The organism is Aerococcus sp. UMB1112A (genome assembly GCF_030230715.1).
Taxonomy (GTDB): domain Bacteria; phylum Bacillota; class Bacilli; order Lactobacillales; family Aerococcaceae; genus Aerococcus.
On the sequence record NZ_JASPDS010000013.1, the window covers coordinates 1 to 52,200 of the forward strand.

At 52.1% G+C, this 52,200-nt stretch carries 36 protein-coding genes; 3 read left to right on the forward strand and 33 right to left on the reverse strand.

Annotated elements, in window-relative coordinates; genetic code table 11:
* Positions 1-860: 860 nt before the first annotated feature.
* The 26 genes from QP860_RS07700 to gmk all read right to left on the reverse strand — a co-directional run bounded on the left by QP860_RS07700 (position 861) and on the right by gmk (position 35,217).
* Complete coding sequence (locus QP860_RS07700) at positions 861-1,109, reverse strand: KH domain-containing protein (protein ID WP_067972240.1); 249 nt, start codon at positions 1,107-1,109, stop codon at positions 861-863.
* Positions 1,110-1,126: 17 nt separating this feature from the next.
* Positions 1,127-1,399, reverse strand: a complete 273-nt coding sequence (gene rpsP, locus QP860_RS07705; protein ID WP_067972242.1) for a 30S ribosomal protein S16 — start codon at positions 1,397-1,399, stop codon at positions 1,127-1,129.
* A 607-nt stretch (positions 1,400-2,006) separates the two neighbouring features.
* The gene (gene ffh / locus QP860_RS07710; RefSeq protein ID WP_284912487.1) at positions 2,007-3,446 is read right to left on the reverse strand and encodes a signal recognition particle protein; all 1,440 of its coding nucleotides are present in this window, start codon (positions 3,444-3,446) and stop codon (positions 2,007-2,009) included.
* Between the two features lie 16 nt (positions 3,447-3,462).
* Positions 3,463-3,813, reverse strand: a complete 351-nt coding sequence (locus QP860_RS07715) for a putative DNA-binding protein (RefSeq protein WP_070617568.1) — start codon at positions 3,811-3,813, stop codon at positions 3,463-3,465.
* 1,023 nt (positions 3,814-4,836) lie between these two features.
* Positions 4,837-5,868, reverse strand: coding sequence for a signal recognition particle-docking protein FtsY (gene ftsY, locus QP860_RS07720; RefSeq protein ID WP_284910191.1), 1,032 nt, complete (start codon positions 5,866-5,868; stop codon positions 4,837-4,839).
* A 49-nt stretch (positions 5,869-5,917) separates the two neighbouring features.
* Positions 5,918-6,748, reverse strand: a complete 831-nt coding sequence (locus QP860_RS07725; protein ID WP_284912488.1) for a Cof-type HAD-IIB family hydrolase — start codon at positions 6,746-6,748, stop codon at positions 5,918-5,920.
* Entirely contained in the window at positions 6,726-10,328 is a 3,603-nt protein-coding gene (smc, locus tag QP860_RS07730; protein ID WP_284912489.1) for a chromosome segregation protein SMC, read from the reverse strand. The genes QP860_RS07725 and smc overlap by 23 nt, the downstream gene beginning before the upstream one ends.
* Positions 10,329-10,341: 13 nt before the next feature.
* The gene (gene rnc / locus QP860_RS07735; RefSeq protein ID WP_284912490.1) at positions 10,342-11,046 is read right to left on the reverse strand and encodes a ribonuclease III; all 705 of its coding nucleotides are present in this window, start codon (positions 11,044-11,046) and stop codon (positions 10,342-10,344) included.
* Positions 11,047-11,836: 790 nt separating this feature from the next.
* Positions 11,837-12,088, reverse strand: coding sequence for an acyl carrier protein (locus tag QP860_RS07740; RefSeq protein ID WP_070617554.1), 252 nt, complete (start codon positions 12,086-12,088; stop codon positions 11,837-11,839).
* Between the two features lies 1 nt (position 12,089).
* Positions 12,090-13,115: a phosphate acyltransferase PlsX gene (plsX, locus tag QP860_RS07745; protein WP_284912491.1), complete on the reverse strand. Its 1,026-nt coding sequence runs from the start codon at positions 13,113-13,115 to the stop codon at positions 12,090-12,092.
* A 49-nt stretch (positions 13,116-13,164) separates the two neighbouring features.
* Positions 13,165-15,210 (reverse strand): ATP-dependent DNA helicase RecG, encoded by a 2,046-nt coding sequence (gene recG / locus QP860_RS07750; RefSeq protein ID WP_284912492.1) that lies wholly within the window; start codon positions 15,208-15,210, stop codon positions 13,165-13,167.
* Between the two features lie 49 nt (positions 15,211-15,259).
* Positions 15,260-16,279: an MsnO8 family LLM class oxidoreductase gene (locus tag QP860_RS07755; RefSeq protein ID WP_284912493.1), complete on the reverse strand. Its 1,020-nt coding sequence runs from the start codon at positions 16,277-16,279 to the stop codon at positions 15,260-15,262.
* An 842-nt stretch (positions 16,280-17,121) separates the two neighbouring features.
* The gene (locus tag QP860_RS07760; RefSeq protein WP_284912515.1) at positions 17,122-18,759 is read right to left on the reverse strand and encodes a DAK2 domain-containing protein; all 1,638 of its coding nucleotides are present in this window, start codon (positions 18,757-18,759) and stop codon (positions 17,122-17,124) included.
* 54 nt (positions 18,760-18,813) lie between these two features.
* Positions 18,814-19,176 carry an Asp23/Gls24 family envelope stress response protein gene (locus QP860_RS07765; protein WP_067972279.1) on the reverse strand — a complete coding sequence of 121 codons (363 nt, stop codon included), beginning with the start codon at positions 19,174-19,176 and terminating at the stop codon, positions 18,814-18,816.
* Positions 19,177-20,482: 1,306 nt separating this feature from the next.
* Positions 20,483-22,420: a heavy metal translocating P-type ATPase gene (locus tag QP860_RS07770; RefSeq protein WP_284912494.1), complete on the reverse strand. Its 1,938-nt coding sequence runs from the start codon at positions 22,418-22,420 to the stop codon at positions 20,483-20,485.
* A 1,050-nt stretch (positions 22,421-23,470) separates the two neighbouring features.
* Entirely contained in the window at positions 23,471-23,659 is a 189-nt protein-coding gene (rpmB, locus tag QP860_RS07775; RefSeq protein WP_067976505.1) for a 50S ribosomal protein L28, read from the reverse strand.
* Between the two features lie 79 nt (positions 23,660-23,738).
* Positions 23,739-24,407, reverse strand: coding sequence for a thiamine diphosphokinase (locus QP860_RS07780; protein ID WP_070619317.1), 669 nt, complete (start codon positions 24,405-24,407; stop codon positions 23,739-23,741).
* Positions 24,407-25,063 carry a ribulose-phosphate 3-epimerase gene (gene rpe / locus QP860_RS07785; RefSeq protein ID WP_284912517.1) on the reverse strand — a complete coding sequence of 219 codons (657 nt, stop codon included), beginning with the start codon at positions 25,061-25,063 and terminating at the stop codon, positions 24,407-24,409. Before rpe ends, QP860_RS07780 begins: the two co-directional genes overlap by 1 nt.
* A 19-nt stretch (positions 25,064-25,082) precedes the next feature.
* Positions 25,083-25,973, reverse strand: a complete 891-nt coding sequence (gene rsgA, locus QP860_RS07790) for a ribosome small subunit-dependent GTPase A (protein WP_284912496.1) — start codon at positions 25,971-25,973, stop codon at positions 25,083-25,085.
* Complete coding sequence (gene pknB, locus QP860_RS07795; protein ID WP_284912497.1) at positions 25,966-28,194, reverse strand: Stk1 family PASTA domain-containing Ser/Thr kinase; 2,229 nt, start codon at positions 28,192-28,194, stop codon at positions 25,966-25,968. Before pknB ends, rsgA begins: the two co-directional genes overlap by 8 nt.
* Positions 28,172-28,933, reverse strand: a complete 762-nt coding sequence (locus QP860_RS07800; protein ID WP_284912499.1) for a Stp1/IreP family PP2C-type Ser/Thr phosphatase — start codon at positions 28,931-28,933, stop codon at positions 28,172-28,174. The genes pknB and QP860_RS07800 overlap by 23 nt, the downstream gene beginning before the upstream one ends.
* Entirely contained in the window at positions 28,934-30,325 is a 1,392-nt protein-coding gene (rsmB, locus tag QP860_RS07805) for a 16S rRNA (cytosine(967)-C(5))-methyltransferase RsmB (protein WP_284912501.1), read from the reverse strand.
* Positions 30,300-31,256, reverse strand: coding sequence for a methionyl-tRNA formyltransferase (gene fmt, locus QP860_RS07810; protein ID WP_284912502.1), 957 nt, complete (start codon positions 31,254-31,256; stop codon positions 30,300-30,302). Before fmt ends, rsmB begins: the two co-directional genes overlap by 26 nt.
* A gap of 8 nt (positions 31,257-31,264) precedes the next feature.
* Positions 31,265-33,679, reverse strand: a complete 2,415-nt coding sequence (gene priA, locus QP860_RS07815) for a primosomal protein N' (protein ID WP_284912503.1) — start codon at positions 33,677-33,679, stop codon at positions 31,265-31,267.
* A 699-nt stretch (positions 33,680-34,378) separates the two neighbouring features.
* Positions 34,379-34,585 (reverse strand): DNA-directed RNA polymerase subunit omega, encoded by a 207-nt coding sequence (gene rpoZ / locus QP860_RS07820; RefSeq protein ID WP_067972308.1) that lies wholly within the window; start codon positions 34,583-34,585, stop codon positions 34,379-34,381.
* Entirely contained in the window at positions 34,585-35,217 is a 633-nt protein-coding gene (gmk, locus tag QP860_RS07825) for a guanylate kinase (protein WP_067972310.1), read from the reverse strand. The genes rpoZ and gmk overlap by 1 nt, the downstream gene beginning before the upstream one ends.
* Positions 35,218-35,464: 247 nt before the next feature.
* On the opposite strand from gmk, the gene QP860_RS07830 reads away from it, so the two are divergent.
* Complete coding sequence (locus QP860_RS07830; RefSeq protein ID WP_284912504.1) at positions 35,465-35,854, forward strand: hypothetical protein; 390 nt, start codon at positions 35,465-35,467, stop codon at positions 35,852-35,854.
* A 420-nt stretch (positions 35,855-36,274) separates the two neighbouring features.
* Here the strand turns inward: QP860_RS07830 and cls are convergent, their stop codons facing one another.
* The 4 genes from cls to QP860_RS07850 all read right to left on the reverse strand — a co-directional run bounded on the left by cls (position 36,275) and on the right by QP860_RS07850 (position 42,165).
* Complete coding sequence (gene cls, locus QP860_RS07835; RefSeq protein ID WP_284912505.1) at positions 36,275-37,753, reverse strand: cardiolipin synthase; 1,479 nt, start codon at positions 37,751-37,753, stop codon at positions 36,275-36,277.
* A gap of 701 nt (positions 37,754-38,454) precedes the next feature.
* Positions 38,455-39,054, reverse strand: coding sequence for an energy-coupled thiamine transporter ThiT (locus QP860_RS07840; RefSeq protein WP_284912506.1), 600 nt, complete (start codon positions 39,052-39,054; stop codon positions 38,455-38,457).
* A gap of 3 nt (positions 39,055-39,057) precedes the next feature.
* Entirely contained in the window at positions 39,058-40,761 is a 1,704-nt protein-coding gene (locus tag QP860_RS07845) for a ribonuclease J (RefSeq protein WP_284912508.1), read from the reverse strand.
* 360 nt (positions 40,762-41,121) lie between these two features.
* Positions 41,122-42,165, reverse strand: a complete 1,044-nt coding sequence (locus tag QP860_RS07850) for an aspartate-semialdehyde dehydrogenase (protein ID WP_070617539.1) — start codon at positions 42,163-42,165, stop codon at positions 41,122-41,124.
* A gap of 542 nt (positions 42,166-42,707) precedes the next feature.
* On the opposite strand from QP860_RS07850, the gene QP860_RS07855 reads away from it, so the two are divergent.
* Positions 42,708-45,146 carry a GW dipeptide domain-containing protein gene (locus QP860_RS07855; RefSeq protein ID WP_284912510.1) on the forward strand — a complete coding sequence of 813 codons (2,439 nt, stop codon included), beginning with the start codon at positions 42,708-42,710 and terminating at the stop codon, positions 45,144-45,146.
* Between the two features lie 1,359 nt (positions 45,147-46,505).
* Here QP860_RS07855 and pnp read toward each other — a convergent pair.
* The 3 genes from pnp to QP860_RS07870 all read right to left on the reverse strand — a co-directional run bounded on the left by pnp (position 46,506) and on the right by QP860_RS07870 (position 50,824).
* A complete protein-coding gene (gene pnp, locus QP860_RS07860) occupies positions 46,506-48,629 on the reverse strand; it encodes a polyribonucleotide nucleotidyltransferase (protein WP_284912512.1) in 2,124 nt (707 codons plus the stop codon).
* Between the two features lie 891 nt (positions 48,630-49,520).
* Complete coding sequence (gene rpsO / locus QP860_RS07865; protein ID WP_067972344.1) at positions 49,521-49,790, reverse strand: 30S ribosomal protein S15; 270 nt, start codon at positions 49,788-49,790, stop codon at positions 49,521-49,523.
* A 155-nt stretch (positions 49,791-49,945) separates the two neighbouring features.
* The gene (locus QP860_RS07870) at positions 49,946-50,824 is read right to left on the reverse strand and encodes a DegV family protein (protein WP_070619370.1); all 879 of its coding nucleotides are present in this window, start codon (positions 50,822-50,824) and stop codon (positions 49,946-49,948) included.
* Between the two features lie 139 nt (positions 50,825-50,963).
* On the opposite strand from QP860_RS07870, the gene QP860_RS07875 reads away from it, so the two are divergent.
* Entirely contained in the window at positions 50,964-51,608 is a 645-nt protein-coding gene (locus tag QP860_RS07875; RefSeq protein WP_284912514.1) for a phosphatase PAP2 family protein, read from the forward strand.
* The last annotated feature ends 592 nt before the right edge of the window (positions 51,609-52,200 follow it).

Here is a 52,200-nt window from a genome sequence, read left to right on the forward strand (position 1 = left end):
GGAGCAAGTCACCAGAGCAGTCTGCAAGACTGCGGCGGAGACTTGTGAAGTGACACGAAAGCTGCCAGACCGAACCCGACTAGATGTGAATTACGGATAGTCGGCGCAGGACGCTACTAGCCGTTTGGAGCTCGTTAGGCGAGAGACCTTGGCTCGAGCCGATGCCATGCTTTAGCCGTTGGAGCGTTAGCGACTTACGGATAAAGTACAAGACGGCTTCAGCCAGTGTTGATCCTTTAAAAATTTAACGATCAAATTCAAAAGCGTAACGGATGCTTCTTAACATGATCCAAAAGCTTGATGCTCTTATTTAAAAAAGCTAGGGCAGTGTCGCCCTAGCTCATTCTAGCATATTTGTGACGTGTTAGTTAGATTTGCACCCTTTAGTCGGGTTCGCAGTTGCAGACTTGAAGTGACTTCACCCAATCGAAACGATCGGCTAAAGCCGCTCTTTTTCGTTTGGACTCCAGTCATTCAAGTCTGAGCGCAACTGCTCACACCCTTTAGTTGGGTTCGCAGTTGCAGACTTGAAGTGACTTCACCCAATCGAAACGATCGGCTAAAGCCGCTCTTTTTCGTTTGGGCTCCAGTCATTCAAGTCTGAGCGCAACTGCTCGCACCCTTTAGTTGGGTTCGGTCTGGCAGACTCGGAGTGATTTCACAAGTCTGAAACGAGCGAATACTTCGCTCTTTTTCCGACTTGCTCCAATCATCCGAGTCTAAACGCCAGCCCTCACACCCTTCTAGTCGGGCTCGAGGATGCAGAAAGGGCTCCTCTTCACAAAAAATCTTTCGAAGGCTTGCAGCCTTCTCAAGCTTTTTGCTCCAGAGGTCCACTTCTTCCCGCGCTCTCTCACACCCTAGTCTCCATCTCGATCAATGAGTAGGCGGACGCGGCGGTGGTTTTCGACGCGGACGCTGTAGAGTATGGTGCGAATGGCATTTGCTACACGGCCACCTTTACCGATCACACGCCCCACATCCTCTGGGTTTAATTGCAGGTGGTATTCTAAGTATTCGTCACCATCGACAATTTCCAGGTGGATATCTTCTGGATATTTTACTAACGGTGTTACAATCGTTAGCAGTAAATTTTCAATATCTGGCATGCTGGTTCATCCTAGTCTTATTTGTTGTTTTTAGCTTCGTGATGTTTCTTCATGATCCCTTGACGTGAAAGGATGTTACGTACGGTATCAGTTGGTTGTGCACCGTTAGCTAACCATTTAAGCGCTAATTCTTCATCAAGAACAACTTCTTCTGGTTCAGTTGTTGGGTTGTATGTCCCAATCTTTTCGATGATACGACCATCACGTGGTGCACGTGCGTCTGCTGCAACAATACGGTAGAATGGGTTACGTTTCGCACCCATACGTTTTAAACGAATTTTAACTGCCATGAGTTAATTTCCTCCTTGTTTCTTTTCAATATATATTTTCTTTAATCACATTTGTATACTATATCAGCTTTTCCCAGGCTTGTAAAGTATTTTTTCTTTACAGGCCCATTTTTTATTCAAATTGGTCCTGACCAGTCATCACAGGCAAAGAATATTCTGCTAGCTGCTTACTGCAACTTTCTTTGAGACAATGCACTTTCTCAGCGCTTTACTGCATCTTCTCTCAAGACAATGCACTTTCTCGGCACTTTACTGCATCTTCCCGCAAGACAATGCACTTTCCAAAAAAACAAAATCAAGAAAAGGGCAAAACTTAATAAAGCCGCCCTTAAAAACTATTCATATTTTCCCGTGCCGTTCAATGATTGGACTTTTTGGTTCGGCAATTTAGATGTGAGCAGAAGTGGAGCTTGATTTTTTGTCGTTAGCCACGAATAAGCAAGCGATGTGAATTAGGGATAGTTGGCGTCAGCCTTACTAGCCCTTTGAAGCTCGCTAGGCGAGAGACCTTGGCTCGAGCCGGTGCCGTGGCTCTTTAACGAAAAAAATCAAAGCGGAACGCATGCTCACCAGCACCATTCCCAAAACAATAATCTACAACCAATCCTTAACGGCGTTTCTTTTTCCCCAGCTTCTTATTGAGCTTGCGCATCATACGGCGGCTGGCGACTTCTTGCATCTTGTTGCGTTTGCCGCCGCCTGCTTGGCCCATGCCGCCCATGAGCTTGTCCAAACCGCCCAAGTTGCCGTTGGAGATCTTACTCATCATGTCACGCGACTGGTTGAACTGCTTGATCAAGCGGTTAACCTCAGCCACCGTGGTCGCTGAACCCTTGGCAATCCGTTTGCGCCGGCTCTGGGAGATTTCATCAGGATTTTCCCGTTCGAAGTTGGTCATGGACTGGATAATGGCCTTGGTCCGGGTCATTTCTTTTGGATCAATCTTGAGCTGGTCCAAGCCCGGCATTTGGTTGAGGCCAGGGATCATCTTGATAATATCTTCCAGCGGCCCCATCTTATTCATCTGCTCCATCTGCTTCATGAAGTCGTTGAAGTCGAAGGTATTCTCCCGCATCTTAGCGGCCATGGCTTCAGCTTCCGCCTCGTCGAATTCCTTCTGGGCGCGCTCGATCAGAGTCAACATATCCCCCATGCCCAGGATCCGGTTGGCCATCCGGTCAGGGTAGAAGATTTCAATGTCTTCCAACTTCTCCCCGGTCCCGGCGAATTTAATTGGCTTGCCCGTGATGCTGGCAATGGAAAGGGCCGCCCCGCCCCGGGAGTCCCCGTCCAGCTTGGTCAGCATAACCCCGGTGATTTCTAGCTCATCATCGAAGGCCTTGGCCACGTTAGCAGCTTCCTGCCCGGTCATGGCGTCTACAGTCAAAAGAATTTCATTAGGATTGACGGCGGCCTTGATATTCTTGAGCTCGTCCATCAATTTCTCATCAATTTGGAGACGACCTGCAGTATCGATAAAGACCGTGTCATAGCCCTTTTCTTGGGCGTATTGGATGGCCTTCTCGGAAATTTCGACCGGGTCCACCTGGTTACCCAATTCAAAGACGGGCAGGTCCAGCTGCTGGCCGATAGTTTGGAGCTGGTTGATGGCAGCTGGCCGGTAGATGTCGCCTGCTACTAAGAGGGGCTTGCGGTCTTTTTCCTTGCGCAGGTAGTTGGCTAACTTCCCGGCTGTTGTCGTCTTCCCTGCCCCCTGGAGGCCGACCATCATGAGGACAGTCGGTTGACCAGCTGACGCATAGTCGATACCTACCTGCTCGCCCCCTAAGAGCTCGGTCAACTCTTCGTTAACAATCTTAACCACCTGTTGGGCCGGCGATAAGGAGGCTAGAACCTCACTGTCCAGGGCCCGCTCATTGACCCGCTTGACAAAGGTCTTCACCACTTTGAAGTTAACGTCTGCTTCCAAGAGGGCCAGGCGGACTTCCCGCATCATTTCCTTCAGGTCTGCTTCAGTAATCTTACCCTTCTTGCCGACACCCTGGATGGCACCCTGCAAGCGGTCTGATAAATTTTCAAATGCCATATTTACACCTCACACTTTAGTCATCGATTTCATCATTTAATAACATCAATTCTGCCAGCATCTCATGCAAGACTTGATCTTCCGGATACTGACTGTCGATATAGGATTGGACCTTCTGACCCAAACGCTTACGCTGGCGGTAGGCCTTGACATTATGGAGGACCGCTTCATAGTGCTGGAGAATCTTCTCCGTCCGCCTAATATTGTCATAGACCGCCTGACGACTGACATCATAAGCCTCCGCAATCTCCCCCAGCGAATAATCATCCTGGTAATAGAGCGCCATATAAGCCTGCTGCTTAGCCGTCAACAAATCGCCATAAAAATCATAGAGGCGGTTCATCTCATTCGTCTTTTCCAATTCCATTCACATTCGCCCCTTAACTGATCTAGGAGCCAGCAAAACAAGCCCGCTGCTCCTCCTAACAATACTTAAGGATAACGAAGCCCCAATAGAAAGTCAATTCAAATCTTCCCAGAAAATCGTGCTGGTGAGCATCCATTTCGCTTCGAGTTTGATCGTTAAAAGCCATGGCACCGGCTCGAGCCAAGGTCTCTCGCCTAACGAGACTTAAAGGGAGAGTAAGGCTTGCGCCAACTCTCCCTAATTCGCTTCGTTTGCTTTTTCATGGCTAACGATCAAACTCGAGCTCCACTCCTGCTCATAAGTAATCATGTTGAAGCACTTATATTGCGTTATCCACTATAAAAACTACTGATTAGACCTAAAATAATTAGGTTGGGATCCCTGCCCCAGCCTTTTTTATTGTCAACGAATGTAAATTGAAAAATTAGTACGATTGAATTGTTTTGAATTGGAGGCGAACTTTCAAATAAGGCCCTGGTTTACAAGTAGAGGGCGGTGAACTTTCAAACAAGCTTTTTTGTTTGCAAGTAGAGGTTGATGGACTTTCAAACAAAGTCTCTATTTACAAGTAGCAGAGCTCCAAGCTGCCAGAATTTCTGTTTTTTTGATCCATTTTCTAAAAGAACCCATCAATGATTTTATTGCATTATATAAAAAATAAGAAATTCATGTCATTAGCAGGAGTGGAGCTTGAAAGTGATCGTTAGCCGTGAAAAAGCAAGTTCAAGGGTGAGAGCAAGAGCGGTTAGCTTTGGATGCTTGGAGTAAGTCGGGATAAGGGCAAGCAAGACTTGCACGTTTCCGACTTGCGAAAGCACTCCAAAGCTGCTCTTGCGAACCCGACTAGATATGAATTACGGCTAGTTGGCGATAGCCTTACTAGCCGTTTGAAGAATGCTAGGTGAGGGACCTTGGCCCGAACCGGTGCCACGGCTCTTTAACGATCACTTTCAAGACGGAACGTATGCTCATCGGCACAATCTCCATCAAGCAAATAATCTGCTTTTCACTTCAACCCCCAGCCTATTGCACTTCCACCACATCGCGCACCATCTGGTAGATAAACTGCTCTGGATCGAACTTCTGCAGGTCATCCAGCTGCTCGCCCAGGCCAATAAACTTAACCGGAATATCCAGTTCATAGCGAATAGCGAAGATCACGCCACCCTTGCCGGTCCCGTCCATCTTAGTCAGGATAATACCCGTAATATTCACGACCTTGGCGAATTCCTTAGCCTGCTGGAGAGCATTCTGCCCGGTTGTGGCATCGAGAACCAAGAGCGTCTCATGGGGGCCATCCGGAATTTCCCGCTGGATGACCCGGTTCATCTTATCCAGCTCCGCCATCAGATTGGCCTTGTTCTGGAGCCGGCCGGCCGTATCTACCAAGAGATAGTCGAAGCCTTCTGCCTTGGCCCGCTTGACCCCATCGAAGACAACGGAGGCTGGATCACCCTGATCGCGTCCTAAGACAATCGGCACGTCCACTCGCTGGGCCCATTCTTCCAGTTGTTCTACAGCCCCAGCTCGGAAGGTGTCCCCAGCCACGAGGAGGACTTTTTTCCCCTTGGCCTTCAATTGGTAGGCAATCTTACCGATAGTAGTGGTCTTGCCGACCCCGTTCACGCCCACAAAGAGCATCACGGTCGGGTCGTCCGTTTGGCTTTCATTGATTTCAACCTCAGGGCTTTCCCCCTTGTCGTAGATTTCAATCATCTTTTCGACCACGGTATTTTTCACTTCTTCACCGGACCGGGCATTCTTCAACTGGATCTCTTCGCGGACGGCATCCGACAAGGCGATGGTCATGTCGAAGCCCACATCGCTTGAAATCAGGGTCTCCTCTAGATCATCAAAGAAGTCTTCATCCACTTCTCTGAAGCCGGCAAAGAGCTCATTAATCCGCTCTGAGAAGGTCTTCCGGGTCTTTTCAACCCCCTTGTCATATTTCTCAAAGACGATCTGCTCTTCTTTTTCTTCGGCTGTCTCTTGCTTGTCCGTAACAATGGGGTCTTCCCCCGTGAAGGCTTTCTTAATGCGATCAAATAATCCCATGCTTGGGCCACCTTTCTATTTGTCCTTGCGACAACTTGTCGCTTCTGTCTTATTGTATCAAGTCTCCTGGTTTTTTTAAAATAAATTCTCTAAGGGCATAGGCGACCCCGTCTTGGCTATTGGACCGGGTGCTTAAATCGGCCTGGGCCAGGATATCCGGATGGCTGTTAGCCATGGCAATCCCTGTTCCGGCATAGGCGAACATAGCGGCATCGTTGCGCTCGTCCCCAATCGCATAGACCTGGTCCTTCGAATAGCCTAGGCGGTCGGCCAAAATCCCCAGTGCCTTGCCCTTGTCGATCCCCTGGGCCATGAATTCCAGCTCTTCTGGAACCGAATGGATGAGGGAGTAATCTTGGTAAAAGTCCTGGGGCAGCTTGGGAATCTGGGCGTCCAAGTGGTCAGGCTCTGTGGCGACCACCAGCTTGGGGAAGGTCAGGTCGCCGTCAAGATCTGCCAGGCTAACTTTTTCAGTCGGTAGGAAGTCGCGGGCATCCCCATAGTGTCCCGAATAGTCTGTTGGATAGGGCAGCTGGTAGACCCGGTCCCGACTGACTGCCTCCAGGGGCAGGTCCAAGTCGTGGAGGACTGGGTAAATGCTTGCCAGGTCTTCCATAGTCAGCGTTTCTTCGAAGAGGACTTCTTGGCCACGGTTGGCAACCACCAGTCCCCCATTGTAGGTCACGCTGTAATGGTCGGCACTATCCAAACCCACTTCTTGGAGAATGGCTTCGATGGCCGCTAAGGGGCGGCCGGTGCAAATCACTATCTCGACGCCGGCTGCTAGGGCCGCTTGGATGGCCTGGCGGTTGGCCGCACTCACCTCCTTGTCTGGATTGAGTAAGGTGCCGTCAAGATCAATGGCCACGAGTGCTTTCATCACGAGACTCCTTTCCTTCTTCAAGCGCTTCCGCGTCAAAGTCTGCCAAGCTGACCGAGGCCAGCTTGGAAATCCCCGATTCCTGCATGGTTACCCCATAGAGGACATTGGCGGCCTCCATGGTGCCCTTGCGGTGGGTAATGACGATAAATTGGTTTTCTTTGGAAAAATTCTGTAGGTACTGGCCATAGCGGCGGACATTGGCATCGTCCAAGGCAGCCTCCACCTCATCCAGGATGGTGAAGGGAATGGTCTTGACATGGAGGATGGCAAAGAGCAGGGCGATGGCGGTCAGGGCCCGCTCCCCGCCCGAGAGGAGGCTGAGGAGCTGGAGGTGCTTGCCGGGTGGCTGGGCCATGATTTCGACCCCGGTATTCAAGAGGTCATCGGGATCGGTCAGGACGAGGGTTGCCTTGCCCCCGCCAAAGAGCTTGGGAAAGACCTTCTCAAAGGCGTCGCGGATGGCTTCAAAAGTCACTTTGAAGCGTTCGGTGACTTCCTGGTCAATCCCCTGAATGGTCTGGTAGAGGTTGGTCTTGGCCTGGTCGGCGTCCTCCCACTGTTTGGTCATGAAGTCATGGCGTTCCTTGACCTCTTCATAGTCCTTGATGGCCGCCAGGTTAACGGGCCCCAGGTCTTCAATGGTCTGCTTGAGCTGGCGGACCTTGGTCGAGGCAGCTTCCATGGACATGTCCAGCTGGCTGATCTCCCGGGCCCGCTCATAGGTCAGGCCGTATTCTTCCCGCAGGTGGTCCAAGTGGTTGTCAATTGAAACCTCATAGCGGGAAACGGTCGCCCCGAGCTTGGCTTGCTGGCCCAGGGCTTCCTGGAGCTGGTCGTTTAAAGCTTGTTGTTTTTGACTCAATGCTTGGCTTTCTTTTTGGAGGTCCTTGCGGGCTTGACGGGCTGCCTTGAGGGCCTGGTCGACTTCCTTGAGCTGGGCTTTAGCCGCTTGGTAGTCGGCCTGGTAGCGCTCGGCCTGGCCGGACTGCTCGCTCAATTCTTGGTCTAGGTCAGCCAGGGCCTGGATGATTTGGGCCTGGTCTTTTTCCTTTTGCTTGAGCGTGTCTTTAGCGGCCTGGTAGTCCTTCTCGACCTGCTTCTTCTGCTCAGCGAGAACAGCGAACTGGCTCTCAAAGTGTCGGAGTTCGGCTTGGAAGTCCTGGAGGCGTTGGGCCCGGTCCGATTCGGATAAATTCATCCGCTCGATGCTAGCCTTAAGCTCTTGGACTATCTTAGCCTGGTCTTTCGACTTATGGTCAAGCTCGCCTGCCTGCAGATCCAAGTCTTGGACTTGTTCCTTGGCAGTGGCCTGGTCCATCTTGACCAGGTCCAGGTCGGCTTCTAAATTCTTCAAGTCTCGGTCGACTTGGTCCAGGGCCTGCTTGAGCTCTTGCTCCTCCAAGCGGCTCTCGCTGCCGGCTTCCTTGACGGTTTCCATTCGGTCGACGATGGCTTGGCCTTTAGCCTGGACACTTTCACGCTCGGCCTGGCTCTGGCTTTGGGCCTGGGCCAATTTGTCTTGCTCAGTCTGCAAGCGGTCGATCTCCTGCTTACGGGAGAGGAGGCCGCCCTTGTCCTGCTTCTGCTGGCCCCCGGTCATGGAACCCCCGGCATGGATGATATCACCTTCCAGGGTCACAATCCGCTGGCGCTGGCCGAGCTTGGCTGCCATCTGCCGGGCATTATCCATCTTGTCAGCTACCAGGGTCGTTCCCATGAGATTCAGCATGACAGCGCGGTAGGTCGGGTCATAAGTGACCAGGTCTGCTAAAACGCCCACATAGCCGGGGCAGGACTGGGCCTGGTTCAGGACTTGTTGGCTGAGCTGGCGGGGCCGGATCACAGCTAGGGGCAGGAAGGTGGCCCGGCCGCCCCGGCTTTTCTTCAGGGCTTGGATGACCTGGCTGGCTACCTTAGCATCTGCAGTGACAATATTTTGTAGGCCGCCGCCCAGGGCCGTTTCGACGGCTGCTGTATAGGCCGGGTCAACCTGGATAAGTTCGGCCACCGCCCCGTGGATACCAGAGATACGGTCCTTCATCCCCAGAGCATTCTTAACCCCGTAGAAGAAGCCGGCATGGCTCTCTTCCAGGTCTTCTAGGCTGGTTAACCGGGCTTGGACCTGGATCATCCGCTCATGGGCCTGGCGGTAGGCTTGGTCAGCTGCCTCTAGGTCGGCCTGATAGGTCTTGGCCTCTTGGGCGAGTTCTTGGTAGTTGCTGAGCAAGTCTTCGGTCGCCTGCTTTTTGTCCTGGTAGTCCTGGTCGCGGTCTTCCCGCTCCTTGATCAGCTTATCGTACTGGGCCTGCTTGGCTTCCTGGTCCTTCTGGTAGCGGGCCAATTGGTCTTTAAGCCGGTCGCTTTCCTTAGTGATTTCTTTTTGTTCGTTATCGTAGCGAGCCTGGGCCTGGAGGGCGTCGATATAGTCATTGCGCTTGGTCTCCAAAAGCTCGGCCTGGCCGGCAGTCAGTTCCTCCAGGGCCTGGTTGAGCCGCTGGTGTTCCTTTTCCTGGTCGGCATAGTCTTGGCGCACCCGGTCCAAGTGAAGGCTCAGATTTTCGACTTCCTGCTTGGCTTCTTGGATGCCCTGGTCAAGCTCAGCTAAGAAGTTCTGCTGGCTGGTCTGGTCGCGCTGGTGGAAGTCCTGCTTCTCCTGGTAGAGACGGATCTTCCCTTGGAGCTTCTCGGTCTTTTGGACCGTATCCACATAGTCCGTCTGAAGTTGGTTGACCTGGTCCTCCTTGGCTTCTTCCTGACTCTTGACCTGGTCGGCTTGGTCCTGGTAGGTCTTCAGGTCGGCCTTGAGCTGGTTGACTTGGTCCTTACACTCCTCCAGGTCGCGCTGGGCCACCTGCCACTGCTCGGACAGGGTCTCCACCTGGACGCTGGTCAGGGCGATCTCAATCTCTGAGAGCTCCTGCTTGGTCGCCTGGTACTTGAGGGCGACATTGCGCTGGTCCTCCAAGGGTTCGAGCTGGCCCGCCACCTCGCTTAAAATATCTTCAATCCGGTTGAGATTGTCCTCGGCCCGGGCTAACTTGCGCTCGGCCTCGACCTTGCGAGTCTTGTACTTCATCACGCCAGCTGCCTCTTCGAAGATCCCTCGCCGCTCTTCCGCCTTCTGGGTGAAAATCGCCTCCACCCGTCCTTGGGAAATAATGGAAAAGGAATCCCGGCCCACGCCGGTATCCAGCATCAGTTCCGTGATGTCCTTGAGCCGGCACTGGCGCCGGTTGATCATGTAAGTGGCTTCCCCTGACCGGGTATAGCGGCGGCTGATGGAGACCTCATCCTGGTCAATGGCCAGGACCCGGTCCTCATTATTGAAGGTCAAAGTCACCTCGGCATACTGGGCCTTGCGTTTGGCCTCTGACCCGGCGAAGATGACGTCATCCATCCGCTTGCCGCGCAGGGACTTGGCCGATTGTTCGCCGAGCACCCACTTGATGGCCTCGGTAATATTGGACTTGCCCGAACCATTGGGGCCAACAATAGCTGTAAAGCCCCGGTCCAATTCAATCCGGGTCTTCTCCGCAAAGGACTTAAAGCCGGTCAATTCGATTAACTTTAAATACACTGAAAGCCCCCTTCTACTGGTCTTTCTTAGCGAGCTGGTTTAAGGCTTCTTGGGCCGCAGCTTGTTGGGCGGCCTTCTTGGACTGGCCTTGGCCTTCCCCGATGACTTGGCCGTCGAGTGAAACGGCCATGCGGAAGACCCGGTTGTGGGCCGGTCCGGACTCTTCAAGCAGGTCATAGGAAAGGTTGATCTCACCGTTCTTCTGTAATTCTTCCTGGAGGGCTGTCTTAGGGTCCACTTGGCGGTTAAAGCGCCCAGCCTTGATCTTGGGATAAATATTGTCAGCTAGGATCACTTCGACAGCTTCTAGACCTAGGTCCTTGTAAACCGCCCCACAGACCGCTTCGTAGAGGTCGCACAGGAGACCGGGACGTTGGCGCCCGCCATTAGCTTCTTCCCCCTTGCCCAGGCGGATCAAGCGATCCAAGCCTAGTTCCACACAGCGCTTGGACAAGCTTTCTTCGCAGACAATCCGGGCCCGGAAGCGGGAGAGGTCGCCTTCGCGGAGTTCGGGATAGTGGGCGTAAAGGTAGTTAGAGACGAGGAGCTCAATCACTGCATCCCCTAAGAATTCAATTCGTTCATTGTCATTCAGGTCTTCGCGCTTCTTCTCATTCACATAGCTGGAATGGGTGAAGGCTGTTTCATAATAAGCCAAATTCTGGATCTCTAAACCGAATTGGCTGGAAAATAAGTCCTTAATCGCATCAAAATTCATTCCAATCACTCGCTTTCTTTTTGTAATATAAATTTTTTAATTTAATGGTGCTAGTGAGCATCCGTTACGCTTTGATTTTTTGTCGTTAAAAAGCCACGGCACCGGCTCGAGCCTCGGTCTCTCGCCTAGCGAGCTTCAAACGGCTAGTAGCGGCTTACGCCGACTATCCGTAATTCACATCGCTTGCTTATTCGTGGCTAACGACAATAAATCAAGCTTCACTCCTGCTCACAAGTAAATAGCAAAAATTTAAATATCAGTGCTAGTATCAAAAATATAAAATAACCTAGTAATCTTTGTTTTTATCTTAGCAGCAGTAATCGTTGAGTATTAGAAAAGCAATAATAACCAAAATAGGATCAATTCGACTAGATTCTGCCTTATGATACTTTTGCCTATTTATTAAATTAAATACGATTAATTCAGTTTTTTCAAAAGCAAAGGCATATTTATTATTAATTTTTATAATCGCTGATAAAATTTCATGAATTTTACCATTCATTTTATGAGCAGGAGTGGAGCGTTGAAGTTGGTCCTTAGCCATGAAAAAGCAAGTAAAGCGAATTACGGAGCGTAGGCTTTAGCCGTACGGTCCGTTTGAGATTTGCTAGGCGAGAGACCAAGGCTCGAGCCGGTGCCATGGCTTTTCAAGGACCAAATTCAACAGCGCAACGGATGCTCACCAGCACCGTTTACAGTTTACACTTACATTTTTTATATCTATACCGAAACAAATAGACTAAGCGATGGAATATCCAGCAGGGCTCGGACATTCCATCGCTATCTATCCTCAGGCTTTATCCTCGGCTGAGGGGACGTTATCGCGGATGTAATCGAGGACATCCCCCACCGTTTCGATCGACTCTACCTCATCATCAGGGATCTGGATGCCGAAGATGTCTTCAAGTTCCATAATCAATTCCACCACGTCCAGGGAGTCGGCGCCGAGGTCGTCAGTGAAGGACAGGTCCCGGCTGACGCGTTCGGCTTCCACCCCGTAGCGGTCAATGATCATTTGAAAGACTTTTAACTCCACTTCCATCTCAATCTTCCTCTTTCTCTCTTTGGGCTAAAGTTTCAAAGTCTTGGGCTAGTTGGTCGTAAAGCTGGCTATCGACCATCTGCCGGGCTTGGAGGATGGCATAGTAGAAGGCATCATCCTTGGCTGAGCCGTGGCACTTAAGGACCGGTTGTTTGACGCCAAAGACCACACCGGCACCAATATTATCGGAGTTGAGGCCCGCAAAGGCGGTTTTGAGGTCTTCTTTGACTAAGAGACCGGCGACCTTACTCTTCCAGGAGGCCGTCTTCAGGGTGTCGGACAAGAGGGTCACAAAGGCCTTGCTGGCACCTTCCAGGCTCTTGAGGACCATATTGGCCGCAAAACCATCTGCCACGACCACATCGCAAGCATCGTTGAGGACCTCGCTGGGTTCCACATTGCCGATGAAGTTGATCGTCTCTTCCTGGCTGAGGAGCTCATAGGCGGCCTGGGTGAGTTGGTTGCCCTTGCCGGCTTCCTTGCCATTGTTCAAGAGACCGATCCGGGCCTGGTCGATCCCCTTGACCGCCGCCATGTAGGCCGATCCCATGATGGCGTATTGGTGGAGGTGGGCTGGCTTGTTGTCCACATTGGCGCCCCCATCGATCAGGACCCAGGACTTGTTGAAGTCTGTAAAGCAGGGCATGTTGACTAGGAAGGCGGGCCGGCTAATGCCCTTCATCCGCCCCACCTGCATGAGGGCCCCGGCCATCAGAGCGCCCGAATTGCCGGCTGAGATAAAGGCGTCGGCCTGGGCCTTGCGCACGGCCTTTAAGCCGAGAACCATGGAAGATTTTTTCTTCTGGCGGAGGGCCTTGACGGGCTCTTCTGCGGTACCGATAACTTCCTCTGCCTCGACGATTTGGAGGTTAGCCGGCAGGGCGTCGGGCAGATAGGCATCTAGGGCCTCCGTCTGGCCGTATAGTTGAATCTCTAAGTCTGGGTATTCCTGGGCAGCCTTGAGGGCGCCTCTCAGAGGGACTTCTGGGGCGTGGTCGCCGCCCATGGCATCAATTGCAATTTTCATTGTTTTCTCCTTTAATCCTTGTTTTGTCTTGCTTCATTGGTCAAAAGAGCTAGGCTTGAACATCCTGGTCCAGGGCCTTGAGATAGGTCAAGAGTTGGGGATAGTCGCCAGCGTGGGTCTCCAGATAGGGCATGAAGTAGCCCACATCCTGGCGGGCGGCTTCGAGGATGGTCGCGTCCGCCAGGGGATCCGCCAGTTTGAAGCTAGGCAGGCCACTCTGCTTGGTGCCAAAATAATCCCCCGCCCCCCGGAGCTCCAGGTCAGCCTGGCTCAGGTAGAAGCCGTCCGTCGACTGGGTCATGATGGCCATCCGCTCGCGACCATTCTCGGTACGGGGGTCGGCAATCAGGACGCAATAGGAGGGGGCATCCCCCCGGCCCACACGCCCGCGCAACTGGTGGAGCTGGGCCAGGCCGAAGCGGTCGGCGTCCAGGATCATCATAAAGGTCGCATTGGGGACATTGACCCCGACCTCAACCACCGTGGTGGCCACCAAGACCTGGCTTCTTCGCTCCTGGAGGTCAGCCATGGCCTGGTCCTTCTCCTCATTGGACATTTTACCATGGAGGAGGCCCACCTGGAAGCGGCCCGCAAAGTAAGTGCAAAAGCGCTGGTAGATCTCTTCAGCGTTCTGGGCTTCCTGGGTCTCCGATTCCGCAATTAGGGGGCAAATAATATATGCCTGGTGGCCCAATCGAAGCTCCCCTTCCAATTGGTCCAGGGCCGTCTCTTCCTGGCTGGGACGCAGCCAAGTCGTGGTGATGGGCTGGCGGCCGCTGGGCAGGTCTTTGAGCTTGGAGACGTCCATGTCGCCCATGGTGGTGATCTCCAAGGTCCGCGGGATAGGGGTTGCCGTCATGTAGAGAACATTGGGCAGGGCCCACTTGCCCTTCTCGATCAAACGGGCCCGCTGCTTGACCCCGAAACGGTGCTGCTCATCGATAATAATAAAGCCGAGCTGAGCAAAGTCGACCTCGTCCTGGATCAGGGCATGGGTCCCAATCAAGAGGTCCAGGTCTTCATTGGCCAGGTCTTCAAGAATCTGCCGGCGATCGGCGGCCTTGGTCGACCCCGTCAGACAGGCCAGCTTAAGGTCAGAAGGCAGGAGGCTCTGGGCCGACTGGTAGTGCTGGTCGGCAAGGATCTCTGTAGGTACCATAAAAGCCCCTTGGTAGCCTCCGTAAACGGCCGCCATTAAGGCAATGAAGGCTACGACCGTTTTCCCACTTCCCACATCGCCCTGGAGGAGACGGTTCATCTGATAGGGTTGGCGGAGGTCGGCACAGATCTCGTTGACCACTTCTTTTTGTCCCTGGGTGAGTTCGAAGGGAATGGACTGGATAAAGCGGACCAGGGCCTGGTTGTCGTAAGCGATGGCAATGCCTTGTTCAGACCGGCGCTTGACCAGCTTCCGCCATTGGATGCGGAGGATATAGAGGAAGAATTCCTGGTACTTGATCTGGTAGCGGGCCTGGCGGGAGGCCTCCCCATCCGCTGGAAAGTGCATCCACTCCAGAGCTTGGCGGTGGGTCACTAGGCCATATTTCTCCCGCAATTCATCGGGCAGGACTTCTTCAATCTGGTCAGCATAGAGCTCCCAGGCCTGGCGGATATAAGTCACGAGCTGCTTCTGGGACAGGCCGGACGTCAGCCGGTAGACCGAGGCTTGTTCGCTCAGGTCGTCGGACTGGGCTAGGTCAATAATCCGCTGGCCAATCATCTGCTGGCGGTTGGCGTCGAACTTGCCGTAGACCACCAAGTCCTCCCCTACCTTGACCTTGTCCTTAAGATAGGGCTGGTAGAAGAAGACCACCCGCAAGACCTCGTGCTGGACGGCCAGGGTGAAGGTCAGCCGGCTGCCCTTTTTGCCGCGAAAATAATCGATAACGGCGGGCGTTGTGACCCGGCCCATGACCGTCGCCTTCTGCCCGTCTTCTAGTTCGGCCACATCCTTCACCGATAAGTCCTCATAGCGAAAAGGGAAGTGGTAGAGCAAGTCCTTCACCGTTACAATTCCAATTTTTTCCAGGCGGTCGGCCGTCTTAGGACCTACCCCTGGGATCTTTGTCACCGGATCGGAAAGACTTGACATCATGCTTCACTTCCCTTCTAAATATTCTTCTTTAATTTTAACATAAATGGCCTTAAATCACTATCTCGCTCAAGATTTCCAACAATTGTTTGCGGTAAATGTGGGCCGGCAGTTGGTTGAGCACCATGAATTCGTCGCAGTCCAAGCGCTTCTTCAAGCTCTGGAGCTGGCTGGCCACCTGTTTGGGCGTCCCGACGACTTTTTGGTTCTTGTTCTCCCTCAAGAGGGCTTTTTCTCGCTGGTCAAAGGGGAAATCGGCAGCATCATCGACCGAGAGAAGCTGGTAGACCGACCGCTTGTCGAACTTGAAGGCTAGGCTCCAATAGTCAACTGCCGTCTCCAGGGCGGGCAGGAGCTTCTCATCATAGGCTGCTACCACATATAAGGACACAATGGCCCGGGGCTGGCTGAAGAAGGCGGAGGGCTCAAAATTGGCCCGGTAGTCGGCAATGGCCCGCTCAGCTTCCTTAAGGTCGCTGTTGATAAAGAGGCCATAGTTCAAACCAAAACCCATCCGCGCTGCTGCTTGGACATTGTTGGCACTCCCAGCTAGGATAAAGAGCTCAGGCTGGTCCCCCACCCGGTGGGGAATCAAGAGCCGGTTGGCATAGGGGTGGCCAGGCGGAAAGGAATTCGCCAAGAAAGCCGCCGTTGACTGGAGCTTCTCCTCATAAGTCAAGTCAGACTGGAAGAATTCCCGGTCCAGGATGTCATTCATGGCATCCCCAGATCGGCTCTTGCCTAGGCCTGCATCGACGCGGTTGGGGTACATGGCCTGGAGGGTGCGGATCTTCTCCGCCATCTGATAGGTCGACTGGTTATTGACCATGGCGCCCCCAACCCCTACCCGGATCTGCTCGGTCTTTGAGGCAAAGTGCGCCGTCAGCAAGAAAGGACTCGAGCTAAAGATCGACGGTGTGCTGTGGTGCTCCGCAAACCAGTAGCGCTTTAGCTGGAGCTGGTCCGCGTACTGGATCAGCTGGGCCGAGCTATCAAAAGCATCCGCCGCCGTCGTGTCCTTGTCCCGGGGAATAAAATCCAAAATCCCAATATTCGTCTGCTTGCCGTTCATTCCAACATTCCTCCCACGCCCACTAGCCACAAGCACTGGGCTCTGCAATTTTCCTCATTAAGGCTATTATAACACTAAATTATAGTTAGCCTACAAGCATTTCCCCTCCTGCCTATCCAAGGGCTGGCCAAAGCAAGGCAGGGCCTATCAACTGAGCCGATCACCGGAAAGTCTTTGTCCCGAAGTTTTGGGGGATTTGTACAGATTTTGTATTTACAAAGAAATAAATGGTTGATTAAGGCTGTGCTGATGAGCATCCGTTGCGCTATTGAATTTGGTCCTTGAAAAGCCGTGGCACCGGCTCGAGCCTTGGTCTCTCGCCTAGCAAATCTCAAACGGCTCGTAAGGCTTGCGCCAACGATCCGTAACTCGCTTTACTTGCTCTTCACGGCTAAGGACCAACTTCAACGCTCCACTTCTGCTCAGACTTAACCCGCAAAAAATATTGCATACCTATTAAAACTAAAACCGAAAAATTTAAAATCTCACTACTCAAACTTTAGAATGCATCATGAATCAATATTGTCTTTCCATAATTTGTCCAAGATATGTCTTTACTTGTAATAATCATCAACAATGCCCTGCTCAGCAGCATACCTTACTTAAATAGCACATGCCTTTTTATTTTTTAAAATCATTTTTTGAAAGCAGACTCATTATGATCAATAAGATAAACAAAAAAGGTCCCACCTCAAACGGCAGAACCCTCTCCAGCAGCATCATTTACATTGACACTGCTTTTTTCTCCATCTATTGAAATGGGAGATTTTTGTTTTTTCGTAATAAAATTTATTAAGCAACTGGCAAATTTTACTTTACCATGCTCATAAGGTACTATCCTCCTATTCCACCGAAATCAAATAAGCGTAAACAGGTTGCTGGCCTTCGTGGACTTCCACTTCGATGTCCTCGTGCTTGGCTTCGACTTCCTCTGCCAAAGCCTCTGCTTCATCTTGGCTTACACCCTCACCGAAGAAGAGGGTTACGATTTCGGAATCCTCATCCAGCATGGCCTCAACGGTTGCTAGGGTTTGGGCTTTTCGGTCAGCTTGGCTGCTGATGATGTCGCCGTCGACGATGCCCATGTAGTCGCCTTCCTTAATAGTTAGGTCGCCAATCTTGGTATCGCGGACAGAGGTGGTGACTTGGCCAGACTTGACATAGGCCAGTTCGCTAGTCATGGCTTCCGCATTCTCATCCAGGCTGGCTTCTGGGTTGTAGCCTAACATGGCCGTCAGACCTTGGGAGATGGACTTGGATTCCACCACGCGGGCGTCTTGGTCCAAGATATCCGCCGCCTGCTTGGAGGACATGAAGATGTTCTTATTGTTCGGCAAGATCAGATAGCTTTCCGCGTTGACTTCTTGGGCCGCCTTGACAATGTCTTCTGTCGATGGGTTCATGGTTTGTCCGCCATTGATAACCTTGGAGACGCCCAGACTCTGGAACATGTCTTGGATGCCTTGGCCAGCTGCCACCGCAATCACGGCAATTTTTTCCTTAGGCTTGGCTGGCGCAGAGGCTTGGGCCTTGCCTTCGAGGATGGTGTCGTGTTGGAGGCGCATGTTGTCGACCTTGATCTTAATCAACGAGCCAAATTTTTGCCCATATTCAAGCACTTGGCCGGGGTGTTCGGTATGGACGTGGACCTTGACCACTTCTTCGTCGTTAACTACCAGGAGCGAGTCGCCCAGGTCGTTGAGGAAGTTGCGGAAGGTCTCATAGTCGAAGCTGTCGGTAACAGTTTCCCCTTCGCCCAATTTGACCATGATCTCCGTGCAGTAGCCATAAGTGATGTCTTCATTGGACACGGCATGGGAGGTCTTGAAGAAGTTTTCTTGGTGGGCCAGTTCCGTCACATCTGCTTGGGACATGCCGACCTTGTCATCGACTTCGATCTTTTCACCCTTGAGCGCTTCTAAAAAGCCGGTATAAATAATGAAGAGGCCTTGGCCCCCACTATCGACAACGCCCACTTCTTTGAGGACAGGCAGGAGGTCTGGCGTCTTGATCAGCGCTTCTTCCGCCCCCTTGTGGACTTCTTCCATGACATGGATAGGATCATCCTGCTGTTTGGCGGCGGCCATCCCCGCTTCTGCTGCCTCGCGAGCCACGGTTAAGATGGTCCCTTCCACTGGTTTCATCACTGCTTGGTAGGCTGTTTCCACCCCATGGTTAAAGGCATCCGCCAGGTCCTGGCCGGAGAGGACTTCCTTCTCCTCGCAGCCCTTGGCGAAACCGCGGAATAACTGCGACAGGATCACGCCGGAGTTACCCCGGGCGCCCATCAAGAGTCCCTTGGCGAGGTCTTGGGCTACCTGACCGACATCTTGGGCATTATTAGTCGTCACCAGGTCGCAGCCTGAAGTGAAGGAAAGGCTCATATTCGTCCCTGTGTCCCCATCTGGAACCGGGAAGACGTTCAAGGAATTGACATATTCCGCCTGGTCTTCGAGGCGCTTAGCCCCTACCGAAATCATATTTTTTAACTCTTTTGCATCTATCGAATTCACATTAAACCTCCTCAAGCTTTCCTAGTCGACATCCGTTCGAATGCCTTGGACAAAGACATTCACCACGTTGGCAGAGAGGCCTAGGACCTTCTCCAACTCAAACTTCACAGAACTTTGGACGTTACGACAAATTTCGGAGATCTTAGTACCATAGTTCACGATAATATAGACATCCACAACCACACGTTGGTCTTCACTGTGGACCACCACGCCGCGCGCATAGTTTTCCCGGTTGAGAATTTCTTGGATGCCGTCACGAATTTGATTCTTCGAGGCCATGCCGACCACGCCGTAGTTTTGGGTAGTGGCCTTGCCGACTACCATGGCAATGGCTTCATCACTAATTTCAATTTCACCATGTTTTGCTTCCATTTTTACTGTCATCTAAAAAGCCTCCTTATAGATATATGAAGCTATTAATTTAAAAAATCCTTATGAATAGTGTAACGGATTCAAAGCACAATTTCTACACATTCTCTCTCATTATACTATATTCTTTAACTAAATTATGTAAATTAAGATATTTATTATTTAAAAAGCTGGTAAATCGTAAATATAGGTTGCTTAATAGTAATTGCGAGTGAGCATGCGTTGCGCTTTTGAAGTTGGTCCTTGAAGAGCCGTGGCACCGGTTCGAGCAGCTTCAGCTCTTGGAGCGGAGCGACTTAGAGATGAAGTTCAAGGCTGCGCCAGCAGCGTTGCTACCTTCTTCTCACCTAGCGAGCTTCAAAGAATTAGAGTGCGACAAAAGTCGGTTAAGCCTGAACCACTGGAGCAAAATCTAGAAGAGCCTTGCTAAAGGCTCGCCTAGATTTTGTGAAGTGGAGTCAAGGTTGACTTTTGGAGCAGGTTTGGGTCCGTACGGCTTACGCCTACGCCCCGTAATTCGCTTCTAGTCGGGTTCGGTCTGGCAGCTTTCGTGTCACTTCACAAGTCCCCGCCGCAGTCTTGCAGACTGCGGCGGGGACTTGCTCCAGTGAACGAAAGCTAACCGCCAGCCCTCTCACCCTGCTTAGTCGGGTTCAGGCTAGCAGAAATAGCTCCTCTTCACAAATAGCCGCCGAAGACTTGCAGTCTTCTCTGGCTATTTGCTCCAGAGGTCTATTTCTCCCGCTAGCCTTCGCACCCTGAAGCTTGCTTAGTCACGGCTAAGGACCAACTTCAACGCTTCACTCCTTCTCAAATCTTAACTCTTCTATGACCTTAATTGTGCTAGGCATTTTCAATCGCGAGAAATACAAAAGCTTATCTTAAATGATAAGCAATAAGAAATCGAGATTTTGCCATTTCCTTTGAGCAGTGGCGGGTTCTTGAGTCGATATTGCCACTTCCTTTGAAAAAAGGCAGCTTCTAAAGCTGATACTGCCAGTTCCTCTGAGGAGAGGCAGCTTCTCGTGCCGATACTGCCAGTCCCCTTGAGAAGTGGCAGCTTCTCGTGCCGATACTGCCAGTCCCCTTGAAAAGTGGCAGCTTCTCAGTCTTTATGGTCAAGAATGTTAGTGATTTGTCCGTTTCTATTTTTGAGAGCCCCGTCTGACTTTCCTTCACTTCCACCGTCAAAAAAGCGAACGCTAGTCATTCACAAGCGTTCGCTTTTCATTTTTATTTCAAGCAATGGATAAAGTACGGCTATTGATTTGTGAGCCGCAGTGGAGCTTGGCTGTTCACCAGCATCCTTTTATTAACCCGCTTATTTAAACTCGCGTGGAGTCAGTAAGAGGCGGAGGGCGTTAATAATGACGAGGATGGTAGAGCCTTCGTGCATGATGACGCCAATCGCGATGTCCATCTTGCCAAGGAAGTTGAGGGTGACCAGGGTTAGCACGACCAGCATGGAGAAGGCGATGTTTTGCCAGGTGATCCGGTCCATCTTCTTGGCTAAGCGGTGGGCATAGACCATCTTGGAGAGGTCGTTTTGCATGAGGACCAGGTCAGCTACGTCCATGGCCACATCGGTTCCGTCCCCCATGGCCACTCCCACATCGGCCTTGACGAGGGCGGGTGCGTCGTTGACCCCATCCCCTAACATGGCGGTGGTGCCGAAGCGGGTCTTCTGGTCCGCCACAATGCCGGCCTTGTCTTCGGGCATGACATTGGCTACTACTTCCTGGATGCCGATCATCCGGCCCACTGCTTCCCCGGTTAATTTGGCGTCACCGGTGATCATGGTGGTGTGGATGCCTTCCCGGTTAAAATAATCGATGGCTTCCTTGGCCGCTGGGTTGGGCAGGTCCATGAGGGCGATCAGGCCGACCACTTCTTCATTGACCGCCATGTAAACCACGGTCTTGCCTTCCTGGCCCAGCGCTTCTTCTTTGGCCTTAAAGTCTGCCTTGACTTGGGCGAAGGAGGAAGGCTTGCCGATCCGGTAGGCCTGGCCTTGGTAGTTGGCTGACAAGCCCCGTCCCAGTTCGTTTGCAACAGTTAAAACAGGTGCGGTCTGGGGCGTAAAGTGCTTGAGGATGGCCGTGGCTAGGGGGTGGTTGGATTCCTTTTCCATAGCAACAAGGATATCGACTATGGCCGCTTCATCGACCGAGGCATCGAAGTAGGCATCGGTCACGCTGGGCTTGCCGTAAGTTAGGGTGCCCGTTTTATCGAAGGAGATGGCCTTGAGCTCAGCGACCTGGGAGAGGTAGGCCCCACCCTTGACCAGGACCCCTTTTTTAGACAGGTTGGAGATGGTGGACAGGGTCGCGGGCACGGCGCTAGCAGCCAGAGCACAAGGGGAAACGGCGATTAGGTAGACCATGCTCCGGTAGAAGCTCATCTCCCAGGTCCAGCCGAAGATGTAGGGACCGGACAGGAGGACGAAGGGGAAGAGGAGGAGGACCAGGGTCACATACTTGGGTTCCAAGCGCTGGATCAGACTGGCGGTCTTGGTCAGGCTGGACTGGGACTGGTTGACCATGTCTAGGATCTGGGCGAAGACTGTCTCTGAACTGTCCTTGGTAACCTCCATGGTGAAGGTCCCGGTCCCGTTGATGGTCGAACCGAAGACCTCGTCACCTACCCCCTTCTCCTTAGGCATACTTTCGCCATTGATGGAAGATTCGTCAACCGTGGTCAGGCCGGAGAGAATAACCCCGTCAGTTGGAATCTGGTCGCCATTGAGGACTTTCAACTGGTCACCGACCTTCACCTGATCGACAGGAACCAGCTGGGTCTCACCATTTGCCAAAATCAAGCGGGCCTCTGTTGGGTTCATCTGCAGGAGATTGGTAATCTCACGCTTGCTCTTGCCGTCCACATAGTCTTCCAAGAAGTGGGCTCCCGCAAAAATCACAATCAAGAGCGCCCCCTCTTCGAAGTTGCCAATGGCCATGGCACCGGCTGTCGCTAGGACCATGAGGAAGTGGATATTGGGTAAGAATTTCTTATTTTCGAGACTCTTGCGAATGGTATCGCCAAAACCTTCAAGGATAATATGGTAGCCAGCGGTCACGATCGCCACTGTGAAGGCTAGGTTGGCATAGCCCGATCCCGTCGCCTCCAAATAGAGACCAATGAAGAAAGCCGCTAAGCCGACAAAGTACATGATAACCGGTAACTTCCCGTCATGGTCGTGTTGGTCTTCGTGGGTCTCAAGGCTTGCCTCAGCCTGGACCTCTAAACTCTTCTCGCACATTTCATTTTCCTCCTTAGATCGTTTGTTATACTTCCAATTCATTTAGCTTATATGGGTTTCATATGAGTATTCGTTCATCTATTGATTAAAGGCTTACATGAAGAGCCACTCATTCATGCCCTTATTATACTTGAACAGAATTTCATATGTCAACCCTTTTAAGCTAAAAAATCTGCCAAAAAGGAAAAACAAGCCAAGGCCAGCGCCACAAGCTTGAACTTAGCATATTTTTATTAACAGGGTGTGAAGGCTAGTAGCAATTTGCGCTCAAAAGCCCTGAACGCAGATAGCAAGTCGCCAATTTGCGCTCAAAAGCTCTGAGTACAAATAGCAGCTCACCAGCACCATCAATTCCCCCAGCCCTTACAATTAAAAGCAGAATGGCTTCAAGCTTTATAAATAAAACCGAGGTTAACTTATATTTTTGCTATTCAACGCTAGATGAGAAGAAGCTAGCAAGGCTGCGCCAGCAGCCTTGAACTTCATCTCTGCCCAGCATACGATATCTGTAATCTCACGCTGTTCGAACAGCTATCGCATAAGTCGCTTCGCTCCAAGAGCTGAAGCTGCTCGAGCCGGTGCTATGCTTTAGCCGTTGGAGCGCAAGCGACTTACGGATAAAGTACAAGACGGCTTCAGCCGTGTTGATCCGCTGAACTTCAAGGACCAAATTCAAAAGCGCAACGCATGCTCACCAGCATCATCTCATTCACCTATTAACCTTATAAAAATAAAAGCAGAATTGCTTTCAAACTTTTAAATAAGGCCGAGATTAGAATATTTTTTTGCAATCCATGTGGTGAGCAGGAGTGGAGCGTTGAAGTTGGTCCTTAGCCGTGAAGAGCAAGTAAAGCGAATTACGGATCGTTGGCGCAAGCCTTACGAGCCGTTTGAGATTTGCTAGGCGAGAGACCAAGGCTCGAGCCGGTGCCACGGCTCTTCAAGGACCAAATTCAAAAGCGCAACGCATGCTCACCTGCACAACTTAATTTAAGCACAAAAAAAGAAGCCGAGACCACAATCCCAGCTCCATTTTTTTATTTATAAGTCTTAGGCACGTTTAACAAGACCTGATTTGATAGCACGAGCTGACGCCCATACACGTTTAGGTTTACCGTCTTCAATAATACGAACTTTTTGTAAGTTTGCTTTAAATGAACGTTTTGAAGCGTTTAAAGCGTGAGAACGGTTATTTCCTGTTTTTGCTTTACGACCTGTGAAGTAGCATTCTTTAGCCATTATGTCATCATACTCCCTTCGTTCAAAAATCATGTACCAAATAATCATAGCATAAAGTCCAGTCCCTCGCAAGATTTTTTTACCGCCAAGCATCCCGGCTCTGGATCACCAAGAGACGCCCCGAAGTAAAGCTCAGGGTCATGGTCGACACATCGGGCAGGAATTCGTTGGAGATAAAGGCGCGCGGGGTGGTCATCTGGTAGTCGTCCAGGGTATAGACAACCTGGTTCAAGGTCAAGTCCGCCACCGGTCCCAGGCCAATAAAGGACAGATACTTCTTATCAGGCTGGCGGTCGATTTGGTGGTCACCGGGCAAGAGGAAGCCCAGGCTGTTGTAGGGGTCTTCAAAGGTCAAGCGCTCGAGAATCTCCCGGTAGCGATCCTCGTAGCCCAACCAGACCACGCTCAGGGTGTGGTCCAAGCGCCCACCGAGAAAGCCCAAACACCGGATGGTCCCCTGCCAGTTCATCTTTATGAGATAGTCCAGAGCTTCCTCCAGGTCGGTGGCATCCTTCATGGCGGGAAGTTCCACCACTTGCTTGGCTTTTGAACAGATCCATGCCTTCTCTTCCGCTGTCACCGAATCGAAGTCACCCAGGGCCAGGTCCAAGGGCAGGCCGGCTTCTAAGAGTCGACGGGCTCCCTTGTCCACCCCCAGGCAAAAGTCATCCGGACCCAGGTCCAGGCTCTCCAGCCACTTGGCATCCAAGTCCCCGCTCCCCACCAGCAAGGCTTGCGCATGACTCATTAGATCACCGCTTCTCTCAGGGAAAGGATGGCTTTTTTCACATCTTCTTGGCCGTAGACATAGGAGCCAGCGACGAAGACATCTGCTCCCTTATCATAGCAGGTCTTAATGGTTTGGTCTGTGATCCCGCCGTCGACTTGGATCAGGAAGTCCAAGCCTCGTTCATCGCGGATTTGGGCCAGCTGACTGATCTTATCGGTCACTTCAGGCAGGAAGGCCTGGCCGCCGAAGCCGGGGTTGACGGTCATCACAAGGACCATGTCAACTTGGCCTAAAACCGGCTCCACCAGGCTTACAGGATCAGCAGGATTCAAAGCCACTGCTGCCTTCATGTCCTGGCCTTGGATCTTTTGGATTAGGGCGTGGAGGTGCTGGCTGGCATTGGCATGGACGGTCATCTGGTCCGCACCTGCTTCAGCTAGGCTGTCCACATAGTCTTCGGGCCGGCTGACCATGAGATGGCAGTCGAAGAAGAGCTTGGACTTGGGACGGAGGGCGGCGACAATGGGTGCCCCAAAGGTTAGATTTGGGACATAGTGGCCGTCCATGATGTCGATATGGACCCAGTCGGCACCAGCTTCCTCAATCCGTTTCACTTCACTCGCAAAGGCTGACATGTCAGCGCTGAGAATAGATGGGGCAATTTTCATTTGGATTCCTTCTTTCATATAGTTTCTAATACTTGGGTTTACGCTTGGCGAGTTCATCCAGGAGCTGGCAGTAGGAGGTATAGCGAGATTCTTCAATCTCCCCTTCCGCTACAGCTGCCTTGACCGCGCACTTGGGCTCCTTGAGGTGGAGGCAGCCGCGGAACTTGCAGGCGGGAGCATAGGCGGCAATATCTGGAAAACACCCCGTCAGCTCGGCCGCTTCCATGTCCGGCAGGTCGATAGAGGAGAAGCCTGGGGTATCCAAGAACTTGCCCCCTAAGAGGTCATGGAGCTGGACATCCCGGGTGGTATGCCGGCCCCGGCCCAGGGACTTGGAGACTTCTGCCGTCTCTAAGTCAAGTTCGGGCAAGAGGCGGTTGAGGAGTGTCGACTTGCCCACCCCCGACTGGCCCACCACGACCATGGTCTGGCCCTGGCTAAGGCTTTCCAGGTCAGCTAAGTCCAGGGCATCACTTTGGAAGACCCGGTAGCCAATTTTTTCATAGAGGGCCATGAAGTCTGCCACTTCCGCCCGCTCGTCTTCTGCTAAGAGATCCAGCTTGCTGAAATAGAGGACCACCTCGATGCCTTCATAGGCCAGATAAGCCAGGAAGCGGTCCAAGAGCTTGGGCGAGATGCTGGGCTCCTTGACTGAGACCACGAGGAAGGCCAGGTCAACATTAGCCACAGGGGGCCGTTGGAGCTGGTTTTTGCGTGGCAGGACCTCTGTGATCAGGCCTTCCCGGTCATGGTCGGCGATAAAACGCACATAGTCCCCGACTAAAGGGCTGGTCTTAGTCTTTCGAAATTGGCCCCGAGCCCTGGTTTCATAGCGTTGATGGCTCTGAGCTTCTTCCACATAGTAGAAACCGCTCAGGGCGTGGACAATCTGTCCTTGGTAGTCTGTCTTAGTCACTGGCTTTCACCCGGTTTTCTATAATGGTACGGCCGTCCCGGACCACCTTGAAGGAGGCGATGTCACCTTCCACGGTTTCAAAATCCAGAGTATAGGAGGTATCCCGGGAAATGGTGAAGCTGTCGGCAGGACTGGCATAGGAATGGTTGTAGTCATCAATGTAGATCTCAATATGGTTCTCACCACGGGCCAAGAGCGGCTGGTCCTTGGTCCACTCGCTGGCTTGGACCCGGGTCCAGACAGGCCAGGTCCGCCATGACTTGAAGAGGGCGGTCGGTTCTGCCAAGTTGCGCAGGCCGACCGTGCTGTCATTGCGGCGGTCTTGGCGGGAGTGTCTGGAGGAACTGGAGCTGGATGATGACCGGCTCTCCTCTTCTTCCTCTTCCTCGCCCTCAGCTGGATCGCTGTAAGGGATGGTGATGGTGTGGGAGAACTGGACGGTGGCTGGCTTCTCAGGGCCTAGGGAAAGGACCACAGACAGGCTGTCACCGGCTTGGACCTTAGTCGAAGGCGAAGGGTTTTGGCGGATGACCCGGCCTGCTTCCACTTGGTTGGAATACTCACTGGAAGTGGTCAGGTTAAGACCAATCGAATCCGCATAAGCCTGAACTTCGGACTGGGTCTTCCCAGCCAAGTCTTGGAGGCTAAAGGTCTCCTTCCCCTTGCTGACCTTGAGTGTCACCGTGGTCCCTTTGACCTGGACTTCCTGGCCTGAGCCTGGGTCCTGGTCCACCACATGGCCGGACTTGATCTGGTTATCATAGACCTCTTCCTTCTTCACCTTGAAGCCCTCTTCTTCCAGCTCGCGCTTGGCCTCGTCAAAAGGCTTGTCGCGGTAGTCCTTGAGGGTGACCTTCTTGGGACCGGTAGAGACATAGAGGTCAATCTCAGCATCTTCCTTGACCCGGCTGCTGGCTTCCGGATCGGTCCGGGTGACCCGGCCATCCTGGATGTCTTCCGAACTTTCCTCCTGCTGGTCCCCTACCCGGAGGCCGGCTTCTTGGATCAGCTGGACGGCTTGGTCGGGGGTCATCTTGGCCACATCGGGCACTCGGACCCGGGTCATGGCCGAATAAACGGTCACTGACAGAAGCAAGAGGACGATCAGGGCACTGGCTACTAACCAGCGCGGCAGGGACTGGAGCTTGGCCCAGATGCCCTGAGACCGCGTCTTTACAGTCCGGTCCTCAGCTGGGTCAGGACGAGGCCCTTCTGACCGCTTAAGATCTGACGCTTCCACTTGACTTGTCGAAGCTGTCCCCGAAGTCGCCCCGGCAGTGGGCAAAACCAAAGTCTGGTCCAGTTTGTCAGCCTCTGCCTGGGCGTCCAAGTCCGGCTTGGCTAGGATAATGGTCTCAGCCGCTAAGCCTGGGCCATTGACCAAGGGCACTTCTAGATTTTCGGCATCCAGGGCGGTCGCTAGGTCCTCGGCCATGTCCCGGCAGCTCTGGTAGCGGTCGCTGGGGTCCTTAGCCGTGGCCTTGTAGATCACATTTTGGATGGAGTTGGGGATATGGGATCTTTCCGCGTCTAAGGCGGGCAGGTCCTCTTGGAAGTGTTTGAGGGCGATGGAAACCGCCGACTCCCCATCGAAGGGCACATGGCCCGTCAGCATCTCAAAGGAGACAATCCCCAGGGAATAAATATCCGACTGGGCCGTGGCCAAGCTCCCCCGGGCCTGTTCCGGCGAGAGATAGTGGACCGAGCCAATGATAGTGGAGGTTTGGGTAATGGAAGTTTCCGTCGAAATAATGGCGATTCCAAAGTCCATGATCTTTACGGTTCCATCGGCCTTGACCATAATATTTTGCGGTTTGAGGTCGCGGTGGACGATGCCGTGGTCGTGGGCGCACTGGACCCCGTCGAGGATCTGCAGCATGATGACCTGGTAGGTCTGGGGCGAGATGGGATGGTTGTCGCGGATATAGGTCTTTAAATCCTTGCCGTCGACATACTCCATAACAATATAATTCTCCCGCTCCTTGTCCCCGATATCATAGACGTCCACAATATTGGGATGGTCGAGTTCGGTAATGGACATGGCCTCGCGTCGAAAGCGGCGGATAGAGTCCGTTTCATCATCTAAATCTAAACGTAAAAATTTGATGGCAACTTGTCGCTCGAGGATGTGGTCAAAGGCCAGGTAAACATTGGCCATCCCACCGGAACCGATATGACTTAAGAGCTCATAACGCTCATCAATGAGCTGCCCGATTCGCATACTCGTCGCTCCCCTCAATCCGTGCCAAAATCACTGAAATATTATCCTTGCCCCCGGCTTGGTTGGCCGCTTCCACCAGACGTTGGATGGACTCGTCCAGGTGGGGATAGTGGTCAATGATGGCTAGGATATCCTCATCTGCCAACATATCACTCAAACCATCTGAACAGAGGACAAAGACATCATCCGGATAGAGGTGGAGCCGGTCGATATCCACATAGAAGTCTGGCTTGACCCCCAGGGACTGGGTGATGATATTCTTCTGCGGATGGGCCTTGGCCTCCTCTTCCGAGATCATATTGAGGTCCAGGAGTTCTTGGACATAGGAATGGTCCTTGGTAATCTGCTTAATAGCCCCGTCCCGGATCTGATAGGCCCGGCTGTCGCCAATATGGGCAATGGTCGCCTCCCGGTCCATCACGGCAATGGCCACCACGGTCGTTCCCATCCCTTCTAGGTCATGGTATTGCTGGGACTTCTCGATCAAGCGGTCATTAGCATCTTGCAGGACCAGCTGGAACCAGTCCTTAGCCCGCTGGTGGGTCATATCCACCGTCTCCTCCCAGGCCTTACCCACCTGGAAAAGGGCCATCTCACTGGCCACATCGCCCGCATTCTGCCCGCCCATACCGTCACACAGGATCAGCAGGGCTTGGTCGGATTGGTTATAAAAATCCCCCAGCTGGTCTTGGTTCTCCTTGCGCTGGATGCCGATATCCGTTAACTTCGCTACTTCCATCTAATCACTTCCCTCTGTCTTCTTTCTAAAGTTGGCAATAAAAAAGCCATCACTGGAATAATAATGGGGTAAGATTTCCAAACACCCCTGGGCTGTCTGGGCACGCTGGAGCGCCGCTTCTTTGACGGGCACGGCTTCGAGGGCCATCTCTGGATGGCGGTCGAGATAGGCGGCCACGACAGCTTGGTTCTCTTCTTCTGTTATTGTACAGGTACTATAGGTCAAAAGGCCAGACTTTTTCAAAAGAGGGGTGACTTCGTCTAAGATAGCCACTTGGATGGCCTGGAGCGCGGTCAAGTCCGCGGCCTCCTTGTGGTAGCGGGTGTCCGGCTTGCGACGGAAAAGGCCCACCCCCGAACAAGGGGCATCGACTAAGACCCGGTCCAGGCTCTCTGCTTCAAAATTCTGACCCAAGTGACGGGCATCCTGGCTGGCCACTTGGACCCGGTCCCGGAGCCCGGTCCGCTCTAGGTTCTCTTCGATCAAGGGCAGCTTAGCGTCTTGGATATCATAGGCATAGACCTGGCCCTGGTCACCTGCCGCCTGGGCGAGCTGGACAGTCTTCCCGCCCGGAGCTGCACAAGCATCGAGAACCCGGTCACCCGCTTGGACGTTGAGGGCCTGGGCTGCCAGACTGGCTGACTCATCCTGGATGGTGATCAGCCCCTGCTTGAAGGCCTGGCTGTTGGCAGGATTGCCCTTGGTCACCCGGTAGCTGGAAACATTAATGGGGCTGGCTTCGAGCACATAGCCTTCGTCTTCCAGGCCTTTAATAATCGCTGCCGCCCGATCCGAATCTAGGATGCGGATGGCCGTGGCTGGTGCCTGGTTGAGGGAGGCCATCAAGTCTTCAGCCTCTTCCCCGAAGCGGTCCCTGAAATAGGTCACCCAATAAGTGGGGAGGCTGTAGCGAAGGGAAGCGACTTCCACTTCACTGGCCGCTTTTTCCCCAATAAAGGTCTCCAGGTCAGGATACTGCCGGAAGCTGTTGCGGAGGACGCCATTAGCAAAGCGGCCCAGGCTGGCATTGCCCCGCTTCTTGGCGATCCGAACCGCCTCATTGACGATGGCGTGTTCGGGAATGGCATCCAGGTAATAATATTGATAATAACTTAAGAGAATCAGCTGCTTGAGCCATTTCTTCACCCGGTTGGGACGTTTGACCATGTGGCTGAAAAGGGCCTCAAGCGGGATCTGGTACTGGAGGGTTCCATAGGCTAGCTGGGTATAGAGGGCCTGGTCACGTGGCGCCACAGCCTGGGACTGGATGGTCTGGCTGACGACATGGTTGACATAGGCGCCCTCCTGGAAGACTGCCGTCAGACTTTCCATGGCCTGGTAGCGGGCGGACTGCTTAAGAGTTGGCTTATTCGAAGCGGTCGTTGACGTCAATATGGCCAGCCCCCCCATTAATGAAACTTGCGCTATCCATCTGCTTCTTGCCATTAGGTTGGATTTCTAGGACATTGAGGACCTTGCCGTCGCCCGCTGCAATCAGGAACTGGGCCGGTTTCTTCTTGATCCCAATAACGGTTCCCGGGGCCTGGTCGGTCGTCTGGTCAGCTAAGACCTCGGTCCGCCAGAACTTCCAGCGCTGGTCCTCATAGAGGGCATAGGCACCTGGCCAGGAGTTGAAGGCCCGGATCTTGTTGTGGATGGCCTGGGCAGGTTCTGTCCAGTCGATCCGCTCCTCAGCCTTCTTGATATTGGGCGCATAAGTGGCCTGGTCCTCATCTTGTGGGACCGCTCGCAAGTCCCCGGCAAAAAGGGCCGGCAGCTTGTCGATTAAAAGCTCAGCCCCCAGGTCAGCTAGGCGGTCAAACATTTCTGCCACCGTGACCTGGTCGTCGATTGGGGCTTTAGCCTGGGCTAGGATAGGGCCTGCATCCATGGCAGGGACCATCTGCATCAGGCTGACACCCGTCTCCTGGTCACCCTTCCAGATGGCATAGTGGATGGGCGCCCCGCCCCGATACTTAGGAAGCAGGCTGGCATGGACATTGACCGCCCCGTACTTGGGTGCTTCAAGCAGGCTTTGGGGCAGGAATTGCCCGTAAGCCGCCGTCACCAAAAGATCCAGCTCTGCTTGGTCAAAGAAATCGGCAATTTCTTGGTCTGAGGCAATGTGTTCAGGCTGGAAGATTTTAAGGTCGTGGGCTAGGGCCACTTCCTTAACGGGTGTTGGGGTCAAGCGCCGCTTGCGGCCCACTGGACGGTCCGGCTGGGTCACAACTGCGACCACTTGGTAGTCGGGCTGGTCCAAGAGGGCTTGTAGACTTTTTACAGCAAAATCTGGGGTGCCCATAAAGACAATATTTTTCATAGTACCTCCTAAATAAACGTCATCGGTTCAACATCAATGGCAATATAGACTTGTTTCTTGCTCCATTCCTGGGCCATGGCCTGGATTTCCTTGAAGGTCTGGTCCAAGCCGTCGAGCTGGCGGTATTGGAAGAGGAGCTGGAAATAATAGCGGTTCTTGAGCCGGGCAATGGGCGCCTGGCTAGGACCAAGTATCCGCGTGCCTTGGCCCTGGTCATAGGACCTGAGCAGGCGCGATAGCCGGTTCATGGCTAGCTGGGCCTCCCGTTCGTCGAAGTGGGAGACGGTCAGGCGGATGGTGTAATAGTATGGGGAATAATGGTTCATCTTACGGAAGGACATCTCCTTGAGATAGAAGCTGTCATAGTCCTGGCTCTGGGCCAGCTGGATGGCATAGTGGTCGGGGTTATAGGTCTGGATAAAGACCCGGCCTGGCAAGTCCCCGCGTCCAGCCCGACCGCTGACCTGGGTGAGGAGCTGGAAGGTTTTTTCGCTGGAACGGAAGTCGGGCAGGTTTAGGGCCGTATCAGCGTTGATGACGCCCACCAGGGTAATATTGGGGAAGTCCAGGCCCTTGGCAATCATCTGGGTGCCCAAGAGAATATCGGCCTCTCCGGTCTCCACCTTCTTCAAGAGCCGGGCCGTGCTCCCCTTGCGCCGGGTGGTGTCATTATCCATCCGCACGAGATTGGCCCTGGGAAAGAGCTCCTCAATCTCTTCTTGGACCCGCTCCGTCCCCGTCCCGAAGTCCCGCAGGTGCTGGTTCGAGCAGAGGGGACAGCGCTGGGGCAGGTGGATGGAATAGCCGCAATAGTGACAGTCCAGCGACTGGGCCTGGTAATGGTAGGTCAGGCTCACATCGCAGTGCTCGCACTTGAAGACATAGCCGCAGTCCCGGCACATCATATAGGCCGCATAACCGCGGCGGTTGAGCATAAGCGCCACTTGTTGGCCCTGGTCCAAGGTCTCCTGGATAGCATCCCGCAGCTTACGGGAGAATTGGTAATAGTTCTTATGGCGGAATTCCTCGCGCATATCCACAATCTCCACCTGGGGCAAGGGCTTCTGGTTGGCCCGCTGGCGGATGGTCAAGAGCTGGTAGACCCCGTTCTGGGCCCGGGCCCGGGATTCCAGAGATGGCGTGGCCGAACCCAAGACTAAGGGACAGTGGTGGTAGGCCGCCCGCCACTTGGCCAGGTCCCGGGCATGGTAGTGGGGTTGGTCAGCCTGCTTGTAGCTGGTCTCATGTTCCTCATCAATAATAATAATGCCTAAATTCTCTAAAGGAGCAAAGATGGAAGACCGGGCGCCCACCACGACCTGGGCTTCTTGGCGTCTGATCCGCCGCCATTCATCGAACTGTTCCCCCACTGAGAGCTGGCTGTGGAGGACCGCCACCTGGTCGGCAAAGCGTCCTTTGAGATGGCGGACCATCTGGGGGGTCAGGGCGATTTCAGGAACCAGGAGCAGGGCCTTTTGCCCCGCTTCAAGCGCCTTCTGGATGAGCTGGAGGTAGACCTCCGTCTTCCCGCTCCCAGTCACCCCTTGGAGGAGGAAGACCTGGTCGGATTGGGCAGCCATAGCCTGGCTGACCTGGTCATAGGCCTGGGCTTGCTCATGTAAGAGAGGCAGGGGCTGGGTCTGCTCAAAGTCGCTGTCGGCCAGGGGATCGCGGCGGACCTCCTGTTCATAGACCTTGAGCCAACCCTTGCGCTCCCCAGCTCGGACCGTCTGCATGCTGAGGTCATAGTCCTCCTGCAGCGTCCGTGTGGGCAGGGACTTACCCTCGAGTTCCATAAGCAGTTCACAGAGGAGGACCTGCTTGTGGGCCGTTTTGGACAGGCCGGCATGGACTTCCTCTAAGTCCTCCCGGTCCAGGAGGGGTTGGATCCAGTTCTCGGTCTTGACCCGCTTCTGGTCCTCCACCCGGTATTCCAAGCTCAGCTTGCCCTGGTCCTTGAGCTTGAGCAAGTTTTTTAAATGGCCGTCCTGGTCAGCTTGGGTCCAGGCATAGGCCTCCTTGTCGGCAAAATAATACTGGTGGTCCATATAGGATAAGTTTTCAGTGGGCCGGAAGTACTTCTCATACTTGACCTTGAGCAGGCGCGGGAGCATGGCGTGGTAGCAGGTCACCAAGAAAGAAAAATAATGGTCGGCCATATAGTGGCCTAGGTCCAAGAGTTCCTGGTTGAGGACAGGCACATCGTCCAAGAGGGCTGTTAGGGGCCGGAGCTCGCCCTCATAATCGCTAGCGGAGACTAGGTCTAGGACATAGGCTTGGACTTCCCGAACGCCAAAAGGCACCTCCACCCGCATGCCAGGCTGAACGAGGCCAGCCAGCTCTTCGGGGATGGCGTAGTCATAGGCTTGGTCAGTTTGTTGGGTCGGGACGTCTACAATGACACGTGCAATGGATTCGCTCACAAAATCCTCCTCTCTCTAATTACTCTTCTCTTCCATTTTAAACGATTCAAGGTCAGAAACAAATTTTTTCGTTGGGGAATATATTTATAATTGTATAAAAGTGATGTAAACACGAATGGTGGGCTTGAGCTTCCCTTCCGTCTTGGCTTTATAACAGATTAACGAAAAAATTAACAAGTAATACAAGTATGAAAAAAAGCTGGATGGGATTTCCAGCTTCTGTATAAAGGTCGAAGTGTTTGAAAAAACGCTCTGGGAATGGGCTTGACTGACCCTAACTTCAATCATAAGCCACACTTGGAGCCCTCATTTGAGGGTTGAACGTTAGCAATCCACACTGTCGGAGTCTATTTGTGGCTTGCAACTTGCTAACCCACAGTGTTGGGGTCTTATTGTGGACTGAGCGATGGCAAGCCACACTCGAAGGGGGCAATTGTGGATTGGCCACAAACCCTCACACCCTTAGTCGGGTTCGGTCGCGCAGAAGTGGCTCCTCTTCGCAAAAGTCTTACGAAGGCTTTCGGCCTTCTCCAGTCTTTTACTCCAGAGGTCCACTTCTAACCGTGCGCTCTCACACCCTATCTAGTCGGGTTCGACTTGGCAGAGTCGGAGTGATTTCACAAGTCAGAAACGAGCGAATGCTTCGCTCTTATTCTGACTTGCTCCAATCATCCGACTCTAACCGCCAAGTCTCACACCCTATCTGAGCGATTCGGGATCGATAACTAGGTCGTTGGAAGTTATTTCTTCCAGGGCTTGGCCGACGTACTTGGGTGAGCGGTATTCGTTGAGCATGGGGTTGCGGTTGACTTGTAGGTCGTGGGCGCGTTTGGCGGATACGCTGCACAGGGAGTATTTGGAGTTTACTTTTTCGAGTAAGCGGTCAATGGATGGGTAGATAATCATTAATTAGTCTCTCCTTCGTCTAAGTAATTCTCAACCACGTCATCGATGAAGCGGTCAACTTTGAGGTGTTCCGCTTGGATGATGGTTTGGATGTTTTCGACAGCTTTGGATACGTCATCATTTTCAACAACATAATCATACTGGGTCATTAATTGTAATTCGCCCCGGGCTTGCTCCATGCGCTTGGCGATGACATCAGGGGCGTCAGTGCCACGGTTGACGATCCGGGTTTCGAGTTCGCCCAAGTTTGGTGGCGCGAGGAAAATAAAAACCCCATCCGGCATCCGGCGTTTCACCTGGAGGGCGCCTTGGACTTCAATCTCCAAGAAGACGTCCTTCCCCTGCATGGTCATGTCTTCAATATAGGCCAAGGGGGTGCCATAATAATTGCCCACGTATTCGGCATATTCTAATAATTGTTCTTCTTCAATCATCTGCTCGAACTTGCTGCGGCTAACGAAGAAATAGTCCTGGCCATTCACTTCGCCTTGGCGCGCTTCACGTGTTGTCGCTGAGACAGAATAGAAGAATTGGTTACGATCGTGGTCCGTATCGAACAAGGCTTTCCGCACGGTACCTTTTCCCACCCCAGAAGGGCCTGATAAAACAACTAATAATCCTTTTGATTTCATAGAACACCTTTCACCCTCTGAATTTATATAACAACTATAGTAACATAAATCTCAGCCTTTGACAGTAAGATTACAATTTTTTTATCATTCTGACCCGTCGCTGATCTGATAGTTCCATTATAACATGAATCAAATTTTTTGTTTTAATATCGACAAGGGAACAGGCGTTCGATATACTAAAAGTACAGAACATCCGTTCCGGTATTTGCGATTATTCGAGATAAATTTTCAGTAAAGGAGCCTTCATATGGAAAAATTATCCCATTATCAACGTCTAAAAGCCCTCTTCACCCCCGCCAGCCAGCTTGCGGAAATCAAATCAAGTCAAAAAAGCACAGCCAGCCCAAACGCTGAGCCTAGCCAGCTGACCCAGACCATGCCCGCCCTAGCCACCGCCCGCGGACTGGACCAGGCCCTGAGCCAAGGCGATCCTATCTACCTGACTGTCAGCCGGCAAAATGGTCCCCTCCTGACCAAGGACATCCTCTTCGGCACTGTTAAACACATCGACAACCACAAAGAACGCATCGTCTTCGCCGAAGCCCTCAACCCCGTCACCCACCTCATCGCCCTCGACCGCATCCAGGCCATCAAAGCCGTGGGGAAAGAAAACTTGAAATCCCTCCCTATCCAATAAATAGCTCCCATACAGGGACAAGCACAATTATTAATATATCAAATAAGGATGAACAAGCTAGCAAGGCCCTTGCTAGCTTGTTTTCATTATGATGATGGAGAGGATAACTTGCCTAGCAGAGGACAACTTGCTAATCGAGGGCCTCTTCGCGAGTTGGTGCGACCTTACTAGCTAATCAGACCTCCGTTTGCGACTTGGTGCGTTCCTACTTGCTAACCAGGCCGATATTCGAAAGTTAGCCACCCCCTAGTCATAAACGGAGCTGTCATTTGAAAGTTAGCACTGCCCTATCCTGGCAGTCTTGAAGCTCTAACCATTTAAGGCCCAAGTTCAAAAGTCGACTAGCTCCCACCAAGCCCCTTTCCTTCACCCCAGATAAAAAGCTGTCCTCTATTGGCAGAGGGCAGCTTTTTCACTTCATTATAAGATGGGCGAGAGGAGTCGCGAGAGGTTCTGGCGGAGTTTTTTAAACCAGGATTGTTGGTCGAAGTAGGCAGCGTCCAGTGTTGTTGAGACCTTCAAGTCGTCCTGGTAGGCGGCTTTGAGCTTGGCTACCAGGTCCTTGTCATAGACGAAGGCGTTAACTTCAAAGTTCAGGCTGAAGGACCGGATATCGAAGTTGGCGGTCCCGACACTGGCCACTTCATCGTCGGCAATAACGACCTTGGAATGGAGGAAGCCCTTGTCATAGCGGTGGACATGGACGCCTTTTTCAATAATCTCCCGGCAGTAGTACTCGGTGGCCCGGTAGACGAAGGGGTGGTCGGGCTTGCAAGGGATCATGAGGTGGACCTCAACCCCTGACAGGGCCGCAATTTCCAGGGCTTCGTAGACACTCTCATCGGGTATAAAGTAGGGGGTCTGGATGTAGAGGGTGTGCTCGGCCGAGTTGATCAATTGGATGTAGCCCAGCTTGATCTGGTCGGTGTCGTCTTCCGGCCCGCTGGACACAATCTGCATGGGCACGTGGCCGTGGTCTGCCTCGTTGACTTCCGGGAAATAGGACCGGGCGTCATCCGAGATCTCCAGGAAGTCATCGTAGCTGTAGTCCATGGAGGCACACCAGTCGCGGATAAAGCGGGTCTGCATGGCTTGGACCGCTTCCCCGCGAACGCGCAGGTGGGTGTCCCGCCAGTAGCCCAGGGGCCCCCGTCCGATATATTCCTTGGCGATGTTGAAGCCGCCGATATAGCCTAAGTCACCGTCGATAATCACCAATTTGCGGTGGTTGCGGAAGTTGAGACGGAGGTCGACCAGCCAGTAGCCCCGGCTAAAGAAGCCACTGGTCTCTGCCCCTGCCTCTTCCAGTCGGTTGATGTCCTTACGACTGAGTTTCCGGCTGCCTAGAGGATCATAGAGCAGGCGGACTTTGACCCCGGCCTCTGCCCGCTCAGCCAAGGCTTCCACCACCTGGGACCCCATCTCATCGGAAGAGAAGATGTAGTACTGGATATGGATGTGGTCCTTGGCCTGGCGAATATCTTCCAGGAGCTGGTGCATCTTGGCCTTGCCATCGACATAGAGGTCCAGGTCGTTGCTGTTGGTCAGGAGGGCATCATCCGTCTGGTAAAAAAGCTTGATCAGACTCTGCTGGCTGGAGGGATAAGTCTTCAAGTCCCGGTGCATGCCATCTTCATCGATGTACTTATCGACTAGGCTGCTCATCCCCATGACTTGCTGCTGGGAGAGGGAAAAAATCTTGTCGTCAGACAGGCGCCGGCCAACGAAGAAATACAAAATAAAACCAAAACCAGGCAGGAGGATCAAAACCAAGAGCCAGGCCCAGATCGAAGTGACCGGGCGGCGCTGGCGGAAGACCGTGAAGACCGCCAGGATGGTGTTGGCAATAATAAAGAGCGAAAATAAATTGGCTAAAACAGTTTGGGTTGTTTCTAACATGCAGTCACCTCTTAAAAAAAGAGGCCGATAAGCTGATTCTGATTGAGATGGTGCTGGTGAGCATCCGTTGCGCTTTTGAACTGGCTCATTGAAGAGCCATGGTTAAGGACCAGGTTCAAAGCTTCACTACTGCTCAAAAATAATTAGCTGGCTCACTGTGACTGAGCCATCAATTGCCAACACTAAATAATTAAAGAACCACATAGCTTTCGGCCTCTTTTTGGATTATGAAGTATTTTTTATTTGGGTTTGTCAGATTGGATTGAGTGTTTTCGAAAAATCGGTGCGGTCTATTTGCTTTTAAAACATTGGGAGGCAAATAGACGCCAGACCTCACACCCTAGTCGGGTTCGCAGTTGCAGACTTGAAGTGACTTCACCCAATCGGAACGATCGGCTAAAGCCGCTCTTTTCCGTTTGGGCTCCAGTCATTCAAGTCTGGACGCAACTGCTCGCACCCTGCCTAGTCGGGTTCGACTTGGCAGAGTCGGAGTGATTTCACAAGTCAGAAGCGAGCGAATGCTTCGCTCTTATTCTGACTTGCTCCAATCATCCGACTCTAACCGCCAAGTCTCACACCCTTCCTTAGTTGGGTTCGGTTGCGCAGAAGTGGCTCCTCTTCACAAAATCCCTGCGAAGTCTCTCGACTTCTCCGGTCTTTTGCTCCCGAGGTCCACTTCTAACCGCGCTCCCTCACACCCTTTAATCGTTCAGGAGTCTCGACCGTTCTTTGCGCGAGATGTACTTGGTGTAGCGCGGGATGAAGTATTTGGCGGAGACGTTGAGGGTTACGATTAGGATGGCTAGGGCGATGCCTAGGTTGAGGAGGAAGCTGAGGCCGTTAGTGCGGAAGGCTTCGGCGAGGCCGTTGCTTTCGGCTTGGATCCATACCTGGTCAACGAAGCGACAGATAAAGTAGCAGAGGACACCGATGAAAGACCCGGTGACCAGGTTGAGATAGACTGAAGACATCCGTCGATTATGCAAGGTGCGTTGGAGGTTGCGGGCGAAGAGGCCGGCAAGTCCGACAGCAGCTGAGGCGATAACCAAGGCCAGGCTGTGGGGCCAATTGGTCAGGGCGACGGGCACTTGGTAGAGCTGGATAATGCCCACCAATCCACCCGCCAAGCAAGCTGGCAGGGCCCCCCGGCGGAAGGCATAGAAGAGGATGAGGACGAGTCCCATCTCTAGACTCAATCCCGTCTCTCCCAGCTCAGCGGGGAAGACCAGCTGCAAGAGCCCAGCTAGTAGTGCCAGTAAAAAGCCTTCAATGATTGTCATAAATCGCTGTGATGCTTTCATAAACTATCCTTTCTTTCCGCCCTTCTTCTTGCGACCCTTGCGGTAATTGGATGCTTCCATAATCACCGGTAGAATCATGGGGCGGCGGTTGGTTTGCTTGAAGAGGAATTTGCCGAGTTCATCACGAATGCCCGATTTGAGCTTGGACCATTGGAAGTTCTTGTCTTCCAGGTTGTCAAGGACCACCTTGCGGACCCGTTCGCTTGATTCTTTAAGCAAGTCTTCGCTTTCTTTCATGAAGATAAAGCCTCTAGAAATGATCTCTGGTCCTGCCAAGATCTTGCCTTCGCGGCGGGAGATGGTCAGGACAACGACGAAGATGCCGTCTTCCCCGAGCATGGTCCGGTCGCGGAGGACAATATTTCCGATGTCGCCCACACCAGAACCGTCGATGAGGACATTGCTAGCGGGCACCTTGTCGCCAAGGGTCATCTTCCCCTTCTTGTAGGTCAGGGTATCGCCCTTGTCCAAGAGGAAGATTCTGTCTTCCGTGAAGCCAATTTGCTCAGCCAATTTCTTATGGGCATGCATGAGTTGGTATTCCCCAGACACGGGTATGAGATACTTAGGTTTCAAGATGGACAGCATGAATTGCAGGTCCTTAGGCGAGGCGTGGCCAGAGGTGTGGTACTTGGACGAGAGTTCCAGGGTGTGGCCCCCTGCCCGGTAGACCATATCCTTGGTTTCTGGGACAACCTTTTCCATATCGGTATTGGGGGTGGTGGCTAGGATCACCAGGTCCCCTTCCTTGATCTTCAGCTGCTTGTTGCCCCGGGCCTTGGCCATGCGTTGAAGGGCATAGAGGGGCTCGCCGGACTTACCGGTCTCAAGAATAATGATTTCTTCATCCTTGTAATTACCCAGCTGCTCAGTGCGCTTGATCAGGTCCTTGCTCGGTAACTTGAGCTTGTCCAAGCGGATGGCCACATCGATAATCTGTTCCAGGGCTTCCCCTGAAATAAAGATATGGCGGCCGGTGGACTGGGCCACGTCGATGATCTGTTGGAGCCGCATGAGGTTGGAAGCGACCGCAGAAACGATAACCCGGCCTTCTGCCTTGACCACTTCATCTTGGAGGGACTCCTTAACCAGCACTTCGCTGGCATTCTCGAAGTAAGAAGCAGCCTTGCTGGATTCGCTGAGCAGGGCCAAAACGCCTTCGCCAGCTACTTGGGTCAGGCGAGCAAAGTCTGTGGCATAGTCTTCAGAGACAGACGCATCCATCTTGAAGTCCCCGGTGTAAACAATGTTACCTTCCGAGGTCTTCAAGACAATGGCCACGGAATCTGGGAGGGAGTGGGTGGTCTTAATGAAGCTGACCACCACATCCCCAAAATCGATCTCATTATCGTCATCAATCGTGTGGAAGTCTTTGAAATTCTTCACGCCCACAGACCGGCTCATGACCTTCAAGAGTTCGATGGTCAACTCGGTCCCAAAGACAGGCACATTGACTTCCTTCAAGAGATAAGGCAGACCCCCGATAGCATCGGGATGGCCGTGGGTTAAGAAGACCCCGGCAATCCGGTCCTCATTCTCTTTTAGGTATGTAAAGTCAGGAATCATCACATCGATCCCTAACATTTCATTGGGTGGGTAGACAAGGCCGCAGTCCAGGATATAGATCATGCCATCGATTTCAACAATGTACATGTCCTTCCCATTCTCGCGGACGCCTCCCAAGGAAATAAATTTTATTTCACTCATAGAAACCTCCTTAGGTATTTTATCCCTAGACAGAAACAGAGCACTCCAACCCTCTAAATCGGCATGAGTGCTTGCTTCTGAACTAGATTTTATTTTTAAAAAATTATATTTTCTATATGGTGCTGGTGAGCATTCGTTCCGCTTTTGAATTTGGTCCTTGAAAAGCCATGGCACCAGCTCGAGCCAAGGTCTCTCGCTTAGCGAGCTTCAAAGGGCTAGTAAGGCTAAAGCCAACTATCCCTAATTCACATCGCTTGCTTTTCATGGCTAAGGACCAACTTCAAAGCTCCACTACTGCTCATAAATAAAATAGCGAAGAAAAAGCTGATTAATTTTTTTACAAAAATCAGATTAAATAACTTAAATCAAATCTTGTCTGATCATTTCTTCGGCGATTTGCACGGAGTTCAATGCGGCACCCTTCCACAAGTTATCTGAAACAATCCAGAGGTGGAAGCCGTTGGGAACATCCAAATCTTTACGGATCCGGCCGACAAATGTTTCCTTCTTCCCTTCTGCATTGATGGCTTGTGGGTAGACTTGGTTTTGGATATCGTCTTCAACCACAATGCCAGGTGCTTGGCTCAAGATATCTTGTATCGCTTCAATTGTAACATTATTTTCGCCAATTTCAATATAAACACTCTCAGAATGTGCACGAAGAACTGGCACGCGAACACAAGTAGTGGAGACAGGTAGGTCTTTGAGGCCCATGATCTTCTTGGTTTCATTGGTCATCTTCATCTCTTCGAAGGTGTAGTGGTTGTCTTGGAACTTGTCGATCTGTGGCAGGACATTGAAGGCCATTTGATAGTGCTTGTCGTCACCGGCGCATGGCAGGACTTCGGCTTCAGGCACTTCCTTACCTTCCACAATGGCCTTGGACTGGGCCAGGGTTTCTTCAATCGCTTCAGCGCCAGCGCCAGATACAGCTTGGTAGGTCGATGCAATGACGCGCTTGAGGCCATAAGCATCGTGGATTGGCTTGAGGGCCGCTACCATTTGGATAGTCGAACAATTAGGGTTGGCAATAAGGCCATTGTGGTCCTTCAAGGCTTCTGGGTTAACTTCTGGAACGACCAGTGGGGTGTCTGGGTCCATGCGGAAGGCAGAGGTGTTGTCGATCGCTACCGCACCCGCCTTCACCGCAGCAGGGACGAATTTTTCAGAGAGAGCCCCACCAGCAGAGAAGATGGCGATGTCCACACCTTCGAAGGAGTCTTCGGTCAATTCTTCCACTTCATAGGTCTTATCGCCGACAGGAAGGATCTTTCCAGCTGAACGGGCAGAAGCCAAGAGCTTCACATCTTTGACAGGGACTTCGGCTTGGGGTAAGAGGTCACATAACTGCTCCCCCACTGCTCCAGTAGCCCCAACGATTGCAACAGTATATTCTTTAGTCATAATGCTTCCTCACTTTTCTATTCCGAAGGCTGTGGACAAAAGCTTAGTCTTCTTTTTAAATAACGGACTTTTTGGCAAAAATCTGTTCCAAAAGTCAGTCCTGACATCCACTTCACAAACTATGTTCAATCGTTGGCCAACGATTGAACATAATTTGCGGACAGTTGCTATAGCTGTTCGACGCGTAGCGAGTTACAGATATAGTATGCGTTAGCTGATTCAGGCCTAACCGACTTTTGTCACACTCTCTTCTCATGATTTTTTTATTAATAGCCTTATTGTATCATATTTGTCAGACAAAGACGGGCTTTTTATGAATTCTTAAGCGATCGCTTGTCCCGATCTCCCTACTTCTTCTGGCTAAAAAAGCTAAGCTTCCCATAGCTATTCTCATCATATTTTAATTTATACTCCTGGAACCTTTATTTTAACGCTTATAAAATTCTTTCAGGTCGGGCTTTGGGCCTTGTTTTTGTGGCGGGGATTGCCTATAATTAATGCGATCGTCTAATTTAATCAGATATTAATCAAAGGAGAGACCTATGAAGAAAACACACTTACTTTTGGCGTCGAACCTGGCCTTAGCTGCCTTCCTCTACAGCCCTGAAGCGGTAGCGGCAGATGAACTGGCTACAGATGCCCAAAACGAAGAAAATATCCAAGCGCCTGCTGAAGAAATCGCGCCAGCTGGCCAAGACCAAGCTGCTGAAGCTGAGGTCACAGAAGAAGCCCCTGCCCCTGAGAAGAAGGAAGTCCAAGCGGGCTATTATGCAAACACTGACCTCGATAAGCAGCCTGAAATTGTTATCGGTAAGGAAGAAACAAAGGTCAGCCAGCCTAAACTGGATACCCAAAACCAGACCGGTGAAAAGTACACCAGCCAACTCCAAGCGACCGATGAATGGATGACCCTCCAATCCGGCAAGCACACCTTGGATACCCGCCCTTACGGCACGGCCGGCTATCAAACTATCCGCGCTAACTTGAAGGACCGCCAAGGCGACTTGGTCAAGGTGTCCTACTACATCTCAACTGAACGTGCCGACTGGGCCTACGTGAACTTCCAAGATAGCCTCGCTGGTTGGGTCGATCGCAAGGCCTTAAGCAAGAAGTTGCCTTTTGACCGCTATACCTCTGACGTGGAAAGCCTGAACTACTATGGCCGTCTAGTGGGCAACCACACCATCGACTCCAAGCCATGGGGAACCAAGGACTACCAAAACTTGGTCAGCCGCAATGCCTACAAGAACTTAGTTGGCACTAACGTTAAGGTAAGCCAAGGCGTTTCAACCGAACGCGCTAACTGGGTCTATATCGATAGCCTCGACGGCAAAGTTTCTGGCTGGATCGATACCAAGGGCGTCCAAAAAGTTGGCGACACTTATACGAGTGCTTTCAAAGATGTCAACTACACCGCCCACCTCAAAGACGGCGACAATACCTTAGATTCCAAGCCTTGGGGAATTCCTGGTTACCAAACCCTCCGCAGCCGGGCTCAAATGAAGACCCGCCGCGGCCAAACCGTCCAAGTTTCTCAAGAAGTGTCCACTACTCGTGCCAACTGGGCCTATGTGACCTTCCAAGATGGGCTCAAGGGCTGGATCGACCGGGCAGGCCTCAAGCCAGGTGCTGGTCCTAAGCGCGCCAACGGAATCGATGACTACACTTCAGCTCATAAGGACGTGAAGTATGTGGCCACTATCGTTGACGGCAACCATACCCTCGATACCCTACCTTGGGGCATTCCTGGCTACTCCACCATCGCTAGCCGGTCCGACATGAAGAAACACCAAGGCGAACGGGTCCAAGTGTCGCAAGAAGTCTCTACTAACCGGGCCAACTGGGCACTGATCACCCTTCCTAACGGGACGAGCGGCTGGTTCGACATCAAGGGCTTGACCCGCGGCAAGGTCGACTCCTACACCAGCCCTCAAAAGTCTGTCAACTACACCGCCACCATTTCTAACGGCAACCATACCCTAGATACCCTACCTTGGGGCATTCCTGGCTACAAGACCATCGCCACTCGGTCCGACATGAAGAAACACACCGGCGACCAAGTCAAGGTAAGTAGCGAAGTCTCCACCAACCGTGCAGACTGGGCCTACATTACTTTATCCGATGGCACTAGCGGCTGGTTCGACCGCGCCGGCTTAACCAAGGGCCAAGTCGACGTTTACACCTCGAATGCGAAAAAGGTCAACTACTCTGCTCGCTTAACCAACGGCAACCACACCCTGGACTCCAAACCATGGGGTATTCCAGGTTTTGAAACCATCAAGTCTCGCGGCCAGATGAAGGCTTACACCGGCCAAAATGTTCAGGTCAACCAAGAAGTCTCCACCAACCGGGCCGACTGGGTCAACATCACCCTAGCAGACGGCACCCGCGGCTGGATCGACGCCAAGGCGGTTGCGCCTGAACGCGTCCTCACCCACGTGCCTTATGTCAGCCAATACAAGCCTGTCTTCGCACCATGGGGCTGTGCCGGCGCTGCCTCTGCCATGCTTTTAGGTGCTAAGGACGTCGACTTCAACCTCGACACCCTCATCCGCAACACCCCAATGTACCCAAGCGATCCAAACGGCCAAAAAGGCGACGTCTTCACCGGCCAAGGCTTCGGCTGGGTCATCAACCCTAAAGGCCTGACCAACTACCTGAAGACCTACTACTCCGGTGTCAAAAACATCACGGGCGCTAACACCCAAGAGATCATCGATACCGTCCTCGCCGGCAACCCTGTCCTCTACTACGGCTACTCCTCTTACCAAAAACCAGGTGACTATGTTCGCAACCACTGCAAGGTCATCACCGGTTACAAGAACAACGCCTTCCGCGTCTACGACCCACTCTACTCCAACGCCAACAAGGGCGCTATGACCGGTGGCAAGAACCCAGCCTACGACCTCGGCGCAAGACACTGGCTACCAATCAGCAAGTTCAACCTTGAATATAATGGACAAGCCATTACGATTCTGTAAGGGTGTGAGAGGATGCGGGAGAAAGGGGCCTCTGGAGTAAAGAGCCAAAGAAGACTGAAAGTCTTCGGCGGCTCTTTGCGAAGAGGAGCCCTTTCTGCATCCTCGAACCCGACTAAGGAAGGGTGTGAGGGAGCGCGGTTAGAAGTGGACCTCTGGAGCAAAAGACCGGAGAAGTCGAGAGACTTCGCAGGGATTTTGTGAAGAGGAGCCACTTCTGCGCAACCGAACCCAACTAAGGAAGGGTGTGAGATTTGGCGTTTAGGCTTGGATGATTGGAGCAAGTCAGAATAAGAGCGAAGCATTCGCTCGTTTCTGACTTGTGAAATCACTCCAAGCCTGCCAAGTCGAACCCGACTAGTAAGGGTGTGAGGGAGCGCGGTTAGCTTCCTTTCACTGGAACAAGTCACCAGAGCAGTCTGCAAGACTGCGGCGGAGACTTGTGAAGTGACAAGGAAGCTGCGCGACCGAACCCGACTAAGGGTGTGAGGGAGAGCGTTCAGCTTTGGATGCTTGGAGTAAGTTGGGATAAGGGCAAGCCACGCTTGCACGTTCCCAACTTGCGAAAGCACGCCAAAGCTGCTCTTGCAAACCCGACTAGATAATATATAACAAAAGTTTTCAACTTTTGTTATCCTCTATCCTCTAGCAGCAAGCTAGGGGATTTTTTGTATGAAATGAACTGTGCTGGGGCATTCGTTCCTGCCTCTTCTCTTAAGAACTGGCAGCTTCTCAAACCGTTACTGCATCTGCTCCTTCGATATTGCAGTTTCTTGATGTCTTACTGCATCTTCACTCGCGATGTTGCAGTTTCTCGATGTGCTACTGCATCTTCCCCTATGATATTGCAGTTGCTCAGCGCGTTACCGCATCTTCTCCCGTGATATTGCAGTTTCTCAGCCTGTAGCTCTGGAAATTTACTAGGTCTCTGATAGTTATTGATAAAACGATATATTTTGTTTATATTATATTTAAAAATATTGAGAACGCAAAAAAAGCAGCTAGCCCCTTCTCTCAGGTCACTAGCTGCTTTATTTGTGTTGCTGGCTATTTGATTGCTCTTATTAAAATCAAAGCACCATTTCTTTTTTTAATTTAATGCTTAATGCAAACAATGAAATCCGATTGCTTCTCCAAATCATGAGCAGGAGTGGAGCTTGAAAGTGATCGTTAGCCGTGACCAAGCAAGCGAAGCGAATTACGTATCGTAGGCGCTAGCCATACGATACGTTTGAGTCTCGCTAGGTGAGGGACCTTGGCCCGAACCGATGCCACGGCTCTTTAACGATCACTTTCAAAGCAGAACGTATGCTCAACAATGTTAATGCATTCAATCCCCATCATCAAGCATCCAATCCCAGCCTACTCTTCGTCCTTATCCGTCAGAGCCTTCATGGACAGGTTGATCCGGCCGCGGTCATCGACTTCGATCACCTTAACGCGGACGATATCGCCGATATTGACCACATCTTCCACCTTGTTGGTCCGTTTGTGTTGGAGTTCGGAAATGTGGATCATGCCGTTTTGGCCAGGTGCTAGGTCAACGAAGGCACCAAATTTCTCGATACGGAAGACCTTGCCTTCGTAGATTTGGCCGACTTCAATCTTCAGGGTCAGCTGCTCGATGATTTCGATGGCGCGGTCGATCATGGCTTGGTCATCTGAATAGATAGTCACCAGGCCGTCATCCGCGATATCGATCTTGGTGCCGGTTTCGTCGATGATGCCGTTGATGGTTTCGCCACCCTTACCGATCACGACCTTGATTTGGTCTTCGTCGATGCGGATCTTGCCGATCTTAGGCGCATACTTGCTCAGTTCAGCCCGTGGTTCGGCAATCGTAGAGGTGATTTGGTCGAGGATCTGCATCCGCGCTTGCTTGGCTTGGGCCAGGGATTCGCGCAGGATTTCCTCAGTAATCCCCTTGATCTTGATATCCATCTGGAGGGCGGTAATCCCTTCAGCCGTCCCTGCCACCTTGAAGTCCATGTCGCCCAGATGATCTTCCAGGCCTTGGATATCCGTCAAAATGGTGTACTTGCTTTCATCTGCTTCGTTCATGACCAGACCCATGGCAATCCCGGCAACTGGCGCCTTGATTGGCACACCAGCGTCCATCATGGCTAAGGTTGACGCACAGATAGAAGCTTGGGAAGAAGAGCCGTTGGATTCCAGCACTTCAGCCACCAAGCGGATGGTGTAAGGGAAGTCTTCTTCTTCAGGGATCACTTGGCTCAGAGCACGGTGGCCCAAAGCCCCGTGGCCGATTTCACGCCGGCCTGGAGAGCCGTAGCGGCCGTTTGAGCCCACAGAGTATTGAGGGAAGTTGTAGTGGTGAATAAAGCGTTGGTCGTAGTCAGGTCCTAAGCCATCGATGTGTTGGGCTTCTGACAGTGGTGCCAAAGTACATGCCGACAACACTTGAGTTTGGCCCCGGGTAAAGAGACCAGATCCGTGGGCGCGAGGCAAGAGTCCCACTTCAGAAGATAAAGGACGGATTTCGTCGATTTGACGGCCATCGGGACGGACCTTGTCATCCGTAATCAGACGGCGGACTTCATTGTACTCCAGCTTGTCAGCCAGGTCCGCCACTTGTTGGTGGATCTGGATAAAGTCTTCGTCTTCGAGGAAGCGGGCATCATAAACAGACAGGATTTCATCCTTAACCGCTTGGATATTCTCCTCCCGTTCCAGCTTGTCGAAGGTTTGGATGGCTTCCACCATGCGTTGGTGGTAGTTGGTCACGATCTCCGCTTCCAGTTCAGGATCCAGTTCTTCTGGCACATAGTCGACCTTTTCTTGGCCGATTTCATCGATGATTTGTTTTTGGAAATAGGTCATTTCCTTGATATTGGCGTGACCGAACATGAGGGCAGCCAACATCTCGTCCTCGCTCAGTTCGGACGCGGAAGATTCCACCATGTTGATAGCCTTGGAGGTCCCCGCCACCGTCAATTCTAAGTCAGATTGAGCCTGTTGGTCCGCGGTTGGGTTGATCATCAAGTCGCCATTCACCCGGCCCACATTGACCCCAGCGATCGGTCCTTCAAAAGGAATGCTGGAGATGCCGAGCGCCAGGGAAGACCCGAACATGGCCGCCATCTCAGGGCTGCAGTCAGGGTCTACCGACATCACGGTATTGATCACTTGGACATCATTCTTGTAACCTTCTGGGAAAAGCGGACGGATGGGCCGGTCAATCAAACGTGCCGTCAAGGTAGCGTGCTCGCTAGGACGCCCTTCCCGTTTGATATAGCCGCCCGGAATCTTACCCGCAGCGTACATCTTCTCTTCATAAAGCACTTGGAGAGGGAAGAAATCTTGTCCTTCCTTAGGCTCCTTAGCCCCAACCACAGCCGTCAACACCACAGTCTCCCCGTAGCGTACCAGAACAGCTGCCGAGGCCTGCTTAGCCAACTGGCCAATCTCAACCTGGAGCGGACGCCCCGCCCAGTTCATTTTATAGACTTTCTTTTCTTCAGACATGTCATGCTCCTTTATCTCTTTTTGCATGGCGTCGTAAGCTACTAAACAAAGAACTAGGTCCAAATTGAAGGCCAGGCCCCACTTCTTTGGTTAGTAGGAATTACAGACGCCGCTTACCATTTCAAACAACAATCATCCAATAAAAATTAACTTACAATAGTATCCATAGACAGGAAAAGTAGACCTGGACAGGCACTAACAAATTCCAACATAAAAAATCAGCTTGGGATTCCCCCATAAGCAAAGGCCGTAGCCATCTCAGGGGTGAGAGGGTGGCGCCTATTTGCATTCAGAAGCCCTGAGTACAGATAGCAGCCCGCCAGTTTGCCTTCGAGTGTCCTGAGTGCAGATAGCAGGTCAGCAATTTGCATTCAAGAGCCCTGAGTACAGATAGCAACTCACCTATTTGCCTTCAAAAGCTCTGAGTGCAGATAGCAACTCGTCAGCACAGCCTCCTACACAACCACCAAACAAAGCACCAGGCAAAAATTAGCTTGGATTCCACTCATGAGCAGGAGCGGAGCTTGAGTTTGATCGTTAGCCATGTAAAAGAAAGCGATGTGAATTAGGGATCGTAGGCGAAGCCGTACGAGCCCAAACCTGCTCCAAAAGTCAACCCTGACTCCACTTCACAAAATCTAGGCGAGCCTTTAGCAAGGCTCGCCTAGATTTTGTGAAGTGGTTCAGGCTTAACCGACTTTTGTCGCACTCTAATTCTTTGAGACTCGCTAGGTGAGAGACCTCGGCTCTCACCGGTTCCATGGCTCTTTAACGATCAAACTCAAGACGGAACGTATGCTCATAGCACAATTCCCATTCAAACCCCAAGCTCATTTTTCTTAATAAAAAGGCGAGATCCAATTGCTCGAATCTCGCTTTTTTGACATCGAATTAGCGACGTAAACCTAAGCTTTGGATCAAGTTACGGTAACGGGTAACGTCCTTGTTACGTAAATAAGCTAATAAGTTACGACGGTGACCAATCTTCTTCATCAAACCACGGTATGAATGATGGTCTTTCTTATGAGTTTGGGCATGGGCGTTCAGCGCATTGATTTCAGCGGTAAGTACAGCGATTTGTACTTCTGGGCTCCCAGTATCCCCTTCATGCGTAGCATATTTTTCGATAATTTGTGTTTTTTCTTCTTTTGAAATTGCCATTTTGACAACACCTCTTTCTATATTTTTGCCTAGAACTGAGTCGATCGTCGGTGACTCGCAAAGACTAAGTACTAGGTCATGCCATGACGGCACTCTCCAAAGTATACGCCCAAAAGGCTCAGAATGCAAGGGAAAATGCCTTAAATATTTCTAAACTAATCCTCTAATGGGCGGTGCTTGGCCAGGGTCCCCATGCCGATCGAGCCCTTGCCGCCGTGAGTCCCCAAAACAGGGGTTAGATAGCCGATCATACAATCTAGGTCCGGATGCTGGCCGTGGATAGCTGCCTTAAATTCCTCCGCCTCTTCCGGCACTCCCCCATGGGCAAAGGCCAAGCGGATGCCTTGAGGATAGGCCGCGATGGCTTCGTCCAGCAGTTTCTGGTAGGCTTGGATGACCTTCTTCTTGGTCCGCACTTTGTCGTAGAGGACAACTTCCCCTGCCGCATTGAAGTAGGCCACCACATTGATCCGGAGCAGACTGCCCAGCTTGGCGGTCAGTAAGGAAGCCCGTCCCCCTTTAACGAAGGTCTTGAGGTCTGGAATCACCACATAGATCCGAGAATTATCGCCAATCCACTGGAGCTCTTCGGCCAGGCGGTCAGCCGGCCAACCCGCTTCAAGCATCTCTAGGCCCTCAAGCAAGATGTGCTGCATCTGGAAAGAGGTCCCCTTGGAATCAATATAATAAGTCTTGAAGTCATCAGCGAATTCCTCCAGCACCATCCGCGCCGTCTTCAGAGTCCCGCTGATCTTACTGGAGAGGAAGATGGCGAAGACCGTATCATAGCCGCCCGCAATAATCTCCTGGGCCCGCTGGTAGAAGGCCAGGGGCTCTGGCTGCGAGGTCTGGGGCAGTTCAGGCGAAGCGTCCAGGTAGTCGTAGAAGGCTTGGGCTGCCTCGGGTTCAGCAGTGTCCGCAAATTCCTTGCCATCCGGAAAGCGCATCGACAAGTCCACTTGAAAGACATTGTCCCGGTTCCTCAACTCATCCGGCAAACTAGCTGTACTATCAATGATAAATGCTGCTTTCATCCCGTCACTCCATTTCTTATTCTTACCATTCATTGTAGCAAAGAAATTTTGCCCTGTCTGTTCTCAACCCTCTTAAAAAAGACTTTATTTTTCTTTAAATTCGCGTAAAATAAAGGTATTGCATTAATGGAGGAAAATCATGAAAACAAACTACCTGTGGGCCGCTGGACTGGCTGGCCTGCCCTTTCTAATCATTCTTTGCCTTGTTGCAACGGGAAACTCCGCCCTCTTGGCCCTGGACCAGGCGGTGAATACGGCCCTCTACGGCGGCCACTACCCCCTCTTGGTCCCCATCATCCGCGCCTTCACCTATCTGGGCGACAACTACCTGCAGCTGATCTTCATCGCTCTCTTGGGAATCTGGCTGGTCTACAAGAGAGAAAAACAATTGGCCATCTGGCTCCTGCTGACCAACTTCCTGACCATCTCCGGCATCAACCAGCTGGTCAAGTTCCTGATTGAACGGCCCCGGCCCGACCTCTTCGACCATCTCATCCTGGTCGGCGGCTACTCCTTCCCCAGCGGCCACTCCATGGGCTCGGTCGTCTTCTACGGTAGCCTGGCCCTGACCCTGGTCTACCTCTGGCCCAGACACTTCAAGCACCCCGCCCTCCTCTACTCTTTGGTGAGCCTCCTCTCCCTAGCTTTGGCCTGGTCGCGCATCTTCCTCGGCGTCCACTACTTCTCCGACACCCTGGCCGGCCTCTCCCTCGGCCTCGCCTGCCTCATCCTCGCCAAAGCCGCCATGGACCGCTGGGTGGATGAGCGTCCACAAGTTCAATAATAAACGAAAGCAGGCTCCTGGCCTGCTTTTCCCTTTTGATTCTGGTTGGAATTGGAGAGAGGCGGGCGGCTAACCCACAATTAAACCGCCTAAGTGTGGCTTGGTGAGCGCCAACACCCAATCAAAGGGGCCAAGTGTGGGTTGCTATTCGCCAACACCCAATCGAAGGGGCCGATTGTGGGTTAATAATCCCCAACCCACAATTGAAAGGGACGAGTGTGGATTGCCATTTCCCAATACACACTTAAAAGACCCGAGTGTGGCTTGGCAAGCCCCTCTCCCAATAAAAGCACAAAACCAGATCCTACACAGTTCAGGATCTGGTTTTCTAATTTTTTATAAGGGATATTTTTATCGCAGCAGACAATATCGATAAGACCACAACATCGCTTTACCAACACCCCATAATATTAAAAGAGATATTTTGATAGTACTATTCAATGTTGATTTAAAAATAACTTGCAATATTGATAGGAGCAGGAGTGGAGCCTTGAAAGTGATCGTTAGCCATGAAAAAGCAAACATACTAAGATTAGCTCGAAGGTAAATCGACGGATTTATCTTCGAGCTATTTCTGTTTTTCAGATATAGT

What these genes read in the sequence shown, in the direction of transcription:
- QP860_RS07700 (WP_067972240.1), bottom strand. Translation starts at nt 1,109, where the DNA reads ATGCCAGATATTGAAAATTTACTGCTAACGATTGTAACACCGTTAGTA.
- rpsP (WP_067972242.1), bottom strand. Translation starts at nt 1,399, where the DNA reads ATGGCAGTTAAAATTCGTTTAAAACGTATGGGTGCGAAACGTAACCCA.
- ffh (WP_284912487.1), bottom strand. Translation starts at nt 3,446, where the DNA reads ATGGCATTTGAAAATTTATCAGACCGCTTGCAGGGTGCCATCCAGGGT.
- QP860_RS07715 (WP_070617568.1), bottom strand. Translation starts at nt 3,813, where the DNA reads ATGGAATTGGAAAAGACGAATGAGATGAACCGCCTCTATGATTTTTAT.
- ftsY (WP_284910191.1), bottom strand. Translation starts at nt 5,868, where the DNA reads ATGGGATTATTTGATCGCATTAAGAAAGCCTTCACGGGGGAAGACCCC.
- QP860_RS07725 (WP_284912488.1), bottom strand. Translation starts at nt 6,748, where the DNA reads ATGAAAGCACTCGTGGCCATTGATCTTGACGGCACCTTACTCAATCCA.
- rnc (WP_284912490.1), bottom strand. Translation starts at nt 11,046, where the DNA reads ATGAATTTTGATGCGATTAAGGACTTATTTTCCAGCCAATTCGGTTTA.
- QP860_RS07740 (WP_070617554.1), bottom strand. Translation starts at nt 12,088, where the DNA reads ATGGAAGTGGAGTTAAAAGTCTTTCAAATGATCATTGACCGCTACGGG.
- plsX (WP_284912491.1), bottom strand. Translation starts at nt 13,115, where the DNA reads ATGAAAATTGCAATTGATGCCATGGGCGGCGACCACGCCCCAGAAGTC.
- recG (WP_284912492.1), bottom strand. Translation starts at nt 15,210, where the DNA reads ATGATGTCAAGTCTTTCCGATCCGGTGACAAAGATCCCAGGGGTAGGT.
- QP860_RS07755 (WP_284912493.1), bottom strand. Translation starts at nt 16,279, where the DNA reads ATGAACGGCAAGCAGACGAATATTGGGATTTTGGATTTTATTCCCCGG.
- QP860_RS07760 (WP_284912515.1), bottom strand. Translation starts at nt 18,759, where the DNA reads ATGATTTCGGTAGGGGCTAAGCGCCTCGAAGACCAGGCGGAATATGTC.
- QP860_RS07765 (WP_067972279.1), bottom strand. Translation starts at nt 19,176, where the DNA reads ATGACAGTAAAAATGGAAGCAAAACATGGTGAAATTGAAATTAGTGAT.
- QP860_RS07770 (WP_284912494.1), bottom strand. Translation starts at nt 22,420, where the DNA reads ATGTGCGAGAAGAGTTTAGAGGTCCAGGCTGAGGCAAGCCTTGAGACC.
- rpmB (WP_067976505.1), bottom strand. Translation starts at nt 23,659, where the DNA reads ATGGCTAAAGAATGCTACTTCACAGGTCGTAAAGCAAAAACAGGAAAT.
- QP860_RS07780 (WP_070619317.1), bottom strand. Translation starts at nt 24,407, where the DNA reads ATGAGTCATGCGCAAGCCTTGCTGGTGGGGAGCGGGGACTTGGATGCC.
- pknB (WP_284912497.1), bottom strand. Translation starts at nt 28,194, where the DNA reads ATGCGAATCGGGCAGCTCATTGATGAGCGTTATGAGCTCTTAAGTCAT.
- QP860_RS07800 (WP_284912499.1), bottom strand. Translation starts at nt 28,933, where the DNA reads ATGGAAGTAGCGAAGTTAACGGATATCGGCATCCAGCGCAAGGAGAAC.
- fmt (WP_284912502.1), bottom strand. Translation starts at nt 31,256, where the DNA reads ATGAAAAATATTGTCTTTATGGGCACCCCAGATTTTGCTGTAAAAAGT.
- rpoZ (WP_067972308.1), bottom strand. Translation starts at nt 34,585, where the DNA reads ATGATTATCTACCCATCCATTGACCGCTTACTCGAAAAAGTAAACTCC.
- gmk (WP_067972310.1), bottom strand. Translation starts at nt 35,217, where the DNA reads ATGAAATCAAAAGGATTATTAGTTGTTTTATCAGGCCCTTCTGGGGTG.
- QP860_RS07830 (WP_284912504.1), top strand. Translation starts at nt 35,465, where the DNA reads ATGGAAAAATTATCCCATTATCAACGTCTAAAAGCCCTCTTCACCCCC.
- cls (WP_284912505.1), bottom strand. Translation starts at nt 37,753, where the DNA reads ATGTTAGAAACAACCCAAACTGTTTTAGCCAATTTATTTTCGCTCTTT.
- QP860_RS07840 (WP_284912506.1), bottom strand. Translation starts at nt 39,054, where the DNA reads ATGAAAGCATCACAGCGATTTATGACAATCATTGAAGGCTTTTTACTG.
- QP860_RS07845 (WP_284912508.1), bottom strand. Translation starts at nt 40,761, where the DNA reads ATGAGTGAAATAAAATTTATTTCCTTGGGAGGCGTCCGCGAGAATGGG.
- QP860_RS07850 (WP_070617539.1), bottom strand. Translation starts at nt 42,165, where the DNA reads ATGACTAAAGAATATACTGTTGCAATCGTTGGGGCTACTGGAGCAGTG.
- QP860_RS07855 (WP_284912510.1), top strand. Translation starts at nt 42,708, where the DNA reads ATGAAGAAAACACACTTACTTTTGGCGTCGAACCTGGCCTTAGCTGCC.
- pnp (WP_284912512.1), bottom strand. Translation starts at nt 48,629, where the DNA reads ATGTCTGAAGAAAAGAAAGTCTATAAAATGAACTGGGCGGGGCGTCCG.
- rpsO (WP_067972344.1), bottom strand. Translation starts at nt 49,790, where the DNA reads ATGGCAATTTCAAAAGAAGAAAAAACACAAATTATCGAAAAATATGCT.
- QP860_RS07870 (WP_070619370.1), bottom strand. Translation starts at nt 50,824, where the DNA reads ATGAAAGCAGCATTTATCATTGATAGTACAGCTAGTTTGCCGGATGAG.
- QP860_RS07875 (WP_284912514.1), top strand. Translation starts at nt 50,964, where the DNA reads ATGAAAACAAACTACCTGTGGGCCGCTGGACTGGCTGGCCTGCCCTTT.